Below are 57,368 nucleotides of genomic sequence, written 5' to 3'. Positions count from 1 at the left end.
CCTCGTCGAGGGAGCAGTGGATCGCCAGGGTGGCGGCGCGCTCGGGCACGGGGTGCAGCCGCAGCACCACCTCGGCGAGCACGCCGAGGGTGCCGTAGGAACCGTGCATCAGCTTGGCCAGGTCGTAGCCGGCGACGTTCTTGATGACGTGCCCGCCGCTGCGGGCCACGGTGCCGTCGGCGAGCACCAGCGTGACGCCGATGACGAGGTCGCGCATCGAACCGAACACCAGCGCGCCGGGGCCGGCGTCGGCCGTGGCGACGAGCCCGCCGACGGTGGCGCCGTCCGCGACGCGCGCGGCGTCGAACGAGACGTGCTGGCCGTGCGGCGCGAGCTCGTCCTGGAGGGCGCGCAGCGGGGTGCCTGCGCGGACCGAGACGGTCATGTCCCCGGGGTTGTGGGTGATCACGCCGGTGAGGCCGGTGGTGTCGAGTACCGCGTCGACCGGGCCGAGCCGGCCGGCCCAGCCCGCGGCGGTGCCGGCTCCGGCGATCCCGATCGTGCCCGCGGTGTCGAGCACGGCATCCCGCAGCGACCGCAGGTCGCTCGGGCGGAGTGTGGTCGTCGTGGTGCTCACAGCCGCTCGATCACTCCCGCTTCCTCCAGGGGGTGGGGCCGGTACCTGCCGGGGCGCTCGCCGCACAGGCGGGGCGTGGGCAGTACCTTGCCGGGGTTGCACAGCCCGTCCGGGTCGAAGGCCTTCCGCAGGCGGGCCATGACGGCGAGGTCGTCCTCCCCGAACATCTTCGGCATGGAGCACGCCTTGTCGGTGCCGATCCCGTGCTCGCCGGACAGGGACCCGCCCAGCTCCACGCAGAGCTCCGCGATCCGCCCCGACAGCTCCTCGGCGCGCTCGGTCTCGCCCGCCGCGGCGCTGTAGAGCACCAGCGGGTGCAGGTTGCCGTCGCCCGCGTGGAAGACGTTGGCGACCCGCAGCCCGGCGTCGGCGCCCATCCCGGCGATGCGGTCGAGGACCTCGGCAAGCCGGGTGCGCGGCACGACGCCGTCCTGCACGAAGTAGTCGGGGGAGATGCGCCCGACCGCGGCGAACGCCGCCTTGCGGCCCCGCCAGATCGCCGCTCGCTCCTCCGGCGAGCCCGCGATGTGGAGCCGGGTGCAGCCGTGCCGGTCGCAGATCTCCTTGACCTGTTCGAACTGCGCGTCGCACTCCTCGGCCGGCCCGTCCAGCTCGACGACGAGCGCCGCCGGCACGCCGACGGTGTAGCCGGCGTGCACCGCCTCCTCGGCGGCCTCGATGGCGAGCGTGTCCATCATCTCGACGGCCGCCGGGACGATGCCGGCGGCGACGATGTCGGAGACCACGTCGCCCGCCGCCGCGATGGACGGGAAGTCGGCGAGCAGCGTGCGCACCGACTCCGGGGTGCGCAGCAGCCGCACCGTGATCTTGGTGGTGATGCCGAGCGTGCCCTCGGAGCCGAGGAACGCGCCGCGCAGGTCCGGGCCGGCCTGCTCACCGGTGTCGGAGCCCAGCGTCACCAGCGAACCGTCGGGCAGGACGACCTCGCAGGACAGCACGTGGTTGGTGGTGAAGCCGTACTTGAGGCAGTGGGCGCCGCCGGAGTTCTCCGCGACGTTGCCGCCGATCGTGCAGACCTGCTGGCTGGACGGGTCGGGGGCGTAGTACAGCCCGTGCGGGGCCGCGGCCGCGGTGATCTCCAGGTTGGTGACGCCCGGCTCGACGACCGCGCGCCGGTCGACCGGGTCGACCTCCAGCACCCGCTTGAGCCGGGCCAGGCTGATCACCACGCCGTCGGCCACCGGGAGCGCGCCGCCGGACAGGCCCGTGCCCGCCCCGCGCGCGACGAACGGCACGCCGTGCTCGGCGCACACCCGCACCGCGGCGGCCACCTGCTCCGCGCTCCGCGGGAGCAGCACCAGCTGCGGGACGACCCGGTACCCGGTGAGCCCGTCGCACTCGTACGAGCGACACCGGACCGGGTCACTGATCACGTCCTCCGGGGCGAGCGCCCGCTCGAACGCCTGCTCGACCCCGCTGCCGATACTCATCGAGGGGCCCCCTTCGTCGCGGGTTGTCGACTGCCATGGAGACTACGACCGCGATCCCCGGATCGCCCGGTCCTCGTGCCCGGACCGGCCGCCAACCAACGACAGATCGTTCGGGAGGTCGACGCTGTGGGTCCCCGCCGGAAGCTGCAGATGGCCCTCGTGCTCGTGGCCGCCGTCGTCGTGGGATTGGCGCTGACGGGGGCCGTCGGTCCCGCGTCGGTGGATCCCGTGCCCACAGCCGTCGTCACGCGGTGAGTCTCGCTTCCGCGATGCGGAAGTTCAAGTCCGTCTGGTAAAAAAGCTGCCGGGCGGGTACCCGCCGTGCGCTGGCTGCTGACCGGAGGGTGAGACATGAGTGCACCACTGCAGATCGACCCCGCGCTGCGGGCCTTCGTGGACGACGAGCTGCTGACGGGCCTCGACCTGGAGCCGGAGTGGTTCTGGTCCACCCTGACCGCGCTGCACAACCGGTTCGACGGGCGGATCAAGCAGCTGTTGCAGCGGCGTGACGAGCTGCAGGCCCAGCTCGACGCCTGGCACCGGGAGAACGGCGGAGGAGACCCCGCGGCCTACGAGGCGTTCCTCACCGAGATCGGATACCTGGTGCCGCCGGCCTCACCGAAGGTGCAGGTGGACCGGGTCGACCCGGAGATCGCCGAGATCGCGGGACCGCAGCTCGTGGTGCCCGCCACCGTGCCCCGCTACGCCCTGAACGCGGCCAACGCCCGCTGGGGCTCGCTCTACGACGCGCTCTACGGCACCGACGCCCTCCCGCTCGACCACGAGCTCGCCCGCGGCTACGACGAGAAGCGCGGTGCGCAGGTCATCGCGGAGGCCGACCGGCTGCTCGACGAGTTCTTCCCCCTGACCCAGGGCAGCCACGCCGACGCCACCGCGTACCGGGTGGAGAACGGGCGGCTCGTCGTCGCGACCGGCACCGGGGAGAGCGGCCTCGCCGATCCGGCGCAGTTCGCCGGCCACCGCAGCGGCTCCGACGGCGGCGGCGGGTCCGCGGGCGCCGTGGCGGCGATCCTGCTGCGCCGCCACAACCTGCACGTCGAGCTCACGATCGACCCCGAGCACCAGGTCGGGCGCCAGCACCACGCCGACGTCGCCGATGTCGCGGTGGAGGCGGCGATCACCACGATCGTCGACCTCGAGGACTCGGTCGCCACCGTCGACGGCGAGGACAAGGCGCTCGCGTACCGCACCTGGCTCGGGCTGATGACGGGCGAGCTCTCCTCGACGTTCGAGAAGGGCGGCGAGACGATCGAGCGGCGGGTCAACGGCGACCGCAGCTACACCGCGCCGGACGGCTCGACGCTCACCCTCCCTGGCCGCGCGCTGCTGCTCGTGCGCAACTGCGGCCACCACATGTTCACCGACGCCGTGCGCGTCGCGCCGCGGAGCGCAGGCGGAGCGGCCATCGACGCTGCGCAGCCGGTCGCCGAGGGCATCCTCGACGCGCTCGTCTCCGCCGTCGCCGCCCTGCACGACCTGCGCGGGCTCGGCCGGTACTCGAACTCGCGGGCGGGCAGCGTCTACATCGTCAAGCCCAAGCAGCACGGGCCGGACGAGGTGGCGCTCACCGTCGAGCTGTTCGCCGCGGTCGAGGAGGCGCTCGGGCTCGAGCCCGCCACCCTCAAGATCGGGATCATGGACGAGGAGAAGCGCACGTCGCTCACCCTCGACGCGTGCATCGCGCGGGCGCAGGACCGGGTGATGTTCGTGAACACCGGCTTCCTCGACCGCACCGGTGACGAGATCCACTCCGACTTCCACGCCGGCCCGGTTGTGCGCAAGAACGACATGAAGTCCACCCCGTGGCTCCTGGGCTACGAGGACCGCAACGTGGACGTGGCGCTGCGCGCCGGGTTCGTCGGGCAGGCGCAGGTCGGCAAGGGCATGTTCGCCAAGCCCGCCGCGATGGCCGAGCTGCTCGCCACCAAGGGCGCGCACCCGGACGCGGGCGCCAACACCGCGTGGGTGCCCTCGCCCACCGCCGCCACCTTGCACGCGCTGCACTACCTGCGGATCGACGTGGCGGCGCGCCAGCGCGAGCTCGCCGGCCGCGAGACCGACCGCCGGCAGCTGCTGGAGGTGCCGCTGCTCACCACCGAGCTCACCGACGACGAGAAGCGGCACGAGCTGGAGACCAACGCCCAGTCGATCCTCGGCTACGTGGTGCGCTGGGTGGGCCTGGGCATCGGCTGTTCCACGGTGCCCGACCTCGAGGGCGTCGGCCTGATGGAGGACCGCGCCACCCTGCGGATCTCCAGCCAGCTCATCGCGAACTGGCTGCACCACGGGCTGGTCGACGAGGCGACCGTGCGCGAGACGTTCGCGCGGATGGCCGCGCTCGTCGACGAGCAGAACGCCCGCGAGCCGGGGTACGCGCCGATGGCGAAGGACCTCGACGCGAGCCCGTCCTTCCAGGCGGCCCTGGAACTGGTCTTCACCGGCCGGACCGAGCCGAACGGCTACACCGAGCGCGTGCTGACGACGTGGCGCCGCACGGCCAAGGCGGGTGCCGGCGTGTGAGGCCCCACACCCGGGCGGCGGCGGCGCTCTTCGCCATCGGCTACGGGGCCAACCAGTTCAGCTCCCTGATGGTGATGTACCGGGAGCAGGCGCACTACTCGGCCGTCACGGTCGCGGCGTTCTTCGGCGTCTACGCCGCCGGGCTCGTACCGGGGCTGCTGCTGGGCGGCCCCGCCTCCGACCGGTGGGGGCGGCGTCGGCTGCTGCTGCCGGCGCTCGTGGTGTCGGTGCCGGCGAGCGGCGTTCTCGCGCTCGGCGGGGTCCCCGCGGTGTCGGAGCCCGCCCTCTACACCGGCCGGTTCGCGTTCGGGGTGGTCACCGGGATCGCGATGGCGGTGGGCACCTCGTGGGTGAAGGAGCTCTCGCAGGCGCCGTGGGACCCGGATGCGGACGCAGGCGCGGGCGCGCGCCGGGCGGCCATCGCCCTGTCGGCGGGGTTCGGCGCCGGCCCGCTGGTGGCCGGGCTGCTCGCGCAGTGGGCGCCGCTGCCGATGGAGCTGCCCTACCTGGTGCACGTCGTGTTGACGCTCGCCGTCGTCGCCGCGGTCGTGGGCGTGCCCGAGACCCGGCCTGCCGGCGCGTTCCGGTCCGGCCTGCGGGTGCACCTGCCCCGGCGGTTCCGCCGGGTCGTCGCGCCGATGGCGCCGTGGGCGTTCGGGGCGCCGGCGCTGTCGTTCGCCGTGCAGCCCGCCGCGCTCGGCTCGCGCCTGGCCGGGTTCGGGCTCGTCTACGCCACGCTGCTCACCACCGTCACGCTCGGCGTCGGCGTCGTCGTGCAGTCGTGGGCCCGGCGGCTCTCCCCGGTGACGGGCTCGCGGCTCGGGCTCGCCGCACTGGTCGCGGGGCTGCTGGTCGCCGCCTGCGCGGCCGCGCTCGGGTCGCCGGTGCTCGCCGTCCCGGCGTCCGCGGTGATCGGCGCGGCCTACGGGCTGATGCTGGTCGCGGGCCTGCTCGAGGTGCAGCGGATGGCGGAACCCGCCCAGCTCGGCGGCCTCACCGCCGTCTACTACGCGGTGACGTACGTCGGGTTCGTCCTGCCGGTGGCCCTGGCGGCGCTCAGCGGGGTGGCGGGCTACCCGGTCCTCCTGGTCGGGGTGGCCGTGCTCGCCGGGGTCAGCCTCGCCGTCGTGGCGTGGACCGGGCGGGTACGGGAGCCGGTGGAGCTGCCCGCGGCCGGGTGATCCGTACCCTCGGATCGTGCTCGAGCTGCGCCCCACTCCCTTCGACCACCCCGACGCGCTGCGCCTGATCGCCGAGCTCCAGCAGGTCTACCGCGAGCGGTACGGCGGCGAGGACGCCACCGAGGTCGACCCGCGCGAGTTCGACGCGCCGGGCGGGTTCTTCGTCGTCGGGTACGCGGACGGCGAGCCGGTGGCGTGCGGCGGCTGGCGGGAGCGGCGTGCCGCGCAGGGCGCCGCGCTGCGCGACGGCGACGCCGAGGTCAAGCGGATGTACGTGGCCGCGTCGCACCGCGGGAAGGGGTACGCCCGCGCCGTGCTGGCCGAGCTGGAGCGCACCGCGCACGCCGCCGGGCTGCGCCGCATCGTGCTCGAGACGGGCACGGCGCAGCCGGAGGCGATCGGGCTCTACACCGGCGCAGGCTACGGTCCGATGCCCGCCTTCGGCGCGTACGCCGACTCGCCCGCGAGCCGCTACTTCGCCAAGGCCCTCCCGGTCGCAGGGCACCCGGCGCCCGTTCCCGTTCGTCCATGAGCGGGATACCCCGGACGTGACGGCGCTTCGGGTGGCGCGATCGCGCGGAGCGGCGAATCATCCCCATCCGCGGGGGTGGCGGCCGGAGCGAGAGAGGGGGACGTGGTGGGAACTGGAAGTCTGGTGCTCGCACAAGCGGACCTGCGACTGAACACGACGTTCATCGACTACGTGTTCGTCGTCTTCTACTTCGTGCTCGTGCTGGGCATCGGCGTGATGGCCCGCCGGTCGATCGCGTCCAGCCTGGACTTCCTGCTGTCCGGGCGGGCGCTGCCGGCGTGGGTCACGGGCCTGGCGTTCATCTCCGCGAACCTGGGCGCGATCGAGCTGATCGGCATGATGGCCAACGGCGTCCAGTACGGCGTGGCCACGTTCCACTACTACTGGATCGGCGCCATTCCGGCGATGGTGTTCCTCGGCATCGTGATGATGCCGTTCTACTACGGCAGCAAGGCGCGCAGCGTCCCCGAGTTCCTCCTGATGCGGTTCAACGCGACGACGCAGCGGGTCAACGGCATCACGTTCGCGCTGGCGGCAGTGCTCATCGCCGGCGTGAACCTCTACGCGCTCGGCCTGATCCTCGAGGCGCTGCTGGGCTGGTCGCTGGCGGTCGCGATCCCGGTGGCCGCACTCGTCGTGCTGAGCTACACGTTCCTCGGCGGGTTGAACGCGGCGATCTACAACGAGGTCCTGCAGTTCTTCGTCATCCTCGCCCTCCTGATCCCGCTCACCGTCGCCGGGTTGGCGCGGGTCGGCGGCTGGGACGGGCTGCAGGCGCGGGTGGTCGGTCTCCCGCCGGGGCCGGAGCAGGTGTCGTCGTGGCCGGGCACCACCCTCACCGAGATCGCCAGCCCGACCCTCTCGGTGATCGGCATCGTCTTCGGGCTCGGGTTCGTGCTCTCGTTCGGCTACTGGACCACCAACTTCGCCGAGGTGCAGCGCGCGCTCTCGGCCCGCAACATGTCGGCCGCCCGGCGCACGCCGATCATCGCGGCGTACCCGAAGGCGCTGATCCCGCTCGTCATCGTGATCCCCGGGATGATCGCCGGGGTGCTGGTGCCGCAGCTGACCACGCTCAAGCAGGGCGGCGCGACCGACGTCACCTACAACAACGCGCTGTCGCTGCTGATGAAGGAGGTGCTGCCGAACGGGATCCTCGGCGTCGCGCTGGCCGGGCTGCTGGCCTCCTTCATGGCCGGTATGGCGGCCAACGTCAGCTCGCTCAACACCGTGTTCACCTACGACCTGTGGCAGGACTGGATCCGGCCCGGCCGGCCGGATGAGTACTACCTGCGGGTGGGGCGAACGGTCACGGTGGTCGGCTGCGTGCTGGCGATCGGGACGGCGTTCATCGCGGGGAGCTTCGCGAACCTGATGGACTACATCCAGGCGCTGTTCAGCTTCTTCAACGCCCCGCTGTTCGCGATCTTCATCCTGGGGCTGTTCTGGAAACGGATGACCGGGACGGCCGGCTGGACCGGGCTGATCTCCGGCACGATCGCGGCGGTGATCGTCGACGCGCTGGTGCGGGGCGGGACGATCCCGGTGTCGTCGCAGGCGGGGTCGTTCATGGGGGCCAGCGCCGCGTTCGTGGTCGGCATCGCGGTCGCGGCGGTGGTCACGGCGTTCACGACGTCGAAGCCGGACTCGGAGCTGGTGGGGCTGGTGTGGGCGCTGACGCCGCGCGAGGGCCGTGGCAGGACCCGGGTTGCGCCGTCCGCGGCGGGCGAGGAGGTCCCGGCCGGGGTGGCGGCGGCGCCGAGGCGCCATGCGGCGGTCGAGGAGGTGCCGGCCGCGATGCACGAGGAAGAGGGCGCGTGGTGGCAGTCCCCCGCGGTGATGGGCGGGCTGGTGCTCGCGCTCACGCTCGTCCTGTACCTGATCTTCGCGTGACCGGATAGGGGGCCATCGTGGCGGAACACGAACACGCGCACCACGCCATCTCGGAGAGTGCCGCGTCGCAGCTGTTCGACCTGCGCACCGTCATCGCGGTGCTGTTCGGCGTCTACGGGATCATCCTGACGGTGATGGGCCTGTTCTTCGAGGACGAGGCCGAGCTCGCGAAGGCCGGCGGTATCGACCTCAACCTGTGGTCGGGCCTCGGGATGATCGTGGTCGCGGTGCTGTTCGTCGTGTGGGTGCGGGTGCGGCCGCTGGTCCCGCCGGGGGAGCGCGGGTAGCGCCCCGCCCCGGCGGGGGTGGTGTCAGCGCGCCGGGTAGCGCGGGTTGAACACGTCCAGGGTCCACGTGTCGAGGGCACGCAGGGCCCGGCGGACGGTGCTGGTGAAGCGCATCGTGGTCATGCCGTCCTCCTCCGAGGCTTGTTGTTTGCGGTTGCACCAGGTACATCGCCTTGGGCTTCTGGATCGTTCCAGGAAGTGGCTGTGAGCCTCCGCACCCGTCTTCTCGCGAGGGACACCGGCCGGCTAGGGGTCGCCGTCAACCGCGCACCGGGCTCGCCGGGAGCGCCGCGAGCAGCAGCTTCGTGTACTCGTGCTCCGGTGCGAGCAGTACCTGCTCGGTGGGGCCGGCCTCCACGATCCGTCCCTGGTGCAGCACCACCACCCGGTCGGCGATGGTCCACGCCAGCCCGAGGTCGTGGGTGATCACCAGGGCGCCGACGCCCGGGTCCGAACGCAGCCGCAGCAGCAGCGCGAGGATCTCGCCGCGCACCGACGCGTCCAGCGAGGCCACCGGCTCGTCGGCCACGAGGAACCGCGGCCGCAACGCCAGCGCGCCCGCGATCACCACCCGCTGCCGCTGCCCGCCGGACAGCTCGCCCGGCAGCGCGCCGCGGAAGCGCTCGGGCGGTCGCAGCTCCGCCTGCTCCAGCGCGGCGTCCACCAGCTCGCGCTCGTCGCCGGGCAGCCGGTGCACCCGCAGCCCCTCGGCCACCGCCTCGTGCACGCTGTGCCGCGGGTTCAGTGCGCCGGTCGGGTCCTGCAGCACCAGCTGCACGTGCCGGCGGTACCCGCGCAGGCCCCGCCCGGAACGGGGCAGCGGCCGCCCGTCGTAGCGCACCTCGCCCGCCGTGGGCCGCTGCAGGCCCAGCAGGCACCGGGCGAGCGTGGTCTTGCCCGACCCCGACTGCCCGACGAGCGCGACGATCTCCCGCGGTCGCAGCTCGATCGACACGTCGTCGACGGCCCGCAGGGTGCCGCCCCCGCGCAGCGGGAAGTCGACGGTGAGCCGCTCCGCGGCCAGCACGGGGGCGTCGTCCGGCCGGCCCGGTTCCACCGTCCGCGACGCCGGGTCGCCGACGGTCGGGAAGGCCGCGGCGAGTGCCCGCGCGTGCGGGTGGGTCGGGTGGCGCAGCAGCCGCACCGACGGCCCGGACTCGACCACGACGCCGTCCTGCATCACCGCGACGCGCTCGCACGCCGCCGCGAGCACCGACAGGTCGTGGCTGATCAGCAGCAGCCCGATGCCCCGCTCGGCGACCAGCGTGCCCAGCCGGTCGAGCACCTGCTTCTGGACGACGACGTCGAGCGCCGTCGTCGGTTCATCGGCGATCACCAGGTCGGGTGCGCACGCGAGGGCCATCGCGATCATCACCCGCTGCCGTTGGCCCCCCGACAGCTCGTGCGGGTACGCCGATGCTCGCGCGGCCGGCAGCTCCACCTGTTCGAGCAGGTCCGCCACCCGCTCGTCGACGTCGGTGGCGTCCGGCTCGTGCAGCCGGATCGGCTCGGCGATCTGCGCCGCGATCCGCTGCACGGGGTTGAGCGAGTGCATCGCGCCCTGGAACACGATCGCGGCGTCGGCCCACCGCAGCGCGCGCAGCTTGCCCCAGGACAGCGCGCCGACGTCGGTGCCGCGCACGAGGACCTGCCCTCCGATCTCCGCCGTGCGGGGCAGCAGCCGCAGGGCGGCGAGCGCGAGCGTGGACTTGCCGCACCCGGACTCGCCTGCCAGCCCGAGCGTCTCTCCCGCGTCGAGCGCGAGCGACACGCCGCGCACGGCGGGTTCGACGCCGCGGGCGGTGCGGTAGGAGACGGTGAGGCCGCGGTACTCCAGCAGCGGCGGGCTCATCGGCGCGCCGCCAGCGCCGGGTTCGCGACGACCTCGAGCGCGCGGCCGACCAGTGTGAAGCCCAGCACGACGAGCACGATCGCGAGCCCCGGCGGCAGCACGTACCACCAGGCGCCCGCGGTGATGGCCCCGGAGTCGAGCGCCGACTTCAGCATCCCGCCCCAGGACACCGTGGTGGGGTCGCCGAGGCCGAGGAACGCCAGCGTCGACTCGGCCACGATCGCGCTGCCGACGGCCAAGGTGGTGCTGGCCAGCACCAGCGGCAGCACCGCGGGGAGCACGTGCCTGCCCAGCACGTGCAGGTGCCCGCCGCCGAGGACCTGCGCGCGCTCGATGAACGGCCGCGCCTCGATGGTGAGCGTCTGGGCGCGCACCAGGCGCGCGGTGGACGGCCACGCCGTCACGCCGATCGCCACGATGATCGTCAGCACACCGCGTTCCAGCACGGTCGACAGCACGATCGCGAGCACCAGCGAGGGCAGCACCAGGAAGAAGTCGGTGAGCCGCAGCAGCACCGCCGACAGCCAGCCGCCGAAGTGCGCAGCGGCCATCCCGACCACCGTGCCGATCACCACCGAGAGCACGGTGGCGGCGACCCCGACCAGCAGCGAGATCCGCGTCCCGGTCAGAGTGAGGGCGAGCACCGACAGGCCGTTCTCGTCGGTGCCCAGCGGGAACGCGGTGCTGGATGGTTCGAGACTGGGCGGGTCCAGCACCCCGCCGGTCGCGGCCACGACCGACAGCTGATCGGGCGGCACGACCAGCGGCGCGGCGAGCGCCAGGAGCAGCACCACCAGCAGCAGGACCGCGCCCGCCACCCCGGGCGGCTGGGCCAGGTATGCGCGCGCGGCGCGAGCGGCGGCGGCGCGCCTGCGCCGCCGGACCACCGCGGCCGTCACGACGCCCGCACCCGCGGGTCGAGCAGCCGGTAGCCGAGGTCTGCGAGCACGTTCATGAGCACGACCGCCACCGACAGCACGATCAGCGTGCCCTGCAGCAGCGGGATGTCCGGCACCGCGAGGGCCTGGTAGGTCAGCAGGCCCAGCCCCGGCCATGAGAACACCGTCTCGACGGTGACCGCGCCTGCCACCACGAGCCCGACGTGCAGGAAGATGATCGTGACCGTGGGCAGCAGTGCGTTGGGCACCGCGTGCCTGCGGCGCACCAGGTCCTCGCGCAGGCCCTTCGCCCTGGCGGTGGTGAGGTAGTCGGCCGACATCTCCTCCAGGAGCGACGAGCGCATGACCATGAGGTACTGGGCGTAGACGACCGCCACCATCGTCAGGCACGGCAGCACGAGGTGGTGGGCGACGTCCAGGACGGCGGGCAGGAACCCGTCGACCCCGCCGGGGGAGGTCATCCCGCCGGTGGGGAACAGGTCGAGGCCCACCGCGAACACCATGAGCGCGAGCAGCCCCAGCCAGAACGTGGGCACCGACCACAGCACGAGCGCCGTTCCGGTGGCCAGCCGGTCGAACACGCTCCCGTGCCGCCACGCGGCCCGGCTGCCCAGCCACAGCCCGAGCACCACCGAGACGATCAGGGCGGAGCCGGTGAGCAGCACGGTCGGTCCCAGCCGACCGAGGATGATCTCGGTGACCGGCCTGCTGTAGACGTAGGACGTGCCGAGGTCGCCGCGGGCCAGGTCGGCGAGGTAGTCGACGAACTGCGCGGGCAGCGGCCGGTCCAGCCCGAACTCGGCGCGTAGCCGGGCGAGCTGCTCGGGGTTGCCGGGGCGATTGCGGGTCATCGTGGTGACCGGGTCGCCGGGGAGCACCCGGAACAGGAGGAACCCGAGCACGACGATCAGACCGATGCTCATCAGCCCACCGCCGAGCGTGCGCAGCACGAACACGGCCGTGCCGCGGCCCCGGCGGGGCGGCTCGGCGAGGTCGGCGGCCACCGCCGTGGTGGGCAGCTCACTCACGGCCCGACCTCACCGGTGCCCGGCGCCTCCGGCGGGGTGGGGATCGGCCTCATTCGCGCTCGTCCTGGCTGCGCCTGCGGTTGCGCGTCACGAGGAACGCCCCGCCCCCCAACACCACGACGGCGGCGAGCACGCCGGCCACGACGCCTCCCGCGCCACCGCCGGAGTCCGCGGCCGTCTGGTCGGCGGCCACCGGGGTGGCGCCGTAGTAGCCCCAGTAGCCGGTCTGGCCGGTGATCACCCCGCCGTCCTCGGGCTGGAGGACGAAGCCGGTGAAGCGGTCGGCCCGGTAGGCCTCCAGCATCGCGTCGTGGGTCAGCACGATCGCGTGCACGTCGTCGTAGAGCATCGACTGCATCCGCTGCACGATGTCGCGTCGCTGGTTCTCGTCCAGCGCGGCCTGCTGCTCGGCGTAGAGCTGGTCGTAGGCGGGGTTGCAGTAGCCGGAGTCGGCCCGCGACGTCCCGTTGACGGCGCAGGTCTGCTGCTCGAGCGTGGCGTCCGGGTCCGGGTTGACGCTCCAGCCGCTCACCGCGATGTCGAAGGTGCCCGCGACGGTGGCGTCGTCGATCTGGTTGGACGACATGATCTGGGGGGTGACCCCGACCCCGACCTCCTTGAGCCACCCGGCGAGGAACTCCAGCAGCTGCGGGTTGGTGGGCACCTGGTTCCCGGCGATGAGCCGGAGGGTGAGCGGCCTGCCGTCGGGACCGACGCGCACGCCGTCCGGGCCGGGCCGGTAGCCGGCCTCGTCGAGCAGCGCCTTCGCCTTCTCCGGGTCGTGGTCGCGCCGCTGGGCGTCCGACGGCGTGAACGTCCACTTCGGGTAGACGGGCGGGATGATCCCGTGCCCGGGCTCCGAGTAGCCCTGCTTGACCCGGTCCACGACCGCGGCGGCGTCGACGGCGTGGTGCAGCGCCTGGCGCACCCGCACGTCGCGCAGGGCCGGGTGGCCGTCGCCGAAGGGCTTCCCGTCCACGCCGCTCGGGTTCGACCAGTTGAGCAGCAGCTCGGTGTAGCGCCGGTTGCGACCCTCGTTGCGGCCGACCGCAGCGTTGCCGTCCAGCGAGTCGAACTGCGCCGGGGTGAGGTCGCGCACCAGGTCGACGTCGCCCTTGAGCAGGCCCTGCACCGCGGCGTCCGCGTTCTCGTACCGGACGAACTGGAGCGTGTCGACGTGCGGGCGGCCGCGCCAGAAGCGGTCGTTCGCGCTGAGCGTGACCGACTGGCCCTCCTGGTAGCCGGTGATGACGTACGGCCCGCTGCCCACCACCGGGAGCTGCTCGGCGCCGGTCGCGGTGCCCATCTGCCCCACCCGGGAGGTCCAGACGTGCTCGGGCACGATCGGGACGTCCGTGGCGAGGAGCGAGGCCTGCGGCCGCTTCGTGGTGATCTGCGCGGTGCGGTCGTCGACCGCGGTGACCGAGGCGAAGTTGGCGACGGCCGAACCGTTCGCGTCCTGGGCCGCCGGGTTGGCCATGATCTGGGTGTAGGTGAACGCGACGTCCCGCGCCGTGATCGGCGTGCCGTCCGACCACTGCGCGTCGCGGATCCGGAACGTCCAGGTGAGGCCGTCGGGCGAGGCCTCCCAGCTCTCCGCGAGCCCCGGCTGCACCGCGTTGTCCGGGCCCACCATGGTCAGGTTCTCGTAGGTGAGGCGCATGACCTGCGTGGAGGACAGGAACACCGCGACGAACGGGTTGAGCGAGTCGATGTCCTGCGTGATCGCGACCCGGAGGGTGGTGCCGCCCGGAGCCGGAGCCGCCTGTGCCACGCCGGCGCCGCCGGCCGCGAGCGCCGCCGCGAGCAGCGCGGCGGCCGCGCGGCCCGCCCAGGTGCGGAACGAGACCCATCGCATGGCTTCCCCCCGAAGATGCGCCGTTGCGGTGGGGGGAATGAATCATCGTGACGCCATGGCGTCAATGGGTCACGTGCGGCTAGCCTGGGTGATCATGCAGGTGTTGGTGTCCGCCGACATGGAGGGCGCCACCGGCGTCACCTGGACCGACGACTGCGTGCCCGGCACCGAGCCGTGGCAGCGGATGCGGCGGCTGTTCGCGGGCGACGTCAACGCGTGCGTGGCCGGCCTGTCCGCGGGCGGCGCCACCGCGGTGCTGGTGAACGAGGCCCACTCCGCGCAGCGCAACCTGCTGCTGGAGGAGCTCGACCCGCGCGCCAGCATGCTGACCGGGCGCCACAAGCCGCTGTCGATGATGCAGGGCATCGACTCGGGCGTGGACGGGGTGGTGTTCCTCGGCTACCACGCCGGCGCGGGGCAGCAAGGCGTGCTGGCGCACACGTACCTGACGAACTCGATCACCGGCGTGTGGCTGGACGGCGAGCCGGCGGGCGAGGGCGGCCTGAACGCCGCGCTCGCCGCCGAGCACGGCGTGCCGGTGCTGCTCGTCACCGGGGACGACCGGGCGTGCGGTGAGGCGGCGGCGTACGCGCCCGACGCGGAGCGGGTGGCCGTGAAGCGGTGCGTGAGCAGGTACGCGGCGATCTGCCTGCCCCCGGCCCGCACCGCGGAGCTGATCACGGAGGCGGCCACCGCGGCCATGCGCCGCGCGGGCCGGGGCCCGCGGCGGCCCGCGCCGCACCGGATCGAGGTGGAGTTCGACGCGGCCCACCTCGCCGATGCCGCGGCGGTCGTGCCGACCGTCGAGCAGGTCGGCGTGCGCCGGGTCGGGTTCGACGCGCCGGACATGACCGAGGGGATGCGCGCCTTCAAGATCGTGACGGCCATCGCGTCCGGGGCGGTGCAGGGTGTCTACGGCTGATCCGGTGACCGGCCCGGCGCACGGCGTCGCCGAGCTCTGCTCCGCGCTCGTGGCCATCGACACCACCAACCGGGCCCGCGGCGACGCGGTCGGCGAGCGGGAGGCGGCCGAGTTCGTCGCCGGGGTGCTCACCGACGAGGCGGGTGTCGAGCCGGTGCTGCTGGAGCCGGCCCCACGGCGCACGAGCGTGGTGGCGCGCGTCCCCGGCCGCGATCCGGGGCTCGGCGCGCTGCTGGTGCAGGGGCACCTGGACGTCGTGCCCGCCGACCCGGACGGCTGGACGGTGCCGCCGTTCTCGGGCGCCGTGCGGGACGGCTACGTGTGGGGTCGCGGGGCGGTGGACATGAAGGACGCGTGCGCGAGCGTGCTGGCCGTGGTGCGCTCGTGGGCCGCCCGCGGGGTGCGTCCCCGCCGCGACCTGGTGCTCGCGTTCGTCGCCGACGAGGAGACCGGGGGCGCCTACGGCGCCGAGTGGCTGGTGGCGCAGCACCGGGAGCTGTTCGACGGGTGCGTGGCGGCCATCGGCGAGGGCGGCGGGTTCCCGCACCCGGCGGACGGGGTGCGGTTCTACCCCGTCGGCACGGCCGAGCGGGGCACCCTGCACCTGCGGCTGACCGCCACCGGGCGGGGCGGGCACGGCTCGCGGCCGAACCGCGACAACGCCGTCGTCACGCTGGTCGAGGCGCTGGCCAGGGTTGCGGCGCACCGGTTCCCGGTCCGGCTCACGCCGACGGTCCGCGAGTACCTGCTGCGCACGGCGGAGGCGCTGGGCGTGCCCGCGGAGCTGGACTCCGACGCCGGCGTGGAGGCGACGATCGCGCGCCTGGGCCACGCGGGCCGGCTGGCGGCCGGGGTGGTGCGTCCCACGATGACGCCCACCGTGCTGGCCGCGGGCAGCGCCGTCAACGTGATCCCGCCGGTGGCCGAGGCGATGGTCGACACCCGGGTGCTGCCCGGCGGCATGGCCGAGGTGACCGCCGCGCTGGCCGACCTGCTCGGTCCCCGGGTCCGGTACGAGGTCGTGGCGCAGGGCGACCCGGTGCAGGCGCCGTTCGACTCCCCGTGGTTCACGGCGATGGCCGAGTCGCTCCGGGCGGAGGACCCGCACGCCGTGGTCGTGCCCTACTGCCTCGGCGGTGGCACCGACGCCAAGGCCTTCTCCGCGCTCGGGATCCCCTGCTACGGCTTCGCGCCGCTGGGGCCCGCCCCGGACGGGGACGGCTACGACCACCGGGCGATGGCGCACGCCGTGGACGAGCGGGTTCCCGTGAGCGGGCTGGAGTTCGGCGCCCGGGTGCTCGACCGCTTCCTGCTGCAGGCCTGACCGGGCGATACGGGGGCCGGGCGCGCGGCGGATGCGGCTGCGGCGGAGACCGGCCGGTAGGCTGGGCCCGCGACCTCGGCCCGGATTGTCCGCTTCGCGGCCGCCCACCGGTGGGTTTCCGGGTGTCGGGGAACGATGATCGGGCCGTTCCGGGGTACCTCGCCGCAGGGGGCTCTCGCCCGTCCACACCGGGAGGAGGACCCGCGTGCTCGCGCTCGTCACCGCGCACCTCGTCGTCGCGGGCCTGCTGCCTCTGGTGTCGGCGCGCAGCACCCGTGCGGCGTTCGGGGTGGCCGCCGTGCTGCCGGCGGCCACGCTGCTGTGGGCACTGGCGAACGCGGGCCCCGCGCTCTCCGGCGGGCTGGTCGAGACCACGGCCTGGTCGCCCGCGCTCGGCCTGGAGCTGGCCTTCCGGCTCGACGCGCTCGGGCTCGCGATGATCGTGCTGGTGTCCGGCATCGGCGCGGTCATCCTGGCCTACAGCGTCGGCTACTTCGGGCGTGGCTCGCCGGAGGCCCCCCGCTCCGCCGCGCTGCTCCTCGCGTTCGCAGGCGCGATGCTCGGCCTCGTCCTCGCCGACGACCTGCTCACGCTGTACGTGTTCTGGGAGCTCACGTCGGTCGCGTCGTTCCTGCTGGTGGGGCAGGGTGGCGAGCGCCGCGAGGAGCGCCGCGCCGCCGTGCAGGCGCTGCTCGTCACGGTGTTCGGCGGGCTGGCGATGCTGCTCGGCTTCGTGCTGCTGGGCGAGGCCGCGGGCACCTACCGGATCTCGGAGATCCTCGCCGACCCGCCCCGCGGCGGACCGGTCACCGCCGCGCTGCTGCTGATCCTGCTCGGGGCGTTCACGAAGTCGGCACAGCTGCCGTTCCACCCGTGGCTGCCCGCCGCGATGGTGGCGCCCACCCCGGTGAGCGCGTACCTGCATGCCGCCTCGATGGTCAAGGCGGGCGTCTACCTGGTGGCCCGGCTCTCGCCCGCGTTCGCCGACCTCGCGGTGTGGACGGTGCCGGTGCTCGTCGCCGGTGTGGCCACCATGCTCGTCGGCGGCTGGCGGGCGCTCTCCGCCACCGACCTCAAGCGGCTGCTCGCGTTCGGCACGGTGAGCCAGCTCGGGTTCCTGATGGTGCTCTTCGGCGCGGGTGGCCGGGTGGCCGCGATGGCCGGTATCGCGATGCTGCTCGCGCACGGCGGGTTCAAGGCCACCCTCTTCCTCACCGTCGGCGCCGTCGACCACGCCACCGGCACGCGTGACGTGCGCGAGCTGTCCGGCGTCGGCCGCGCGCTGCCCGGCCTGGCGGTCGCCGCGACGCTCGCGGCCGCCTCGATGGCCGGCCTGCCGCCGCTGATCGGGTTCGTCGGCAAGGAGGCGGCGTTCGAGGCGTTCCTCCACGGCACGGTCGCGAACTGGACGGTCGCGGGCGGCCTGCTGCTCGGCTCGGTGCTCACCGTCGCCTACAGCGCGCGGTTCCTGTGGGGCGCCTTCGCCCGCAAGCCCGGCCGCGATGCCGTGGAGGTGCACGGGCTCGGCCCCGCGCTGACCGTCCCGGTGTGGCTGTGCGCGGTCGCGGGGCCCGTGCTCGGGATCGCCGCACCGATCGTCGACGCCGACGCGGCGAGCTACGCCGCCGCGCTGCCGGGCGATCCGGGCTACCACCTCGCGCTCTGGCACGGGTTCGGCCTCCCCCTGCTGTTCTCGGCGGTCGCGCTGGCCGGCGGCCTCGCCGTGCACGCCGCGCGGGCCGGGCTCGCACCGCTCGCCGGCCGCAGCCCGCTGGACGCCCAGCGCGCGTACGAGAGGACGATCGCGGGCATCGGCCGGGTCGCCGTCGGCGTCACCGGGCGGATGCAGGTCGGCTCGCTGCCCGCCTACCTCGCCACCATCCTGGTGGCGTTCGTGCTGCTCCCGGGGGTGGCCACGGTGCTCGCGGGCGCGTGGCCGGCCTCCGTGCCGATCTACCACGAGGCGATCCAGGTGCCGCTCGCGATCGTGGTGGTGATCGCGGCGCTCGCCGTCACCCGGGCGCGGCGCCGGTTCACCGCCGTGCTGCTCGTCGGCGTGATCGGCTACGGCGTCGGTGGCCTGTTCATCGTCGACGGGGCGCCGGACCTCGCGCTCGCCCAGTTCCTCGTCGAGACGCTCTCCCTCGTCGCGTTCGTGTTCGTGCTGCGCAGGCTGCCCGCGCACTTCACCGAGACGCGCCCGCCGCGGCGGGTACGCGTACCCAAGTCGCTGCTGGGGGCCGTCGCCGGGCTCGCCGTCGCGGTCTTCGCACTGGTGCTCTCCGCGGCGCGGACCGCCCCGGCCACCACGAGCGCCGAGCTCGCCCGCCTCGCGCCCGAAGCCGGCGCCACCAACGTGATCAGCGCGATCCTCGTCGACTTCAGGGCACTGGACACCGTCGGCGAGATCGGCGTCCTGTTCGTCACGGCAGCGGGCGTCGCGAGCCTCGTGCTGGCCACGCGCTACGACCGGCGGCGGGGCCGGGCGCCGGTGGAGAGCGGCCAGAGCACGCCGCGGCACGAGGAGGACGTGCTCGGATGACCGACCCGGACCAGGAACCGGTGCCGTTCGAGGAATGGGACCGGCCCCGGCAGGCGTGGATGCTCTCCGGCGACTGCCGCGGCTACCGCCAGCGCACGCTCCTGCTGGAGATCACCACGCGCGCGCTGTTCCCGACAGTGCTGGTGTTCTCGATCTACCTGCTGCTCGTCGGGCACTACGGGCCCGGCGGCGGCTTCGCGGCCGGGTTGGTCGCCGGCCTCGCGTTCGTGCTGCGCTACATCGCGGGCGGCAGCGACGCCGCCGTGCGCATCCGCCCGCCGGCGCTCATCGGCCTCGGGCTCACCGTCGCCCTGCTCACCGCGCTCGCCCCCACCGTCGTCGGCGCGCCGGTGCTCACCACCACGAAGATCGCGCTCGACGTCCCGCTCCTCGGGCACGTCGAGACCCAGACGAGCGTGTTCCTCGACACCGGTGTGTACCTGCTGATCGTCGGTGTCGTGCTCGACCTGCTGCGCTCGCTCGGCGCCGGGATCGAGCGCGACATGCGGGATGCGGGGGAGCCCCGGTGAACAGCGTGAACCTCGTGATGGCCGCCACCGTCGGCGTGCTCTACGGCACCGGCTTCACGCTGCTCCTGTCGCGCTCGCTGATGCGGGTGCTGATCGGGGTCGTCGTGCTCGGGCACGGCACCAACCTGCTCCTGCAGCTGGCCGGCGGGCCGCCGGGCCGGGCGCCGATCCTCGGCGCGGTGCCGTCGGAGGAGTTCACCGACGCGTTGCCCCAGGCGCTCGCCCTCACCGCGATCGTGATCACGTTCGCGCTCACGACGTTCCTGCTCGCGCTCGGCTACCGCTCCTACGTCCTGGTCGGCCACGACGAGGTGCAGGACGACGTCGAGGACCGCCGGATCGCGCGGCAGAAGACACCGTCCGCGCCGCTGGAGGACGGCGGGGAGGACGAGGCGGATCCGCTCGCGGCCGCCGAGCGCACCGACGACCAGGTCGAGGCCGAGGCGAGGCGGGAGGTGCAATGACCGAGCTCGCGAGCGAATCCTCGATGCTGAACATCCTCCTGCCCTTCCCCGTGCTGCTGCCGATGTTCGGTGCGGCGCTCACGGTGGTCGGAAGCCGGTCGGCCACGCTGCAGCGCGTCGTCGGGATCGTGGTGCTCGCGGCGGTGGCGGCGCTCGCCTGCGTGCTGCTGGTGGCCGCCGACCGGCACGGCCCGATCGTCGCCGAGCTCGGCGGCTGGCCCGCTCCCGTCGGGATCGCGCTGGTGGCCGACCGCCTGTCGGCGCTCCTCCTGCTCGTGTCCACGCTGGTCACGCTCGCCGTGCTCGTCTACGCGATCGACCAGCGGATCGCCGACTACGGCCGCGCCACCGCCAGCACCACGTTCCACCCGATGTACCTCATGCTCTGCGCGGGCGTCTCGCTCGCGTACCTCACCGGCGACCTGTTCACGCTGTTCGTGGCGTTCGAGCTGATGCTCACCGCGTCCTACGTGCTGATCACCCGGCGCACCGGCGCCAACCGGATCCGGGCCGGCATGACGTACGTGACGGTCAGCCTGCTGTCGTCGCTGCTCTTCCTCACGGCGGTCGCGATGGTCTACGCCGCCACCGGCACCGTGAACCTCGCGGACCTCGCCGGCCGGGTGGGAGAGCTGCCCCCGGGGCTGCAGACGGTACTGGGGATGATGCTGCTCGTCGTCTTCGGGATCAAGGCGGCGATCGTCCCGCTGCACTTCTGGCTGCCCGACAGCTACCCGAACGCGCCCGGCCCGGTGGCGGCGCTCTTCGCGGGCCTGCTCACGAAGGTCAGCTTCTACGCGCTCCTGCGCACGCAGACGCTGCTCTTCCCGCGCGAGGAGCCGTGGACGCTCGTGCTGGTGCTGGCGGTCGCCACGATGCTCGTGGGCGTGCTGGGCGCGCTGGCGCAGAACGACCTCAACCGGCTGCTGTCGTTCCTGCTGGTCAGCCACATCGGGTTCCTGCTCTACGGGCTGGCCGTCTTCGACGCGGCGGGGGTCTCCGGCGCGGCGCTCTACGCCGCCCACCACATCACGGTGCTCGCCACCCTGTTCCTCGTGAGCGGGCTCATCACCCGGCGCACCGGCACCGTGGCGCTGGACCGGATGGGCGGTCTGCTGCGCAGCTCACCGGGCCTGGCGATCCTGTTCGCCGTCCCCGCGCTGACGCTCGCCGGGGTGCCGCCGACGGCCGGGTTCGTCGCGAAGCTCGCGCTGCTGCGGGCCGGGGCGGGCAGCGGCGTCCCGGAACAGGCCGTCGCCGGCGTCGTGATCGTCGCGAGCCTGCTCACCCTCTACGCGCTGGTGCGCGTGTGGGTGCGGGTGTTCTGGGGCGAGCCCGTGGCCCCGGTGCCCGACGTCGACCCCACCGACGAGGTGCTCGTCGGCACGGCACGCACGTCCGTACCGATGTACGCCGCCACGGCCGGGCTCATCGCGGTGAGCCTCGCGATCGCCGCCTTCGCCGGCCCGCTGGCCGGCGTGACCGGGCGGGCCGGCGTGGACCTGCTCGACCGCGAGCCCTACCGCGTCGCCGTGCTGGGGGAGGGGCCGCCGTGACCGCCCGGTTGCCGTCCGCGCTGTGGCTCGCGCTGGTGTGGGTGCTGCTGTGGGGCACCTTCACCCCGGCGTCGATCGTCGGCGGTGTGCTGGTCGCGGTGCTGGTCATCGCGCTGTTCCGGCTGCCGCCCGCCACCGACCGGCTGCCGGTGCGCCCGCTGCGCCTCGCGGGGCTCGTCCTGTTCCTGCTCTGGGATCTCGTCGTGTCCGGAGCCGAAGTGGGCTGGCAGGTGCTGCGGTACGGCCCCCGCGCCCGCGGGGCGATCATGGCGATCCCGCTGATCTCGTCCTCGGATCTCGTGGTCACGGTCATGGCCACCGCCCTCACGCTCTCCCCGGGCACGATGGCGCTGCAGATCGACCACGACCACGACGTCTGGTACGTCTACTCGCTGGGCCCCCGTGACGGCGCCGGGGTGGAACGGGCCCGGAGGCGGGCCCTGGACATGCAACGCCGCGTCCTCGCGGCCCTGGGCACCCCGCAGGAGCTGTCGATCGCGAGGCGCCTGCTGGAGGAGGGGGTGGCGCGATGACCGTCGTCTTCGTCGTCGTCCTGGCGATGCTCTGCCTGGCCGGGGCCCTCACGCTCGTCCGGCTGCTGCGCGGCCCGGACACGCTGGACCGGATCGCCGCGCTCGACGTGTTCGTGATCCTCATCGTGGCCGCGGCGTCGGTGTACGTCGCGATCTACCGCGACGGGTCCAACATCCCGCTGCTCGCGGCCGTCGCCCTCCTCGGGTTCGTGGGGTCGGCCACGGCCACCCGGCTGGCGGAGCGCAGGAAGGGGCACCGGTGATCATCGACCCCGTGGTGATCGACGCCGCCTCCGCCGTGCTGATGCTCGTCGGCGCACTGTCCTGCCTGCTCGGGGCCCTCGGGCTCGTGCGCCTCCCGGACCTGCCGGGCCGCATGCAGGCCGCCACCAAGCCCCAGACGCTGGGCCTGCTGCTGATCCTCGCCGGCACCGCCCTGCGGGTCGAGATGGAGAGCGCGGTCACGTTGCTGCTGGTGGGGCTGTTCCAGGTGATCACGGCGCCGGTGATCGCGCAGCTGCTCGGGCGTTCCGCGTACCGCGGCGGGAGCGTGCGATCGGAGCTGCTGGTCGTCGACGAGCTGGCCGGGAAGATGCCGGAGGACGGGTCGTCCTAAGCTCCCGCGGGTGCCCCTCTACGCGCTCGGTGACGTCGAACCGGACATCCATCCCGATGCCTACGTCCACCCGGACGCCGTCGTGATCGGCGCCGTCACGATCGGGGCGGAGGCGTCGGTCTGGCCCACCGCGGTGCTGCGGGGCGACGACGGGCGCATCGAGGTGGGCGCCCGCACCAGCGTGCAGGACGGGTCGATCATCCACTGCACACCGCACGAGCCCACGATCATCGGGGCCGAGGTCACCGTCGGGCACAACGTGCACATCGAGGGCGCGCTGATCGGGGACCGCGCCCTCATCTCGTCCGGTTCGGTGGTGCTGAACGGCGCCCGCATCGGGGCCGGTGCGGTGGTCGCGGCGGGCGCCGTCGTGTCGCCGAAGACGGAGATCCCGGACCGGCGGATGGCGATCGGCGTCCCGGCGCGGGTCCGGGAGGGCCACGAGGTCCCCGAGGGGTACTTCGACCACGCGGTGCAGAGCTACATCCGGCGCGGCAAGAGGTTCCGCGCGGAGCTGAGGAGGATCGCCTGATGCCGGCACGACCGCTCGAGGAGGTCGTCGAGGCCGGGTGGGCCAAGGCGCTGGCCCCGGTGGCCCCGGTGATCGCCGACATGGGGGCGTTCCTGCGCGCCGAGCTCGCCGCGGGCCGCCGCTACCTGCCGGCGGGCGCCAACGTGCTGCGCGCGTTCCAGCAGCCGTTCGACGGGGTGCGCGTGCTGATCGTGGGCCAGGACCCGTACCCGACGCCCGGGCACGCGATCGGGCTGTCGTTCTCGGTGTCGCCGCAGACCCGCCCCGTGCCGCGCTCGCTCGCGAACATCTTCCGCGAGTACTCCGCGGACCTCGGCCACCCCACCCCGTCCACCGGCGACCTGACGCCGTGGGCCGAGCAGGGCGTGCTGCTGCTCAACAGGGTGCTCACGGTGGAGCCGGGCAATCCGGGATCGCACCGGGACAAGGGCTGGGAGAAGGTCACCGAGCAGGCCATCCGCGCCCTCGTGGCCCGGGACGGCGAGCCGCTCGTCGCGATCCTCTGGGGCCGCGACGCCCGCAACCTCGCCCCGCTGCTCGAGGACGTGCCGTGCATCGAGTCGGCCCACCCGAGCCCGATGTCGGCCGACCGCGGCTTCTTCGGCTCCCGCCCCTTCAGCCGCGCCAACGCCCTGATCGAGGAGCTGGGCGGGGAGCCGGTGGACTGGAAGCTCCCCTGAGCCTGCCGCTCGGCGTCACGCGACGTGCACCTCGTCCCCGGCGGACCGGTAGGTCGTCTCGTCGAGGCCGGACTGGGTCGGGTCGTGGTCGACGTCCCCGACGTCGTACATCGTGGTCATCCAGTGGTAGAAGTTGTCGCCGCGGTCGCGCAGCCGGCGGTAGAGGCGCCGCATCAGCCGGGTCCGGACGGGCGCGATCTCCGGGTGGCGGTAGACGTTCAGCAGCTCGTCCGGGTCGTTCGCGAGGTCGTAGAGCTCGTTCGTCGAGTCCGGGTTGACCACCAGCTTGTAGCGGTCCTCGCGCAGCATCCGCTGGGGGTACGGGAAGTGGTGCCCGTGGAACTCGCAGACGATGTCGGGATCCCACTCCACCTGGTGGCCCTCGACCAGCGGCACGAGACTGCGCGAGTCGACCGCCGGTGCCGGGTCGATGCCGGCGAGGTCGAGGATCGTCGCCGTGCAGTCCAGCAGGCTGACGAACTCGTCGCGCACCTGGCCCGGGGGCGCTCCGGGGATCCGCACGATCCCGGGTGTGCGGTAGATGTCCTCGTACATCGCGGGGCCCTTGTCGTGCAGCCGGTGCGAGCCGGTGAACTCCCCGTGGTCGCTGGTGAAGAACACCGCGGTGTCGTCGGCTAGCCCGAGCCGGTCGAGCGCGGCCAGGACCCGGCCGATCTGCTCGTCGATCAGCGCCACGTAGCCCCAGTACACCGCGATGAGCTTGCGCGTCACCTCGATCGGCATGGTGTCGAACGTCCAGTGGGCGCTGTAGTTGCGCTGCACCGGCGGCTTGCCCTCGAACGTCTCCGCGATCGACTTCGGCAGCTCGACCAGTCCCGAGTCGAACATGTCGAAGTAGGAGTCCGGCACGATGTAGGGGAGGTGCGGCCCGAAGAAGCTGAGCTCCAGGAAGAACGGGGTGTCGGCGGCGGCCGCGTAGCGTTCGAGCAGCTCGATCGTGCGGGTGGCGAGGTAGTGCTCGAACGTGGCCTCCAGCGGCTGGTGGAGGCGGGCGGCCAGCAGGTTGCCCGGCCCGCCGTTGGGCAGCGTGCCGCGGATCCGGTCGCTGATCCGGTACGGCGGGAGCCCGTGCTCGCGCAGGTAGCCGAGGTAGTCCTCGTTGTCGACGGGGTTGTGCCAGCCGGGGAGGTCGGGGCCGTCGAAGCCGAAGTCGGCGGCGTTGCGTTCGGTGCCCGCGTGCCACTTGCCCACGAGGCCGGTGTGGTAGCCGCGTTCCCGCAGCGCCTCCACGAAGGTGAACGTGCCGTCGGCCAGGTCCTCGCGGTACCCGACGTTGCGTTCGTGGTTCGCCAGCACCTGGTGCCGGAACGGGGCCTGGCCCGTGAGCAGGCTCGCGCGCGCGGGCGTGCAGATCGCCGTGGGCGTGTACCAGCGGTCGAACCGGGTGCCCGAGCGGGCGAGCCCGTCGAGCACCGGCGTGGCCGCGTGCGGGTTGCCGTAGGCCCCGAGCGTGTCCACCCGGTGCTGGTCGGTCATCAGGAAGAGGATGTTCCGCCGGCTCATTCGCTGGCCCGGAGGAAGAGATCGCCGGTGTAGTACTGCGCCGGGTCCACCGCCGCCGGCAGCTTGCCCGCACCGACGAAGTAGTCACCGAGGCCGGCGAGCCACTTGCCGATCGTCCCGTCCCGGGTCAGCCCGTCGAGCTCGTCGAGGGACAGGACCTGCACGTTCCGGGCGTCGGCCTGCACCTGGGCGGGGTCGAGGGCGGAGAAGTCCGCGGTGAGCTCGACTGCCTGGTCCGGGTTCGCGGCGCGGAAGGCGATCGCCTCGCGCAGGACCTTCAGCACGCGCGCCACCTTCTCCGGCTGGTTCGCGACGACGTCGTTGCCCGCGACGAACGCCGTCGGGAACGCGACGGTCTGTTCGAAGTCCTGGTTCGTCGCCAGCTCGACGAGGTCGGGGACCCGCTGCTTCACGGTCGCCAGCGCCGGGTACCAGATGCCGGCCGCGTCGACCTGCTTCGACGACAGCGCGGTGATGATGGCGGCCGGCTCCATCGCCACGAGGTTCACGTCCGCCTTCGTCATCCCGGCCTTCTGGAGCGCGAGCGTGAGGATCATGTCGCCGGACGTGCCCTCGGGGACAGCGACGGTGCGACCGCGCAGGTCCTCGATCGAGTTGATGCCCGGCTGCGCCACGACGCGGTCGGCCCGGCCGAGCGTGTTGATGGCGATGATCTTGGCCTGCCCGGACGCCGGCAGCCAGATCGCGCCCGGACCGATGTAGCCGAAGTCGAGGTCGCCGGTGCCGAGCGCCTGGACCTGCAGCGGCCCGTTGGTGAACGACGTCGTCGTGACGTTCACCCCGTGCTTCTCCCACAGCCCCTGGTCCTCGGCGATCGCGAGCAGGCTCGTGCCGTTGAAGTCGGGGATGTAGCCGAAGTTCACGTCGACGGGCTCCGGCCCGTCCGGGGTCCCGGTGGCGCCGGCGCACCCCGCGGCGAGCACGGCGAGGGCCGCGCCGGCCGCGATGACACCGACCCGCCGTCTGCTGATCCGCTTGCTGAACCGCTGGCTGAACCGCTTGCTGAACCGCTTGCTGAACCGCATTGCCGTTCCTCTCACTGGCCGGCGGCGATGCCGGGAGCCTGGTGGTAGACCGAGTGCCACACGCGGTTGCGGAGCTCGGCGAACCCCGGGCTCAGGCGGGCTTCCTCGGTGCGCGGGTGGGGCAGGCCGACATCGATCACGTCGTAGATGCGGCCGGGCCGGGCCGCCATCACCACCACGCGGTTCGCGAGGAAGACGGCCTCGTCGACGTCGTGGGTGATGAACAGGACCGTGCGCTTCTCGCGGTTCCACGTGTCGAGCAGCTGTTCCTGCAGCGTGACCCGGGTGAGCGCGTCCAGCGCGCCGAAGGGCTCGTCCATGAGCAGGATCGAGGGGTTCACCGCGTAGGCGCGGGCGATGGCGCAGCGCTGCTTCATCCCGCCCGAGAGCATCTTCGGCAGCGCGTCGGCGAACTGCTCGAGGCCGACCATGCGGATGAAGTGGTCGGCCCGCTCCCGCCGCTGCACGGCGTCGAGGCCCGCGACCTTCAGCCCGAACTCGACGTTCTTGCGGACGGTGAGCCAGGGGAAGAGGGCGTACTGCTGGAAGATGACACCCCGCTCGGGCCCGGGGCCGAGGACGTCCTTCCCGTCGACGAGCGCGCGTCCCGAGGTCGGGGTGTCGAGCCCGGCGAGGATGTTCATCAGCGTCGACTTGCCGCACCCGGATGGCCCGACGACGGTGACGAACTCGTTGTCCGCGATGTCGAGCGAGACCCCGTCGAGCGCGACGAACTCCTCGTCCTTCAGCGGGAAGGTCCTGCGGACCTCCTGCACCGAGATCTTCGTGTTCATCGCCGTTCCTGCCATCCGGTGAGCCTGGTCTCGGCGAGGAGCAGCAGCCGGTCCATCACCAGGCCGAGAACACCGATGACGACGATGCTGACGAAGATCGTGGCGAGGTCGTAGTAGAGCTGCGCCTGCTGCATGCGGTAGCCCAGACCGGCGGGAGCGGCCAGCAGTTCGGCGGCCACCAGGGTGGCCCACGCCGAGCCGAGGCCCACCCGCATGCCGACGAGGATGAACGGTGTCGACGCGGGGACCACGACCCTCGCGAAGATCGTCCCGTCCTTCGCGCCGAGCACGCGCGCGGCGTCGATGAGCGTGCGGTCCACGCTCACGACGCCCTGGTAGGTCGAGATCACGCACGCCAGGAACGCGGCGAGGAAGATGACGAACACCTTCGGGACCTCGCCGATGCCGAGCAGCACCAGCACCAGCGGCAGCAGCGCGAGCGGCGGGATGGTGCGGAAGAACTGGATCCAGGGCTCCAGGAGCCCGCGGGCCAGGGTGTACCAGCCCATGAGGAAACCGACGGGAACCGCGACGGCCGAGCCGATGAGGAAGCCCGTGAGAACGCGGGCCAGGCTCGCGAGGAGGTCCTCCTGCAGGGTCCCGTTGGCCGCGAGCTGCATCGCCTTCGCGACGACCTCGGGCGGCGTCGGGAACTGGAAGCCGGCGCGCGCGAGGAGCCACCAGCAGGCGATACCGCCGACGATGGACAGCGCGTTCAGCACGACGAGCGTGGACCGCCGGGGAAGCCTTCTCCGGGATGCCGGCGGCGCCGCTGCGGGTGGCCGGGACAGCGCCGACGTGGGCGGCGCCTCGACGCGCGGGACGTTCTGCGTCCCGGTCATGACGGCTGCGACCTCACGATGTGCTCCTTCGCTGGCTGGGGGAGGAACCGGCAGGCGGCGCGGCTTCGGCGTACTCGGCGAGCAGCGGGGACTGGTGGAAGAGCGCGGCGATCGCGCCGACGGCTCCGTCGCTGTCCCGCAGTTGCGCGGCGCGCACCACGACGGGTTCCGCGGCGGGGATCGAGTAGAGCTCGAAGCGCAGCGTGGCCGCCGCCTGCTCGACGATCACCGGCGCGAGGTGCACGATCTCGCCGCCGATGACGACCTCGTCGGGGTTCAGCACCATGGCCGTCGCGCCGAGGACCCGCCCGAGCGTCACCCCGACCTCGCGCAGCACCGCCTCGACCGCGGGATCGCGGCGGGCGAGCGCCTGCGCGAGGTCGTCGAGCGACCCCACGGAGGCGCCGCGCTCCCGGCACGCGCGCAGGATCGCCGGGGTGGACGCGACGGTCTCGAGGCATCCACGCTTCCCGCACCGGCAGGTGGCGCCGTTCGGGTCGGCCGTGACGTGGCCGAGCTCGCCGGCGAACCCCCGGCCTCCCGTCACGAGCCTGCCGGCGACGACGAGGCCGCCGCCCACGCCGTCGGAGAGCCGCACGTAGACGAGGTCGCTGACGGCGGACTTGTGCGAGATCGCCTCCGCGAGCGCCGCGAACCGGGTGTTGTTGTCCACGATGACCGGAGCGCCGAAGCGTTCGGCGAACGCGGTGTCGACCCCTCTGGGTGCGAGGCTGCGGTTCCAGCTGATCTCCGGCACCCCGGCCTGGTCGCCGACGTAGGGCCCGGGAACGCCGATCCCCACGGCCTGCAGGGCGCCGAGGTGCGTTCCCGTCTCGCGGGCGAGCCGTTCGGTCAGCGCGAACGCGATCTCGAGCCGCTCGTCCCACGGGGTGCCGTCGGCGTAGCGGCTGACGCCACCGGCGATGATCTCGTGCGCGGCGTCGGCCACCGCGACCTGCACGCGGCGGTGCCCGAAGTCGACCCCGAGGAACTGGCCCGACGACGGGTCGAGGCAGAGCCGCTCGGCCGGCCGGCCGCTCCCGACGCGGACCGCGGCATCGGTCTCGGCAACGATGATCGCGCCCCTGGTCAGCAGGTTGCCCGTGATCTCGGAGACGGTCGTGCGGGACAGCCCGACCCGCTCGGCGAGCTCGGCCCGGCTCATCGCCCCGCCCGTGCGGAGTGCGGTCAGCACCCGCTTCTCGTGCATGCTCCGCGTGAGCGCGTGCAGCCCGGTCGACCTCGACATGCGATATGCCTAGCCGCGCCCATTTTTTCCGTCAACGGCCCGACAGAATTCGGTCGACCGGCCCGGCGAGGGCGGGTCCGGCGGGGGCTAGAACGACTTCACACAGCCAATAGCCACTTCACACAGGGCGGGCCCTGTGTGAAGTGGCTACGGGATGTGTGAAGTGCGCGGTGGGACGCTCAGGCGCGCGCGACCTTGCCGGCCTTGAGGCAGGAGGTGCACACGTTCAGGCGCCGGCGGTTCCCGCCGCTGTCGCTCGCACGCACGGTCTGGATGTTCGGGTTCCAGCGGCGGTGGGTGCGGCGGTGCGAGTGCGAGACGGACATGCCGAAGCCCGGACCCTTTCCACAGACGTCACAGACGGCAGCCACGTCGGACACTCCTCGGGTAGACGATGAGGGAAGCCGGGGTTGCCCCGGTCGCGAAGAACCAGGGTACCTGCGCCGTCGCGCCATCGTGCACGGGCCCTACGGCCTAGGCTCGCGGACGTGCCCCCGACCCTCGACACCGCGCTGCTCACCGGCTGGACGCGGGCCGCCACCACGGCGCTCGAGCGGCACTGCGCCGAGATCGACCGGATCAACGTCTTCCCGGTGCCCGACGGCGACACGGGCACGAACCTGCTGCTCACCATGCGCGCGGCGGCCGACGCCGTGCGGCGGGTGGTGCGCGAGAACGGGGCCGGGCGCGGGGTGGCGGCAGCGACGGCCGCACTGGCCCGGGGTGCGCTGGTCGGCGCCCGCGGCAACTCCGGGGTGATCCTCTCGCAGGTGCTGCGGGGTCTCGCGGAGGCGGTGACGCCGGTCCCGCGGCCCGCGGGTGCGGTGTTGGCCGACGCGCTGCAGCGGGCGCACCGGCTCGCCACCGCCGCGGTGAGCAGCCCCAAGGAGGGCACCGTGCTGTCCGTGCTCGCCGCCGCGGCGCGGGCGGCCGCGGAGGCCGACCCGGACCGGCTCGACGACGTGGCCGTCGCGGCGGCGGACGCGGCGGGCACGGCCGTGCGCGCCACCACGGGGCAGCTGCCGGAGCTCGCCAGGGCGGGGGTCGTGGACGCCGGCGGGCTCGGCCTCTACCTCGTGCTGGACGCCCTCGCGGCGTTCGTGACCGGGCGGGCGCCGGGCGGTGAGCTGCCCGGGGCGGCCGCGCCGGTGGCACGGGATCGGGAGGTGCTGGTGGCGGAGCGCGAGGCCGGGTCGGACGAGCACGACTACGAGGTCATGTACCTGCTGGACGGCACCGACGACGCCCGCGTCGACGAGCTGCGTGGCCGGCTGGCCGCGCTCGGGGACTGCGTGGCGGTGGCGGGCGACTCCGACGGGCTGTGGAACGTCCACGTGCACTGCACCGACATCGGTGCCGTGATCGAGGCCGGCATCGCCGCGGGGCGGCCGCACCGGATCACGGTGGTGCGCTTCGCCGATCAGGGCGCCCCGGCCGAGGCGCCCGGCCGGTTCTCCCGCGAGCGGGCCGTGCTGATGGTCGTCACCGGGGCGGAGCTGGCGGAGCTGGCCCGGTCCGCGGGGGCGGTGGTGCTGGAGCGCGAGCCGCGCGGCAACGTCGACGAGGGCGAGATCGTGGCGGCGCTGGCGGGCGCCCGCGCCCGGCACGTCGTGCTGCTGCCCGACGACGCGGAGCTCGCCCCGGTGGCCGAGCGGGCGGCGGCCGTGGCCCGCCGCGACGGGCAGGAGGTGCTGGTGCTGCCCACCGCATCGGTCCTGCAGGGGCTGTCCGCGCTCGCCGTGCACGACCCGGACCGGCGGGCGGGGGACGACGTGGTCGCGATGGCCGAGGCCGCGGCCGGCACCCGCACCGGTGGGCTGGTCGTGGCCGAGTCCGAGGCGCTCACGTGGGTGGGCCGCTGCGAGCCCGGCGAGGTGCTCGGCATCACCGACGGCGAGGTCGTGCTCATCGCCCCCGACCTGGCTGTCGGTGCCCTGTGGTTGGCTCACCGCATGCTCACCGCGGGTGGTGAGATCGTCACCGTGCTGCTCGGCGAGGGGGCCGACGCGGCACTGGGGGAGGGCCTGGCGGCCGACCTGCGCCGCACCCACCCCGAGGTCGACGTCGTCGTGCACCGCGGCGGGCAGACCGACTACCCGCTCGTGCTGGGGGTGGAATGACAGGGATCGACATGTCGAGCGCGCTCGAGCCGCTCGTCGGCAAGCGCACCGCGGCGGCGCTGGAGTCGCTCGACATCGGCACCGTCGGCGAGCTGGTGCGCCACTACCCCCGCCGCTACGTCGACCGCGGCAAGCTCACCGACATCGCAGGGCTGGAGATCGGCGAGCAGGCCACCCTCGTGGCGCAGGTGGAGAAGTCGGTGCTGCGCGACATGCGGTCGCGGCGCGGCAAGCTGCTGAACGTCGTCATCCGCGACGAGAAGGGCGCCACGATCGACTGCACCTTCTTCAACGGGCACAAGGTGCAGCACATCATCAAGCCCGGGGTGCGCGCGGTGTTCTCCGGCAAGGTGGGCGTCTTCGCGGGCAAGCTGCAGCTCACCCACCCCCAGTTCGAGCCCCTCGACGAGGCCGACGAGATCCGCCCGTTCCTGTCCGTCTACCCGGCCACCGGCAAGATCACCTCGCAGCAGGTGGCCCGCTGCGTGCGGCAGGTCCTCGACCTGCTCGACGACCCCACCGACCCGCTCCCCGAGCTCGTACGGGGCCGCGAGAAGCTCGCCGAGCTCGGGCGCGCGCTGCGGCGGATCCACGTTCCGGAGTCCGAGGCCGACATCCACGCGGCCCGCCACCGGCTCGTGTGGGACGAGGCGATGGGCGTGCAGCTCGCGCTGGCGCTGCGCCGCCAGGCCACCGCCCAGCGCCCGGCCGCGGCGTGCCCCCCGGTGCCCGGTGGGCTGCTCGACGCGTTCGACGCCCAGCTGCCGTTCGCGCTCACCGCGGGCCAGCACGCCGTCGGCACCGAGATCGCCACCGACCTCGCGCGCGAGCACCCGATGAACCGGCTCGTGCAGGGCGACGTGGGCGCGGGCAAGACCGTCGTCGCGCTGCGAGCGATGCTGCAGGTCGTCGACGGTGGCCGGCAGGCGGCGCTGCTCGCCCCCACCGAGGTGCTGGCCGCCCAGCACGCCCGCTCCCTGCGGGCGCTGCTCGGCCCGCTCGGGAAGGCAGGCGAGCTGGGCGCGTCCGAGCACGCCACCAGCATCACGCTGCTCACCGGCTCGCTGGGCGCGAAGGCCCGCCGGAAGGCGCTGCTCGACGCGCAGTCCGGGGCGGCGGGCATCGTCGTGGGCACCCACGCGCTGATCCAGGAGCACGTCGGGTTCGCCGACCTCGGCCTCGTCGTCGTCGACGAGCAGCACCGGTTCGGCGTTGAGCAGCGCGACGCCCTGCGCAACCGCGGCGAGCTGGCCCCGCACATGCTCGTCATGACGGCCACGCCGATCCCGCGCACGGTCGCGATGACCGTGTACGGCGACCTGGAGGTCTCCGCACTGCGCGAGCTCCCCCGCGGCCGCTCGCCGATCGCCACCACGGTCGTGCCGCTCGCGGAGAAGCCGAGCTGGTTCGACCGCGTGTGGCGCCGGGTGCGCGAGGAGGTGGCGGCCGGCCACCAGGCGTACGTCGTGTGCCCGCGCGTGGGGGGCCCGGAAAATGGCGCCGACGCGGAGGCCGAGCTCGTCGACACCGAGGACCCGGACATCGGCGCCGACGCCGACGACGGCCAGGCCAAGCGCCCACCGCTCGCGGTGCTCGAGGTGGCGCCCAAGCTCGCCGACGGCGCCCTGCAGGGCCTGCGGATCGGCGTCCTGCACGGCAAGCTGCCGCCCGACGAGAAGGACGCCGTGATGCGGGCGTTCGAGCGCGGCGAGCTCGACGTCCTGGTCGCCACCACGGTGATCGAGGTCGGCGTCGACGTGCCCAACGCCACCGGCATGGTCATCCTCGACGCCGACCGCTTCGGGCTGTCCCAGCTGCACCAGCTGCGTGGGCGCGTCGGGCGCGGTTCGGCGGCGGGCGTGTGCCTGCTGGTCACGGACATGCCGGCCGGCAGCACGGCCCGGGAGCGCCTCGACGCCGTCGCAGGCACCACCGACGGCTTCGAGCTCGCCCACCTCGACCTCGAGCTGCGGCGTGAGGGCGACGTACTGGGCGCCCTGCAGTCCGGCCGCCGCTCCGGGCTGCGGTTGTTGTCCTTGCTGCGCCACGAGGAGGTCATCTCCAAGGCGCAGGTCTACGCTGCGCACATCGTGGCGGACGACCCCGGCCTGCGCCGCCACCCCGGCCTCGCCGCGCTCGTCGGCGAGACGGTGGGCGACGAGGAACGGGCGGCCTACCTGGACAAGGTGTGAGGGGTCGGCCGCGTCCCGCTGGGTATCCGGACCGTGTCGTCGAGAGGATGCAGCCGTGAACGAGCCGTTCCGGCACCCCGCGTTGTTCTACCGCGGTGTCGACGAGTACCTCGGCGGAACGGTGCCCTTCATCGAGGAGGGCCTCGCCGCGGGCGAGCCCGTCGCGGTGGCCGTGCCGGGCGCGAGGCACGAGTTGCTGCGGGGCGCGCTGGGGGGTTCGGCCGCCCGCGTGCAGCTGATCGACATGACCCGGGCGGGACGCAACCCGGGCCGGATCCTGCCCGGCGTGCTCTTCGACTTCGCCGACCGCCACCGCCACGCCGGGAGCGTGCGGATCATCGGCGAGCCGATCTGGCCGGGGCGCAGCGAGGTCGAGTACCCGGCGTGCGTGCAGCACGAGGCCCTGATCAACGAGGCGTTCGCGGGCCGCGACGTCGAGATCCTCTGCCCCTACGACGTCGTGGGCCTGCCGCACGACGTCCTCCAGGATGCCGAGCGCACCCACCCGACGGTGATCGGGCCGGCGGGGCGTCGCGGCAGCGGCCGGTACGCGCCCGACGAGGTGCTCGCCGACTACAACGAGGCCATGCCCGCGCCGCCGGGGGTAGACCCGCTGCTCGTCGACGCCGCCGCGATGTCGCAGGCCAGGGCGTACGCGATCGCGGCGGCGAGGCGCGCAGGCCTCCACCCCCACCGCGCCGACGACTTCGAGTTCGCGGTCAACGAGCTGATGACCAACAGCATCGAGCACGCCCGCACCCGGTGCGCGCTGCGGGTGTGGATCGCCGACGGGCACCTCGTCGCCGAGGTGTCCGACGGTGGCCGGCTGGAGGACCCGCTGGCCGGACGCCGCCCCGCCCCGCCCGAGCAGCCAGGCGGGCGCGGCCTGCTGCTGGTGAACCACCTCACCGACCTCGTGCGGGTCCACCGGTCGGACCGGGGCACCACGATCCGGGTCTACATGAGGGTTTAGGCGGGCAGCTCGCCGCGGGCGGCCTCGTCGAGGGCCGCCTGGGCGGTGCGGGGCAGGTGGATCACGCCCGAGCGGTCGAGCTTGGCGAGCTCGCTGCGGGCGCGGGCGTAGGCGGCGAGGCGCTCGGGGTCGCTGTCGGAGTCGCGGGCCGTGGTGAGGAGCTTGATCACGCGTTCCACGGTGCCGCGCTCGGCGGGGGAGAGGCCCGAGAGGCGGATCCGCTCGGCCGCCTCGGCGGCGGCGCGCCAGGCCCGCTCGGCGCGGTCGACGGCCGACACGAACGACGTGGCGTGCTCGGCGGGTGGGAACGAGTCGGTCTCCAGCGCCTGCGCCTCGGCGAACGCGTCGACGAACCGGGCCGTGCTGGCCACCGAGACGTCGGCGAGCGCGGGCCGGCGCAGCACCTCCATCGGGTCGCACTCGAAGGCGGCGTACTCGGCGCGCAGCGCGGTGAACCGCTCGCGGGCCTTGGTCCACACGGCTTCGAGGCGCGGCGGGGCGGCCGGGCGGGCCGGGAGCGGGGCGGTGCCGGCGGCCACGGCGCGGCGGCGCCTGCCGCGGCGGGTGAGCGCGACGGCCGTGCCGCCCACGATGAGCGCCGGGCCCGCGATGGCGGCCACCGCGATCGTCATGGCGATGATCGCGCCGATGGCCGCTGCCGCGCTGCCCGCCACCGCCGTGGTGACCAGCAGGATCACGAGCGCAACGGCCAACGGCGGCCGGGCGTGTGCCCGGCGCCTCGCCATCCGCCGGATGTGCCGCGCTCGGTGCATCTCCATGCGGGTGAGGTGGGCCTCCATGCGGGCGGCGTGCCGCGCGCGGCGGCGCTCGGCCCGCTGGCGCAGGCGTCGGCCTTCGGCGAATGCGGCGCCGTGGAGGGCCGCCGGGTCGGGACGCATGGCGACACCCCTCGGCTCGGTCGACTTCTCCTCCTTGGTACCGCAGAAGTGGCGTTCTTCGCACGGGTCCGATCGAGTGCCCACGGGTACGGTTCCCTGGTGACGAACCGGATGCTCCGCAAGGTGCTTGTCGCCAACCGCGGCGAGATCGCCATTCGCGCCTTCCGTGCCGCCTACGAACTGGGCGTGTCGACGGTGGCGGTGTTCCCGTACGAGGACCGCAACTCGCTGCACCGGGCGAAGGCCGACGAGTCCTACCAGATCGGCGAGCCCGGCCACCCGGTGCGGGCGTACCTGTCGGTCGAGGAGATCATCAAGGCCGCGCGGCGCGCGGGCGCGGACGCGATCTACCCCGGGTACGGGTTCCTGTCCGAGAACCCCGATCTCGCCGAGGCGTGCGAGCGCGAGGGCATCACGTTCGTCGGCCCGCCCACCGGGGTGCTGCACCTCACCGGCAACAAGGCGCGCGCGGTCGCGGCCGCCCGGGAGGCCGGGGTGGCGGTGCTGGCGTCGTCGCAGCCGTCGGACGACGTCGAGACGCTGATGGCCGCCGCCGACGAGGTCGGCTTCCCGATCTTCGTCAAGGCCGTGGCAGGTGGCGGTGGGCGCGGGATGCGCCGCGTCGACGAGCCGTCCGCCTTGCGCGAGGCGATCGAGGCGGCGATGCGGGAGGCCGAGTCGGCGTTCGGGGACGCCACGGTGTTCCTGGAGCAGGCGGTGGTGAACCCCCGCCACATCGAGGTGCAGATCCTCGCCGACGGTGACGGCAACGTCGTGCACCTCTACGAGCGCGACTGCTCGGTGCAGCGCCGCCACCAGAAGGTCATCGAGATCGCGCCTGCGCCGAACCTCGACCCGCAGCTGCGCGAGCGGATCTGCAACGACGCCGTCGCGTTCGCCCGCCACATCGGCTACGTCAACGCGGGCACCGTCGAGTTCCTGCTCGACGAGCGCGGCAACCACGTGTTCATCGAGATGAACCCGCGCATCCAGGTGGAGCACACGGTCACCGAGCAGGTCACCGATCGGGACCTGGTGATCGCCCAGCTGCGGATCGCGTCCGGCAGGACGTTGCCCGAGCTGCGGCTGAACCAGGAGGACGTCACGCTGAACGGCGCGGCGCTGCAGTGCCGGGTCACCACCGAGGACCCGCAGAACGGCTTCCGGCCCGACACCGGCACGATCAGCGCCTACCGCTCACCGGGCGGCCCGGGCGTGCGGCTCGACGGCGGCACCACCCACACCGGCGCCGAGGTGAGCGCCCACTTCGACTCCATGCTGGTGAAGCTCACCTGCTACGGCCACGACTTCCCGAACGCGGTGCGCCGGGCGCGGCGGGCGATCGCGGAGTTCCGGATCCGCGGCGTCTCCACGAACCTGCCGTTCCTCGGGGCCGTGCTCGACGACCCCGACTTCGCCGACGGCCGGGTCACCACGAGCTTCATCGACGAGCGCCCGCAGCTGCTCGAAGCGCGCAAGCCTGCCGACCGCGGCACGCGGGTGCTGAACTACCTCGCCGACGTCACGGTGAACAAGCCGAACGGGCCGAGGCCGCAGGTCGTCGAGCCGGTGGACAAGCTGCCCCGCTGCGACCTCGCCGCCCCCGCCCCGGAGGGTTCGCGGCAGCTGCTGCGCGAGCGGGGCCCCGAGGGCTTCGCCCGGTGGCTGCGGGAGCAGACCACGGTGCCCGTCACCGACACGACGTTCCGCGACGCCCACCAGTCGCTGCTCGCCACGCGCGTACGCACGCGCGACCTGCTGGCGGTCGCCCCGCACGTGGCCCACATGGCGCCGCAGCTGCTGTCGCTCGAGTGCTGGGGCGGTGCCACCTACGACGTGGCGTTGCGCTTCCTCGCCGAGGACCCGTGGGAACGGCTGGCCGCCATCAGCGAGGCGGTGCCGAACATCTGCACGCAGATGCTGCTGCGCGGGCGCAACACCGTGGGCTACACCCCGTACCCGACGGAGGTCACCGACGCCTTCGTCGAGGAGGCGGCCCGCACCGGGATGGACATCTTCCGGATCTTCGACGCGCTCAACGACGTCGAGCAGATGCGCCCGGCCATCGACGCCGTGCGCGCCACCGGCACCGGGGTCGCCGAGGTGGCGCTCTGCTACACCGCCGACCTGTCCGATCCGGCCGAGAAGCTCTACACGCTGGACTACTACCTGCGCCTCGCCGAGCAGATCGTCGAGGCAGGGGCCCACGTCCTCGCGATCAAGGACATGGCGGGCCTGCTGCGCCCGCCCGCGGCCCGCACGCTCGTCACGGCGTTGCGCGAGCGCTTCGACCTGCCGGTGCACCTGCACACGCACGACACGGCGGGCGGCCAGCTGGCCACCCTCGTCACGGCGATCGACGCGGGCGTGGACGCCGTCGACGCGGCCGTCGCCTCCATGGCAGGCACCACCAGCCAGCCGTCGCTCTCCGCCCTGGTCGCCGCCACCGACCACACCGACCGCCCCACCGGCCTCTCGCTGGAGGCGGTCGGCGACCTGGAGCCGTACTGGGAGGCCGTGCGGAAGGTGTACGCGCCGTTCGAGGCGGCGCTGCCGTCGCCCACCGGGCGGGTCTACCACCACGAGATCCCCGGCGGTCAGCTGTCCAACCTGCGCCAGCAGGCCATCGCGCTCGGGCTGGGCGACCGGTTCGAGCTGATCGAGGACTGCTACGCGGCCGCCGACCGGATGCTGGGGCGGCTGGTCAAGGTCACCCCCTCCTCGAAGGTGGTGGGCGACCTCGCGCTGCACCTGGTCGGCGCCGGGGTGGAACCCGAGGACTTCGAGGCCGAGCCGGGCCGGTTCGACGTGCCCGACTCGGTGATCGGGTTCCTGCGCGGCGAGCTGGGCGACCCGCCCGGCGGCTGGCCCGAGCCGTTCCGCAGCCGGGCCCTGGAGGGTCGTTCCGCGGACCGCGAGGCGGCGGAGCTGTCCGACGAGGACCGCGCAGCGCTGAAGGACGACCGCCGGGGCACCCTGAACCGGCTGCTCTTCCCCGGCCCGACGAAGGAGTTCCTCGCCCACCGCGAGGCCTACGGCGACACGTCCGTGCTCTCGACCCGGGACTTCCTCTACGGGCTCGAGTCCGACGTCGAGCACACCGCGCGGCTGGAGCAGGGCGTCACGCTGATCATCGAGCTGGAGGCGATCTCCGAGCCCGACGAGCGCGGCTTCCGCAACGTCGTCACCACGCTCAACGGCCAGCTGCGGCCGGTGTCGGTGCGGGACCGGTCGGTCGCCACCGACGTGAAGGCCGCGGAGAAGGCCGACCGGACCGACCCGAAGCAGGTGGCGGCCCCGTTCGCCGGTGTCGTGACGCTGCAGGTGGGTGAGGGCGACGAGGTCGAGGCGGGCCAGACCGTCGCCACCATCGAGGCGATGAAGATGGAGGCCTCGATCACCACGCACCAGGCAGGCAGGGTCGGGCGCCTCGCGATCGGCAAGGTGCAGCAGGTCGAGGGGGGCGACTTGCTCCTCGTCCTGGGATGACCCGGATCATCGCCGGGGCCGCGGGCGGGCGGCGGATCGCGGTGCCGCCCAAGGGCACCCGGCCCACATCGGACCGGGTGCGCGAGGCCCTGTTCTCCGCCCTCTCCGCGGATCCGGGGCTCGACGGCGCCGCCGTGCTCGACCTGTGCGCCGGGTCGGGGGCGCTGGGGCTGGAGGCGCTGTCGCGGGGGGCGGAGCACGCGCTGTTCGTCGAGTCCGACCGGCGTGCGGCCGGCGTGCTGCGCCGCAACGTCGACGCTCTCGGCGTGCCCGGCGCCGTCGTGCGCGTGGCCCCCGCCGCGGCGGTGCTCGCCGCGCCCGCCGAGCGCGCGTACGACGTCGTGCTCGTCGACCCGCCCTACGACGTGCCCGCCGCGGAGGTGGCCGGGTGGCTCCGCAGCGCGGAGGCGAACGGGTGGCTGGCCGAGGACGCCACCGTGGTCGTCGAGCGGGCGGGGCGCGACGGGCCGTTCCCGTGGCCCGCGCCACTGCGGCCGGTCCGTGAGCGTCGCTACGGAGAGACGACCCTGCACGTCGGGTTCCGGTACGGTCCCGGTCTGTGACGCGCGCCGTCTGTCCCGGATCGTTCGACCCGCCCACCAACGGGCACCTCGACGTCATCGGCCGCACTGCGGCGTTGTTCGACGAGGTCGTCGTCGCCGTGCTCGTGAACAAGTCCAAGAAGGGCATGTTCAGCGTGGACGAGCGGATGGCGATGCTCGTCGAGATCACGGCCCCGTACCCGAACGTCCGCGTGGACTCGTTCCACGGCCTGCTGGTCGACTACTGCCGCGCCCACGAGATCCAGGCGATCGTCAAGGGCCTGCGGGTGGTCACGGACTTCGACTACGAGCTGCAGATGGCCCAGATGAACCAGCGGCTGTCCGGAGTCGACACCCTGTTCATGTCGACGAGCCCGGAGTACGGCTTCGTGTCGAGCTCGCTGGTCAAGGAGGTCGCCACCTACGGCGGCGACGTCGGGCACCTGCTGCCCGAGACGGTCCACCGGCAGCTGCGGGAGCGGATCGCGGAGCGCGGGTAGCGGCCCAGGGCAGGTAGCCGGCGTCTGCATCACTCGTTCGGAACTTGACACGCGCGGGCCACGCCGAATACAGGGCTCGGGCGGACGGCGGTGAGAGGATGCGCAGCGTGTACCGGGTCTTCGAATCGCTCGACGCGCTGGTCACGGTCGTCGAGGAGGCTCGGGGCGTCCCGATGACCTCGAACTGCGTCGTGCCGCGCGGTGACGTGCTCGACCTGCTCGACGACGTGCGCGAGGCGCTGCCCGGTGAGCTCGACGACGCACAGGACGTCCTGGACCGGCGCGACGAGATCGTCGACGACGCCACGCAGGAGGCCGAGCAGACGCGCAGCGGCGCCCAGGCCGAAGCCGAGCAGCTGGTGTCGGACGCGCGCGAGGAGGCGGAGCGGCTGCTCGCCGAGGCGCGGGCGGAGGCCGAGCAGACGGTGGCGCGGGCCCGCCACGAGGCGGAGCGGGCGGTGGCGGAGGGCCGCCGGCAGTACGCCGAGCTCACCGACCGGGCGCAGGCGGATGCCGAGCGGATCGCCCACGCCGGCCGCGCCGCGCACGACCGGTACGTGGCCGACGGCCAGGCCGAGCAGGCGCGGCTCGTGTCGCAGAGCGAGGTCGTGCGCGCGGCGCAGGCCGAGGCGGCCCGGATCGTCGACAGCGCCGACGCCGAGGCCGAGCGGCTGCGCCAGGAGTGCGACGGCTACGTCGACGCGAAGCTCGCCGAGTTCGAGGACGCCCTCGGCAAGGCGCTGCGCACCATCAGCCGGGGCCGCAGCAACCTGTGGCGCGGCGGTCAGCAGAACGGCGCAGCCGGAGTTGGCCTGAACGGGCGCTCCGGTACGGGCATGGATCTCATCGACTGAGCACCGTCGAGGGTCTCTGATCGATCACCATCGGGGGACGGCGGCGACTCTCCGCGTTAGGCTCACCGCGTGGTGCGCCGTCCTGTCGAGCCGGATCCCTCGATCTGGTGGGAACGGTACGGTCACCGGCTGGAACCGGTGCCGTACACCGGGTGGGGGCCCGAACAGCCAGGGGGTGCAGTGAGTTCCACGGGGTCCGCGTCTCCGCTCGGTCCTCCGCAGGGGGAGCCCGGTGGCAGCGCGGCGGCGCTCGACGCCGACGCGATCCTCCGGGCCCGGCCCGACGAGCCGTCCATGGGATGGCGGCGCGCCGTGCTGCGGGCCACCGGAGGCATGATCAACCCGGGGCCGAGCGCGGCCGAGGTGCGCTGGCGCGACCTGGTGCACCGCATCCGGCGTCCGCTGATCCAGTCCCACCGCATCGCGGTCAGCTCCATCAAGGGCGGGGTCGGCAAGACCACGGTGTCCACGCTGCTCGGGCTCGTCATGGCCGAGAACCGCGGCGACCGCGTGATCGTCCTCGACGCCAACCCCGACGCCGGCACGCTCGCCGACCGGCTCACCGGGGAGTCCTCGGTCACCGTGCGGGAGCTGCTGCGCGACCTCGACCGCATCCACTCCTGGACCGAGGTCTCGCGGTACACGAGCCTGGCCGGGCGGCTGCAGGTGCTCGCGTCCGAGCAGGACCCGGCGTCCAGCGAGGCGTTCAGCCGCGAGGAGTACCAGCAGATCTGCGCGCTGCTCGACCGCTTCTTCAACATCATCATCACCGACTCGGGCACCGGACTGGTGCACTCGGCGATGGAGGGCACGCTCAAGCTCGCCGACAGCCTCATCGTGGTGGGCGCGCCCACCGTCGACGGCGCCGGGCGGGCCAGCAAGACGCTCGACTGGCTGCTGGCCCACGGCCACTCCGCGCTCGCCACGGAGGCGGTCGTCGTGCTGTCGTGCGACCGCACCAGCGCCGAGGTCGACCAGGACCGGATCCGCAAGCACTTCGCGGCGCGGAGCCGTGCGGTCGTCGAGATCCCGCACGACCCGCACCTCGCCACGGGCGGCCGGGTCGAGCTCGCCCACCTGCGCCCGGCCACGCGGGACGCGGCCTACGAGCTGGCCGCGCTGATGGCCGACCGCTTCGTCACATGAGCGAGACCAGCGAGGCGCTCGAGGGCAGATCGGGCGAGCTCACCGAGGACGCGATCGTCCGCTTCCGCGGTGAGCGACCCGAGCGGGGCTGGCGCAGCCTGCTGTACCGCCTCACCGGCGGGCTGGTGAACCCGGGCCTCGGCGCGGCCGAGCGGACCCGCCGCGACCGGTTGCGCCGGATCCGCCGCGGGGTGCCGGGCACGCACCAGATCGCTGTGAGCTCGATCAAGGGCGGGGTCGGCAAGACCACCGTGTCGGCGTGCCTCGGCCTCGTGCTCGCGGAGCACCGCGGCGACCGGGTGATCGCCCTCGACGCCAACCCGGACGCAGGCACGCTCGCCGACCGGCTCACCGGCGACACGTCGGTCACCGTGCGCCACATGCTGGAGCACCTGGAGTCCGCGTACTCCCTCGCCGACGTGGCCCGGTACACGAGCCTGGCCGGACGGCTGCAGGTGCTCGCCTCCGAGCAGGACCCCGCGATGAGCGAGGCGTTCGACCGCGCCGGGTACGAGCGGGTCTGTTCGGTGCTCACCCGCTTCTACAACGTCATCATCACCGACTCGGGCACCGGGCTCGTGCACTCGGCGATGGAAGGCACGCTCGCGCTGGTCGACAGCCTCGTCGTGGTCGGCGCCCCCACGGTGGACGGCGCGAGCCGGGCCAGCAAGACCCTCGACTGGCTCGTGGCGCACGGCTACGCGGCCGCGGTCGCGAACGCCGTGGTCGTGCTGTCGTGCGACCGGAAGAGCGCTGAGGTCGACCCGAAGCGCGTGCGCGGGCACTTCGAGTCCCGCTGCCGCGGTGTCGTGGACATCCCGCACGACCCGCACCTCGCCTCCGGCGGCCGCATCGAGCTCGAGCGGCTGCGCCCGGCCACCCACGACGCGTTCCTCGCACTGGCCGCCCTGCTCGCCGACGGTTTCGGCGGCCGCCCGGCCGACCGGAGGGCCTAGGTGTAGTGGTCCCCGCCGGGAACCACTAGCAACGACACGAGCCCCGCTGCACCAGGTGCAGCGGGGCTCGCGCGTCGCCGGGAAGGTCAGTCGTCGTCGCCGGAGTCGCCGCCGTCGTCGTGGCCCTTGTCCGACTTCTTGTCGGACTTGCCGCCGTCGTCGTCCTTGTCGCCGTGGTCGGACTTCTTGTCGGAGTCGTCGTCGGAGTCCTTCTTCTTGTGGTCCCCGTCGTCCTCCTTGTCCTTGCGGTCGGAGTCCTTGTGGCCGGAGCCCTTGCGGTCGTCCCGGTCGCTCTTGTCGCGACCCTTCTTGTCGTCCTCGTCGGAGTCGCTCTTGTCGGAGTCGCTCTTGTGGTGGCGGTTCTTCGACTCCTCGCGGTCCTTGTCGCGCTTGCGCTCGGCCTTGCCGCTGGGGCGCTTGTGGTCGCCGTCGTCGTCCCGGTCGGCCTTGTCGGAGTCGGCCTTGTCGGAGTCGCTCTTGTGGTGGCGGTTCTTCGACTCCTCGCGGTCCTTGTCGCGCTTGCGCTCGGCCTTGCCGCTGGGGCGCTTGTGGTCGCCGTCGTCGTCCCGGTCGGCCTTGTCGGAGTCGGCCTTGTCCGAGTCGGCCTTGTCGCCGCGCTTGCCGTCATCGTCGTCGTCACCGCCCAGCAGGCGGTCGGCGATGCCCCGGACCCCGTTGTGGTCGTCGTCCCGGTCGGACTTGTCGCCGCGGTCGGACTTGCGGTCGTCGTCGCCGCTGTCGGACCGGTCGTCGTCGCGGTCGCCCCGGTCGGAGAGCCAGCCCGAGCGGTCGTTCCGGTCGTCGCCGTCGTCGCCGCGTTCCTTGTTGCGCTCGCGGCGCGCGTCGCTGTCGCCGTGGTCGTCGTCGCGGCTGGAGCCGCCGAGCAGCGCACCGCCCACGCCGCGCACGACGTCGCCGAGCCCGCCACCGTGGTCGCCGCTCTCGCCGCTGCTGTTGCCGCTGTTGTTGCTGCTGCTGTCGTCGGCGCCGCGGGCCTCGCGCCTGTTGGCGCTCTCGTCCCGGTTGGTGGTGTCGCCCTGGCCGAGCGCGCTGCCCAGCGCGCTCGCCACCGACCGGACGGGCTCCTCGGCCCTGTCGCCACCGTTGTCGCCCGCCGCCTTGCCGGCGGCGGCGTTCTGGTCGCCACCGTTCGCGTCGTGCGAGCCGCCATCGGCGAGGATGTCGGGGGTGTTCGGGCGCTCCGGGTCGGGCGGCGCGGTGGTGCCGACGTCGCCGCGCTCCTCGTCGCCGTCGTCGCGGCGCGGGCTGGTGGCCGGCTCCTGCTGGCCGGCGGCCTTGTGCTCCTGGTCGTCGTCCTTGTCGCCGGGGTCGGGACGGCCCGCGACGACCGCCTTCACCCGTTCGACGACGTGGGTGGTCTTGACGTTGTCCTTGTCGGCGGGCAGCGGGGAGCTGAGGGCCTGCTCCACGCCGTTGCGCAGGTCGGTGAGCGCCTGGGCGGCGTGGTCACGCTGCTGCCGGCGGATGTCCCGCTGGGACTGGAGCTGCCGCAGGGCCTCCTGGTAGTCCGGGGAGGCGGCGGTGCTGGTGGACTCGCTGAGGGTGCGCTCGACGGCGTCGAGCTGGGCCTGCGCCGAGGTCAGCTCCGCGGTGCGGTCGGGCAGGGCCTTGAACGCCTCGAGCTGGGACATCAGGGTGGCGCGTTGCTGCTCGAGCAGCGCCTTGCGGTCCTTGAGGGCCTGCACGGCCGCCGGCTCCTGCGCGCGGCGCTTCTCGGGAAGGGCGAGCCAGCTGGCCTCGGCCTGGGCGACCGCGTCGAGCTGGCTGCTGAGCGACGCGAGCGTGACCTCCGCCTTGCTCGCCCACACGTCGGCGTCCATCGACGGGTCGTTCGCCGCCTGCGGCGGCAGCGGGGTGGGCGCCGTGGGAATGACGTTGTTGGTGACGAAGTAGCTGGCGCCACCGGCCACGAGGCTGGCGATGGCCACGCTCGCGATCGCGCGGCGCCGCACGTGCGTGCCGGCGTTCTTGCGGTCGGCCGCCGTGCGCGCCGGCTTCTGCTTCTTGACCCGCTTCGACGTGATGGTGCGGACCGTGCGGGCGGAAGGGAGCGAGGCGGGCGACAGCGTGGGGGGAGACACCGCCCACGCCGCGGCCGGGCTCCACTCGCGGTCGGGCACCGCTGCCGGCTCGGGCCCGTCCTCGCGGGGCGCACCGAGGGCCGCGGGCAGCTCGGTGGTCGGCTGCTCGGACGGCTCGCCGTCCGGCGCCTTCACGATCGGTTGTGTGATCTCTTCTGAGTGTGCGACTTCCGAGTGTGCGACGTGCGACTCTGCGACCTCGGCCGCCGGCGGGGCCGCGGATGCCTCCATCCGGGCCGCGTGGCGGGCCTTGCGGGCCGCCGCCCGGTGGGCGGGCGAGCAGTACAGGCGGCGCGGGCCGCCGTCGTTCGGCTGCTCGACGGTCTCGCTGCATCCGGGCAGGGCACACAGCTGTGGCCCGTCGGTCATGTCGTCCCCCCAAGGACAGCTCAGCGCTGCCGTGTGTCGTCGTCACGGCGTGCCTTCACCCGATCGGGAGAAGCGTACTGCCAATCGGGTGGCGGCACGATGTCGAGTCGACCTTGTACAGATGAAGTTGCTCTCCGTGATCGACTCGACTTCGATCGGTCACGATGAACCGCTTCGGTCGTTCGATTGTTGTACGATCCTTCAAAGCGCACAACCCCTGCATGCCAGAACCGCTGGAGGCGAGTTGACCACCGAGGCCTTGGCCGCCGACCGCGCCCTGCTGTCGCGGACGAGCACCGCTGAGCGGGTCGCGGCCATCCTGCGCACACGCATCATCGAGGGCTACTTCCCGCCCGGCACCCGGCTCGCCGAGGACGCCATCGGCAGCGCACTCGGTGTTTCCCGCAACACCCTGCGCGAGGCGTTCCGGCTCCTGTCGCACGAGCGGCTGCTCACGCACGAGCTCAACCGCGGGATGTTCGTGCGGACGCTCTCGGTCGAGGACGTGGTCGACCTGTACCAGATGCGCAGGCTCGTCGAGTGCGGCGTGATCCGCGCGGTCACCGGGCCGCATCCGGGGCTCGCCGCCCTCGCCGCCGCCGTCGACGACGGGGAGGAGGCGCTGAGCAGCAGCGAGTGGCAGGCGCTCGGCACGGCCAACATCAAGTTCCACCAGGCGCTCGTGGCGCTCGCGGGCAGCCCCCGCGCCGACGATCTGATGGGCGGCATCCTCGCCGAGCTGCGGCTCGTGTTCCACGTGATGGCCGATCCGCGGCGGTTCCACGAGCCCTACCTCGCCCGCAACCGGCAGATCCTGCAGCAGCTGCAGCGGGGTGACGGCCCCGGTGCGGCCGAGGCGCTGGACGTCTACCTGCGCGACGCCGAGAACCAGCTCGTGCAGGCCTTCGCCGAGCAGGGGGTCGAGGCGGCACCGTGATCGGGCCCGCGAACCGCTCGAGCGGGGCCGGGGCAAGATAGGCACGTTCGCGGTCGGACCGGGGGAACGGGTAACGCATGCCGAAGCGATCGTTTGCACCGGCGGACGCGGGGGCCGCCCAGCAGGAGCCGACGCCGGAGCGCCCCGCGCCGGAGAACCCGGCATCGGAGGACTCGACGGTGCCGGTCGAGCCCGAGGCGCCCCCCCAACCGGTGCTGCCCGAGCCGCCGCGTCCAGCGCCGGTCCCGCACGCGCGACCGGTTGTCGAACCGCCCGCCCCGCTCCCGCCCACGGTGGAGCGGCCCGCCGTGGATCCGCGCTCCCACACCGCGTCCGAGCTGACGGAGTACACGATCGTCCGCAGGCGGTCGGACAAGCCGGGTACGGGCTGGCGCCGGGCCGTGCACGTCGCGAGCGGCGGCCTGGTCAACCCGGGGATCGGCCCGGACGAACAGCGCAGGCAGGAGCTGGCGCTGCGGATCCGGTGCCCGCTGCGGGGTCCGCGGCAGATCGCGGTCGGGTCGATGAAGGGCGGGGTCGGCAAGACCACGGTCACCGCGATGCTGGGGCTGATGCTCGCCGAGCACCGCGGCGACCGGATCGTGGCCCTCGACGCCAACCCGGATGCCGGCACGCTCGCCGACCGGCTCACGGGCCGCACCGACTCCACCGTGCGCGACCTGCTCGACTCGCTGGGCAACGTCGGGTCGTTGAGCGACATCGCCCGGTTCACCACGCTGTCGGGCAGGCTCCAGGTGCTCGCCTCGGAGCAGGATCCGGCCCGTGGCGAGGCGTTCGACCGGGCCGAGTACGAGCGCGTGTGCGCAGTGCTGACCCGCTTCTACAACGTCGTCGTCACCGACTCCGGCACCGGCATGGTGCACTCGGCGATGGACGGCACGCTCGCGCTCGCGAACGGCCTGGTGGTCGTCGGGTCCCACACCGTCGACGGCGCGAGCCGCGCGAGCAAGACCCTGGACTGGCTGGTGGCGCACGGGCACCACGAGCTCGTCGAGCGGGCGGTCGTCGTGCTGTCCTGCGACCGGACGAGCCCCGAGGTCGACGGTGAGCGGCTCGTCGCCCACTTCGAGGCGCGCTGCCGAGGCGTCGTGCTCGTGCCCCGCGACCCGCACCTGGCCACCGGCGGCCGGATCGAGCTCGAAAAGCTGAGCCAGGCCACGTCGGATGCCTTCCTCGAGCTGGCCGCACTCGTCGCCGACGACTTCGGCAACCCCCCGCCGGTCCGCCGGGAGTAGGGGACATCCGCTGCGCGGTTCCCGGACCCGCGTGGCAGCCGCGAGAGGGCAACGGCACCATGCCTGCTGTGAAGATCTTGCGAACGCAGTCACGGACCGCGGCGGTGCGCCTGCTCGTCGGAGTGGCGACGGTCGCGCTGTGGACGTCGGGATGCTCGTCGAGCGTCCCGGGCGAGGCGTCCCCCGCGTCCGACGACCGGCCGGGCGCGAGCGCGTCGCCGTCGCCGTCGCGCTCGTCGGGCCGGCCCGCCGCAGGGACCTGCCAGATCAAGGTCTCGTCGAACGGGTCCATCGTGAGCCGCGGCGCGGGTGGGCGGACGATCACGACGAACGGCCGCACCTCCTTCTCGTGCGGCCGGGGACCGCTGATCGCGATCGAGTCGATCGACTCGTCGGGGGTGACCTTCTCCGCGGACGGGGCCACCGTGCCGGTGGCGCCAGGGGGCACCGAGACGGTCGGCGCGTACCGGATCACGGTGAGCAGTGCGGACTCCGGCGGCGCCGAGTTCCAGGTCGAGCCCGCCTGATCGCCGGCCCGGGGTAGCCTGCCCCCGTGCCGAGATCATCGGCGATCGGCCGGGGCCGGGGGGTGGACTGGTGAGCTCGGAGGACGCGGACCCGTATCCCGGGCCGGAGATCGGGGCAGCGGACCTCACCGACGACACGATCGTCCGCCGCCGGGTCGACCGGCCGCAGGGCGGCTGGCGCGGGGCGGTGTTCGCCGCGAGCCGCGGGTTGCTCAACCCGGGTGTGGGCCCCGAGGAGCACGCGTTCCGGGATCAGGTGCGCCGCATCCGGCGCCCCCTCGGCAGCGCCCACCAGATCGGTATCACCTCGATCAACGGCGGCGTCGGGAAGACCACCGTGGCGGCCTGCGTCGGGCTGGTGCTCGCCGAGCACCGGGGCGACCGCGTGGTGGCGCTCGACGCGAGCCAGAACGCCGGCACGCTCGCCGACCGGCTCACCGGCGACACGTCCACCACCGTGCGGGACATGCTGGGAGAGATCGACTCGCTGACCTCCCTCGCCGACGTCTCCCGGTTCACGAGCCTCGCCGGCAGGCTGCAGGTGCTCGCCTCCGAGCAGGACCCCGCGATGAGCGAGGGTATGGACCGTGCCGAGTACGAGCGCGTCTGCGAGGTGTTGCGCCGCTTCTACAACGTGGTGATCACGGACTCGGGCAGCGGCCTCGTCCACTCGGCGGTCGGCGGCACGCTCGCGCTCGCGGACAGCCTGGTGATCGTCGGGTCGCCCACGGCGGACGGGGCCACCCGGGTGAACAAGACCCTCGACTGGCTCCTCGTGCGCGGTCCCGCCGAGCGCGTGGCCGACGCGATGCTCGTGCTCACCTGCGACCGCGCAAGCAAGCACATCGACACCGAGCGGGTGCGCCGCCACTTCGAGGCGCGCTGCCGGGCGGTGGTGGAGGTGCCGTTCGACCCGCACCTCGCCACCGGCGCCCTGATCGACATGGCCCGCGTGCGGCCGGCCACGCTCGACGCGTTCCGCGCGATCGCCGCCCACCTCGCCGACCGGTTCGACGCCACCCCCGTCGGGGTGGGGGCGGAGATGGTGGCGGTGGACGGGGTGTGACGGGCTGCTGCTGACGCACCCCGTGTCGCCCGGCACACCCCTGTGGTCCGGCGCTGCCGCTCGCCGGGGGGTGTGAGGGGAGACGGGGTGCGGGAACGGGCGTCACGGCAGCACGATCAGAGGTCCTCGCCCAAAGCCGATCTTCCTTGCGTTGGGCGCCACCCACTGTCGGCGAGACCTGGCGCGTTCCGCTGGAACCCGGTGCGCGGGCCTCGAGGCCGCCGGTTGCACCTAGCCGGCCTCGGCGAACCGCAGCCGGATCCGCGCCCCGCCGAGCGCCGCGCGCTCGACGTGGATCGTCCCGCCGGTCGCTTCGACGGCGTCGCGGGCGATGTCGAGGCCGAGCCCGGTGCCCTCGGACCGGCTGCTCCTGCCGCGACTCAGGGCGGCGGCCGGGTCGGCGACGCCCGGTCCGGCGTCGTCCACGACGAGGCTGACCCACCCGGCGTGGCGGACCACCACGACGGCGAAGGCGGTGCCGGCCGGGGTGTGGGCGAAGACGTTGCCGAGCAGGACGTCGACGACGGCGCCGAGGTCGTCGGCGGCGAGCGCGATCGTGGCCGGGGCGGACGCGGTGTGCAGCTCGCACGGCCGCCCGCTGTGCTGCGCGAGCGCCGACCAGAAGCTCAACCGCTGCCGCACCACCTCCACCACGTCGCACCGGGCAGGCCCGTCGACGGCTGGTGCGGCGCGGATGAGGGCGTCCACGTCGCCCTGGAGGGATCCGACGGTCCGCCGCAGCCGGTCGGCGGCCGGGCCGTCCTCGATCGCGCTCGCGTCGAGGGCGAGCGCGGTGAGCGGGGTGCGCAGGCGGTGCGACAGGTCGGCGGCGATCCTGCGTTCGAGCGTGCGGGCCTCGGCGAAGCGGGCCGTCAGCGCGGCGAGGGAGGTGGCGAGCGCCTCGGTCTCGGGCACGTGCATGGGACGACTCCCGGATGGCGGGTCGTCGTTCCCGATCGCGGCCGCACCCGCGGTGAGCTCGGCGAGATCGGCGGCGACGGGGCGCAGCCCGCGGGCGGCCACGACCGCGGCCGCCCCCGCGGCGAGCGCACCGGCGGCGAGGAGCAGCGCCGCCCATCCCAGCTCCGCGGTGCCGGGGGCGACCGCGGGGACGAACACCTCGACGGTGGCCGGGCCGGCGGCCCGGACCAGCAGCGTCCCGCCCGGGCCGTGCCGGGAGGAGCCGACGGTCACCCCGTCGACGTGCACCGCCAACCTGCCCTCGCGGCCCGCGGGGGTGCGCGCGATACCGCGTAGCAGCGCCTCCCGGTCCGAGGTGACCTCGGCGAGGCTGACGAGTGCCGCGAGGTCGGCCTCCGACGCAGCCCGCAACCGGTCGCGCTCGTCGACCAGGTGCAGCACCAGCGCGATGGCGGTGACGGCGGTGACGGCGGCCCCGGCCGTCGCGAGGATCAGGCGGAGGACGAGGTGCCGCACGGGTCGATCAGCTTGACTCCCACCCCGCGGACCGTGTGCAGGAACCTCGGGTCGGCCGCGGTCTCACCGAGCTTGCGCCGCAGCCAGGACAGGTGCACGTCGATGGTCTGGTCGAGGTGCAGGTTCGGCTGGCGCCACACCTCGCGGCACAGCTCCGACTTCGACACGACCTTCCCGCTGCGCGCCGCGAGGTAGGCGAGCAGGTCGAACTCGCGGCGGGTCAGCGTGAGGAGCTCGTCCCCGAGCCGCGCCTCCCGCCGCTCACCGTCCACGACGAGTGGGCCGACCCGGATCGGTTGGTCGGCTTCGGGCGGCACGGACCTGGCCCGGCGCAGCACGGCGCCGACGCGCGCGCTGAGGTGTTCGCTCGAGAAGGGCTTCGTGACGTAGTCGTCGGCGCCCGCGTTGAGCAGCCGCACGATCGTCGGCTCGTCGGTGCGGGCCGTCGCGATGATCACCGGCACGTCGCTGACGCCGCGCAGCAGCCGCAGTGCCTCGAACCCGTCCAGGTCGGGCAGGCCCAGGTCCAGCACGACGAGGTCGACGTGGTCGTCGGTGACGGTGCGGAGGGCGTCGAGGGCGGTGCCGACCGGCTGCACGACGTGCCCGGCGTCGCGCAGCGCCCCCGTCATCGCCGTCCGGACGGCGTGGTCGTCCTCGACCAGCAACACCAGCGCCATGAACGCACCGTAGAGCACCTGCCTACGATGCGGCTCTCGGCGAGGTCGACGGGAGCATCGTGGCGGGGATCGAGCTGGACCGCGTCAGCAAGGTCTATGCCGACGGCACGCGCGCGGTCACCGACCTCTCCATCGACGTGATGGACGGCGAGTTCCTCGTGGTGGTCGGCCCGTCCGGCTGTGGCAAGACCACCGCACTGCGCATGATCGCGGGCCTGGAGCGGATCAGCGACGGCGAGGTGCGCATCGACGGCGAGGTCGTCAACGAGGTGCCCGCCCGCGACCGGGACGTCGCGATGGTGTTCCAGTCCTACGCGCTGTACCCGCACCTCACGGTGTTCGACAACATCGCGTTCGGGCTCACGCTGCGCAAGGTGCCGCGCTCCGTGGTCGAGCGCAGGGTGCGGGAGGTGGCCGAGGTGCTGGAGCTCGGCGAGCACCTGCGCCGCAAGCCGCGCCACCTGTCCGGCGGTCAGCGGCAGCGGGTGGCGATGGGGCGGGCGATCGTGCGCGAGCCTCGGGCGTTCCTGATGGACGAGCCGCTGTCCAACCTGGACGCCAAGCTCCGCATGCAGATGCGCGCCCAGATCGCCCGGATCCAGCGCGACCTGGGCGTCACCACCGTCTACGTCACGCACGACCAGACCGAGGCGATGACGCTCGGCGACCGCGTGGCCGTCGTGCGCGCGGGCGTGCTGCAGCAGATCGCGTCCCCGCAGGACCTCTACGACCAGCCCGTGGACATGTCCGTGGCCGGGTTCATCGGCGCGCCCGCGATGAACATGGTGATCGCCGGGTTCGACGTCGACGACGACGGCGGGGCCGCGGTCTCGTTCGGCGGGCACCGGCTCACCGTGCCGGGGATCGTGCTGCGCAGGCGGCCCGCGCTGCGCGCCTACGCCGGCAGGCGGCTGGTGCTCGGCATCCGGCCGGAGGACATGGAGGACGCCTCGATCGTCGGCGGCCCCGATGGCAGCACGATCGAGTCGGTCGCGGACCTGGTCGAGGCGATGGGTGCGGACGTGATGGTGCACTTCCCGGTGGCCGCCGAGCAGGCGCGCACCGAGGAGCGCGAGACGCTCGACCGGGAGTCGGGGCGTGTGCGCGCGGCGGACGGCGGCACCCTGCTCGTCGGCCGGTTCAGCCCGCGCACGCGGGTCTTCGAGGGACAGCCGATCACGGTCCGCGTCGACACCGAGGGGCTGCACTTCTTCGACCCCGAGACCGGCCGCTCGATCCGGCGTTGACCATGCGGGGGAAGCAGGTTGCCTTCGGGCTGGTCACGGCGTTCCTCGTCGTCGCCGGATGCGCTGGTCCGCAGCCCGCGCCGGCCCGGCCCGGGCCGCTCGCGGGGCAGACGATCGAGGTCCTCGCGGTCTGGTCGGACGAGGAGCAGGCGGCGTTCGAGCGGGTGCTCGACGTCTTCGAGCAGCGCACGGGGGCCACCGTCACCTACGTCTCGGGTGGCGACGAGGTACCCACCGTGCTCGCCACCCGGCTGGCAGGCGGCTCGCCCCCGGACGTCGCGGGCGTCGCCCAGCCCGCGCTGGTGCGCACGCTGGCCCGCGCCGGGTCGCTCGTGCCGCTGGACCCCAGCACCGAGTCCGTGATCGACGCCCAGTTCGCGCCGGTCTGGAAGGAGCTCGGCACGGTCGACGGCGAGCTGTACGGGTTCGTGTTCAAGGCCGCGAACAAGTCCACGGTCTGGTACGACGCCGGCCAGCTCGGTCCCGGCTTCGTGCCGCCGCGGACGTGGGACGAGTTCGTGGAGACGCTGCGGAAGCTGTCCGACACCGGGCGCACGCCGCTCTCGGTCGGCGGCGCCGACGGCTGGACCCTCACCGACTGGTTCGAGAACGTCTACCTGCAGACCGCAGGCGGGGCCATGTACGACCGGCTCGCGCGCCACGAGATCTCCTGGACCGACCCGTCCGTCCGCACCGCCCTGCAGACGCTGGGCCGGGTGTTCCGGCCGGAGTACCTGCCCGGCGGGATCTCGAGCGCCCTGCAGACCGAGTTCACCGAGTCGGTCGTGGACGTGTTCGGTGCGGACCCGAAGGCCTCGATCGTGTTCGAGGCGGACTTCGTGGCCGGCGCGATCGCGGAGAGCACCCCGGCGCGGGTCGGTGCGGACGCGCGGGTCTTCCCGTTCCCGCGGATCGGGCCGACGTCGTCCGTGGTGAGCGGTGGCGACACCCTGGTCGCTCTCACCGACGAGCCGGGCACGAAGGCGCTCATGCAGTTCCTGGCGAGCTCGGAGGCCGCGTCGATCTGGGCGGCGCAGGGCGGCTTCGTCTCGCCGAACCGGCAGGTCGCGCTGGACGAGTACCCCGACGACAGCACCCGCCAGATCGCCGAGGAGCTGGTGGGCGCGGACAACCTGCGCTTCGACATGTCCGACCTGATGCCGAGCGCGCTGGGCGCCACCCGGGGTGACGGCTTCTGGCGGGCGATGCAGGACTACCTCGCCGACCCGGCGCAGGTCGACCGGATCCTCGCCGAGCTCGAGGCCGAGGCCACCGCGGCGTACGAGGAGGGCGACTCGTGACCCGGCCGACCGGGCCGCTGTCGGGCGGGAGCCACCGGCTGGCTGCGCTCTTCCTCACGCCCGCGCTGCTGCTCGTGGTCGTCTTCCTCGTGTACCCGACCGCCTACTCGCTCGTCCGCAGCATGTTCGACGCCCGCGGCGACGAGTTCGTCGGCGTCGAGAACTACGTCACCGCGTTCACCGACGACCGCACGCTCGTCGCCCTGCGCAACAGCGTGATCTGGGTGCTCGTCGCCCCGAGCCTGGTGACCACGATCGGGCTCGTGCTCGCCGTGGTCACCGAGCGGATCCGGTGGGCCACCGCGTTCCGGCTGGTGATGTTCATGCCGCTCGCGATATCCCTGGTCGCCTCGGGGATCATCTTCCGCTTGGTCTACGAGGAGGACCCGGACCGCGGCCTCGTCAACGCCGTGGCGGTGTCGGTGCACGACGTGTTCTCGCCCGCCTCGCCCTACCAGGGGGCGCGCCCGCGGGAGGGCGGCGGGCTCGTCGTCGGGCCCGACGGCGCGCTGGAGACCGCACCGGTCGGGGCGCAGGGCGCGGTGGGACTGCCGATCACCGGCTTCGACCCCGTGGAGCTGCCGGCGCAGGCCGCCTCCGCGGTGCTGCCCGAGCCCGGTGCCGGGCTGCGCGGTCTGGTCTGGCTGGACGTCGGTGGCACCCCGGACCGCACCGGCGAGGTGGACGCGGGGGAGCGCGGCGTGCCGGGCATCGCCGTCGAGGTGTGGGAGGCGGGCCGGGTCGTCGCCACCGCGACCACCGGGGACGACGGGAGGTTCACCGTGCCCGACCTCACCGGCGGGCCCTACACCATCCGGTTGGCGGCGGCGAACTTCGCCGAACCGTTCCGCGGGCTGACCTGGCTCGGGCCGGTGCTGGTGACGCCGGTCGTGATAGCGGCCTGGCTGTGGATCATGACGGGGTTCGCGATGACGCTGATCGTGGCCGGGCTGGCGAGCATCCCGCGCGACGCGCTCGAGGCGGCGCGGGTGGACGGCGCCACCGAGTGGCAGGTGTTCCGGCGCGTGACGGTGCCGCTGCTCTCACCGGTGCTGCTCGTCGTTTTCGTGACGCTGGTGATCAACGTGCTGAAAGTGTTCGACCTGGTCTTCGTCATCGCGCCGGGCTCGGTGCAGGAGGAGGCGAACGTGCTCGCCCTGCAGGTGTGGCAGGTCTCCTTCGGGGCGGGTGGCGGCGACCAGGGCCTGGGCAGCGCGCTGGCCGTGCTGCTGTTCCTGCTGGTGCTGCCGGCGGTGGTGTTCAACATCAGGCGGTTCAGGGGGGACCGGTCGTGACCGTGCCCCGGCGGTCGGTGGCCGCGCGGGTGGTGGCCCGGTTGGGCGGGCCGGTCGTGCGGGTCGGGCTGGTGGCCGTCGCGCTGTTCTGGATGCTCCCGGTGCTCGGCCTGCTGGTGGCCTCGCTGCGGCCGGAGGCGAACAACGTGCGCAGCGGCTGGTGGACCGTCGTCACCGCGCCCGCGCAGCTCACGCTCGCCAACTACGCGGGCCTGCTGGCCGACCGGACCGTCATGGGCTCGCTGTGGAACACCGTGCTGATCGCCGTGCCGTCCACCGTGCTCGTGGTGGTCGTCGGGGCGTTCGCGGCGTACGCGCTGGCGTGGATCGAGTTCCCCGGACGGGACGTCGTGACGATCGGCGTCGTCGCGCTGCTGGTGGTGCCGGTCCAGGTGGCGCTCGTCCCCGTTGCCAAGCTGCTCGGCGGCATCGGCCTCTACGGCTCGATCCCCGGCCTCGTCGCGTTCCACGTCGCGTTCGGGATGCCGTTCGCGGTGTTCCTGCTGCGCAACTCGTTCGTGGGAATTCCGCGCGACCTGCTCGAGGCCGCCCGCCTCGACGGGGGGCGCGAGCTGCGCATATTCTGGCGGCTGGTGCTGCCGATCTCGCGGCCGGCCGTCGCGGCACTCGCGACCTTCCAGTTCCTCTGGGTGTGGAACGACCTGCTCGTGGCGCTGGTGTTCGCCGACGAGGCGTCCGCCCCGATCACGGTGGCGCTGCGCAGTCAGCTGCGGCAGTTCGGCAGCAACGTCGACGTGCTCGCCAGCGGCGCGTTCCTGTCGATGATCGTGCCGCTCGTCGTGTTCTTCGCGTTCCAGCGCGCATTCGTGCAAGGCGTCCTGGCGGGGTCGACGAAGTGAACGCCGAGCGTCTGCTGCACCATGATCCGAGTTCGCTCCCCGAACCATGGAGGTCCCTCTGATGTCGTCCGGTCGCGTCTTCGCGGTGGAGCCGTGGGTGGTGCGGGAGCCACGGTTGGATCTGGACCGGATGGGCCAGGTCGAGTCGGTGTTCGCGCTGTCCAACGGGCACATCGGGCTGCGGGCGAACCTCGACGAGGGCGATCCGCACGCGATGCCGGGGACGTACCTGAACTCGTTCTACGAGCGGCGGCCGCTGCCCTACGCGGAAGGCGGGTACGGGTACCCGGAGTCCGGGCAGACGATCATCAACGTCACCAACGGCAAGCTGATCCGGCTGCTGGTGGAGGACGAGCCGTTCGACCTGCGCTACGGCCGGTTGCGCCGCCACGAGCGGGTCCTCGATCTGCGGGCCGGCACGTTGTCACGGGACGTCGAGTGGGAGTCGCCCGCCGGCCGGGTGGTGCGGGTCCGTTCCACGCGGCTGGTGTCGCTCACCCAGCGGGCGATCGCCGCGATCGAGTACGAGGTGGAGGTCGTCGACGCCCCGGCCATGGTCGTCCTGCAGTCGGAGCTGGTGGCGAACGAGCAGCTGCCCGGCCGCAACGAGGCCGACCCGCGCGTCGAGGCGGCCCTCACCGACCCGTTGCGGGCCGAGCAGCACGGCTGCTCCGGCGCGGGCGCGTACCTCATCCACGGCACGCGCCGGTCGGGGCTCAACGTCGCGGCCGCGGTGGACCACGAGGTGCACGGCCCGGAGACCGCCGAGGTGACGTCGGAGGCGGCCGAGGACATCGCCCGCACCACGGTGATCGCGCGCCTCGAGCCGGGCAAGCCGCTGCGGCTGGTGAAGTACCTGGCCTACGGCTGGTCGTCACGTCGGTCGCTGCCCGCACTGCACGACCAGGTCCGGGCCGCGCTGGCGGCGGCCCGCTACACCGGCTGGGACGGGCTCGTCGCCGAGCAGCGGGCCTACCTCGACGAGTTCTGGGAGACCGCCGACATCGAGATCGACGGCGACGCCGAGCTCCAGCAGGCCGTGCGGCTGGCCACCTTCCACGTGCTGCAGGCCGGCGCACGGGTCGAGCGCCGCGCCATCGGGGCGAAGGGGCTCACCGGCGGGGGCTACGACGGCCACACCTTCTGGGACACCGAGACCTTCTGCCTGCCGGTGCTCGCGCACCTGGCCCCGCACGCGGCCGCGGACGCGCTGCGGTGGCGCCAGTCGATCCTGCCGCAGGCCTACGAGCGCGCCGAGCAGCTGGGCCTGCGCGGGGCGGCGTTCCCGTGGCGCACCATCCGGGGCCAGGAGTGTTCGGGCTACTGGCCCGCCGGCACCGCGGCGTTCCACATCAACGCCGACATCG

Annotated in this window: 51 protein-coding genes (1 of these 51 running past the window's edge); 35 read left to right on the top strand and 16 right to left on the bottom strand. The window is 73.4% G+C overall.

The window, feature by feature from the left end; all coding sequences use genetic code 11:
* Window positions 1-577: the 5' portion of an FAD-binding oxidoreductase gene (locus ABEA81_RS31890; protein ID WP_345610266.1), read on the bottom strand. It extends 566 nt beyond the left edge of the window; only the first 577 of its 1,143 coding nucleotides appear in the window; it begins with the start codon at window positions 575-577; its stop codon lies off the left edge, out of view.
* Window positions 574-2,028 carry an FAD-linked oxidase C-terminal domain-containing protein gene (locus tag ABEA81_RS31885; RefSeq protein WP_345610264.1) on the bottom strand — a complete coding sequence of 485 codons (1,455 nt, stop codon included), beginning with the start codon at window positions 2,026-2,028 and terminating at the stop codon, window positions 574-576. The genes ABEA81_RS31890 and ABEA81_RS31885 overlap by 4 nt, the downstream gene beginning before the upstream one ends.
* A gap of 126 nt (window positions 2,029-2,154) precedes the next feature.
* On the opposite strand from ABEA81_RS31885, the gene ABEA81_RS31880 reads away from it, so the two are divergent.
* The 6 genes from ABEA81_RS31880 to ABEA81_RS31855 all read left to right on the top strand — a co-directional run bounded on the left by ABEA81_RS31880 (window position 2,155) and on the right by ABEA81_RS31855 (window position 8,462).
* Window positions 2,155-2,283, top strand: coding sequence for a hypothetical protein (locus ABEA81_RS31880; protein WP_281287916.1), 129 nt, complete (start codon window positions 2,155-2,157; stop codon window positions 2,281-2,283).
* 96 nt (window positions 2,284-2,379) lie between these two features.
* Window positions 2,380-4,569: a malate synthase G gene (locus ABEA81_RS31875; protein ID WP_345610260.1), complete on the top strand. Its 2,190-nt coding sequence runs from the start codon at window positions 2,380-2,382 to the stop codon at window positions 4,567-4,569.
* Window positions 4,566-5,750, top strand: a complete 1,185-nt coding sequence (locus ABEA81_RS31870) for an MFS transporter (RefSeq protein WP_345610258.1) — start codon at window positions 4,566-4,568, stop codon at window positions 5,748-5,750. The genes ABEA81_RS31875 and ABEA81_RS31870 overlap by 4 nt, the downstream gene beginning before the upstream one ends.
* 16 nt (window positions 5,751-5,766) lie before the next feature.
* Window positions 5,767-6,282, top strand: a complete 516-nt coding sequence (locus ABEA81_RS31865) for a GNAT family N-acetyltransferase (RefSeq protein WP_345610256.1) — start codon at window positions 5,767-5,769, stop codon at window positions 6,280-6,282.
* 123 nt (window positions 6,283-6,405) lie between these two features.
* Window positions 6,406-8,175, top strand: coding sequence for a sodium:solute symporter family protein (locus ABEA81_RS31860; RefSeq protein ID WP_345610254.1), 1,770 nt, complete (start codon window positions 6,406-6,408; stop codon window positions 8,173-8,175).
* Between the two features lie 17 nt (window positions 8,176-8,192).
* Complete coding sequence (locus ABEA81_RS31855; RefSeq protein WP_345610252.1) at window positions 8,193-8,462, top strand: hypothetical protein; 270 nt, start codon at window positions 8,193-8,195, stop codon at window positions 8,460-8,462.
* Between the two features lie 259 nt (window positions 8,463-8,721).
* On the opposite strand, the gene nikE is transcribed toward ABEA81_RS31855, so the two are convergent.
* Genes nikE through ABEA81_RS31835 form a run of 4 tightly spaced genes read right to left on the bottom strand, consistent with a single transcriptional unit; the run spans window position 8,722 to window position 14,099 of the window.
* Complete coding sequence (gene nikE / locus ABEA81_RS31850; protein ID WP_345610249.1) at window positions 8,722-10,314, bottom strand: ABC transporter ATP-binding protein; 1,593 nt, start codon at window positions 10,312-10,314, stop codon at window positions 8,722-8,724.
* Entirely contained in the window at window positions 10,311-11,213 is a 903-nt protein-coding gene (locus tag ABEA81_RS31845) for an ABC transporter permease (protein WP_345610247.1), read from the bottom strand. The genes nikE and ABEA81_RS31845 overlap by 4 nt, the downstream gene beginning before the upstream one ends.
* Complete coding sequence (locus tag ABEA81_RS31840; protein WP_345610245.1) at window positions 11,210-12,241, bottom strand: ABC transporter permease; 1,032 nt, start codon at window positions 12,239-12,241, stop codon at window positions 11,210-11,212. The genes ABEA81_RS31845 and ABEA81_RS31840 overlap by 4 nt, the downstream gene beginning before the upstream one ends.
* Window positions 12,242-12,290: 49 nt before the next feature.
* The gene (locus tag ABEA81_RS31835; protein WP_345610243.1) at window positions 12,291-14,099 is read right to left on the bottom strand and encodes an ABC transporter substrate-binding protein; all 1,809 of its coding nucleotides are present in this window, start codon (window positions 14,097-14,099) and stop codon (window positions 12,291-12,293) included.
* Between the two features lie 94 nt (window positions 14,100-14,193).
* Between ABEA81_RS31835 and ABEA81_RS31830 the strand changes: the two genes are divergently transcribed.
* The 11 genes from ABEA81_RS31830 (at window position 14,194) to ABEA81_RS31780 (ending at window position 23,798) form a co-directional block, all read left to right on the top strand.
* Window positions 14,194-15,021, top strand: a complete 828-nt coding sequence (locus ABEA81_RS31830; RefSeq protein ID WP_345610241.1) for a M55 family metallopeptidase — start codon at window positions 14,194-14,196, stop codon at window positions 15,019-15,021.
* A 4-nt stretch (window positions 15,022-15,025) separates the two neighbouring features.
* On the top strand, window positions 15,026-16,345 hold the full coding sequence (locus tag ABEA81_RS31825; protein WP_345610239.1) for a M20/M25/M40 family metallo-hydrolase: 1,320 nt from the start codon (window positions 15,026-15,028) through the stop codon (window positions 16,343-16,345).
* A 205-nt stretch (window positions 16,346-16,550) separates the two neighbouring features.
* The gene (gene mbhE, locus ABEA81_RS31820) at window positions 16,551-18,887 is read left to right on the top strand and encodes a hydrogen gas-evolving membrane-bound hydrogenase subunit E (RefSeq protein ID WP_345610237.1); all 2,337 of its coding nucleotides are present in this window, start codon (window positions 16,551-16,553) and stop codon (window positions 18,885-18,887) included.
* Window positions 18,884-19,417, top strand: a complete 534-nt coding sequence (locus ABEA81_RS31815; RefSeq protein ID WP_345610235.1) for an MnhB domain-containing protein — start codon at window positions 18,884-18,886, stop codon at window positions 19,415-19,417. Before mbhE ends, ABEA81_RS31815 begins: the two co-directional genes overlap by 4 nt.
* Window positions 19,418-19,434: 17 nt before the next feature.
* Window positions 19,435-19,881 carry a sodium:proton antiporter gene (locus tag ABEA81_RS31810; protein ID WP_345610365.1) on the top strand — a complete coding sequence of 149 codons (447 nt, stop codon included), beginning with the start codon at window positions 19,435-19,437 and terminating at the stop codon, window positions 19,879-19,881.
* Complete coding sequence (locus ABEA81_RS31805) at window positions 19,878-21,437, top strand: Na+/H+ antiporter subunit D (RefSeq protein WP_345610233.1); 1,560 nt, start codon at window positions 19,878-19,880, stop codon at window positions 21,435-21,437. The genes ABEA81_RS31810 and ABEA81_RS31805 overlap by 4 nt, the downstream gene beginning before the upstream one ends.
* Complete coding sequence (locus ABEA81_RS31800; protein ID WP_345610231.1) at window positions 21,434-21,970, top strand: Na+/H+ antiporter subunit E; 537 nt, start codon at window positions 21,434-21,436, stop codon at window positions 21,968-21,970. Before ABEA81_RS31805 ends, ABEA81_RS31800 begins: the two co-directional genes overlap by 4 nt.
* Complete coding sequence (locus ABEA81_RS31795) at window positions 21,967-22,233, top strand: monovalent cation/H+ antiporter complex subunit F (protein WP_345610229.1); 267 nt, start codon at window positions 21,967-21,969, stop codon at window positions 22,231-22,233. The genes ABEA81_RS31800 and ABEA81_RS31795 overlap by 4 nt, the downstream gene beginning before the upstream one ends.
* Window positions 22,230-22,586 carry a monovalent cation/H(+) antiporter subunit G gene (gene mnhG, locus ABEA81_RS31790; protein WP_345610228.1) on the top strand — a complete coding sequence of 119 codons (357 nt, stop codon included), beginning with the start codon at window positions 22,230-22,232 and terminating at the stop codon, window positions 22,584-22,586. Before ABEA81_RS31795 ends, mnhG begins: the two co-directional genes overlap by 4 nt.
* A 10-nt stretch (window positions 22,587-22,596) precedes the next feature.
* Window positions 22,597-23,118, top strand: coding sequence for a gamma carbonic anhydrase family protein (locus tag ABEA81_RS31785; RefSeq protein WP_345610225.1), 522 nt, complete (start codon window positions 22,597-22,599; stop codon window positions 23,116-23,118).
* Complete coding sequence (locus ABEA81_RS31780) at window positions 23,118-23,798, top strand: uracil-DNA glycosylase (RefSeq protein ID WP_345610224.1); 681 nt, start codon at window positions 23,118-23,120, stop codon at window positions 23,796-23,798. Before ABEA81_RS31785 ends, ABEA81_RS31780 begins: the two co-directional genes overlap by 1 nt.
* 15 nt (window positions 23,799-23,813) lie before the next feature.
* Here the strand turns inward: ABEA81_RS31780 and ABEA81_RS31775 are convergent, their stop codons facing one another.
* The 6 genes from ABEA81_RS31775 to rpmB all read right to left on the bottom strand — a co-directional run bounded on the left by ABEA81_RS31775 (window position 23,814) and on the right by rpmB (window position 29,624).
* Entirely contained in the window at window positions 23,814-25,322 is a 1,509-nt protein-coding gene (locus ABEA81_RS31775; protein WP_345610222.1) for a sulfatase-like hydrolase/transferase, read from the bottom strand.
* Complete coding sequence (locus ABEA81_RS31770; protein WP_345610220.1) at window positions 25,319-26,368, bottom strand: aliphatic sulfonate ABC transporter substrate-binding protein; 1,050 nt, start codon at window positions 26,366-26,368, stop codon at window positions 25,319-25,321. Before ABEA81_RS31770 ends, ABEA81_RS31775 begins: the two co-directional genes overlap by 4 nt.
* A gap of 11 nt (window positions 26,369-26,379) precedes the next feature.
* Window positions 26,380-27,162, bottom strand: a complete 783-nt coding sequence (locus ABEA81_RS31765) for an ABC transporter ATP-binding protein (RefSeq protein ID WP_345610218.1) — start codon at window positions 27,160-27,162, stop codon at window positions 26,380-26,382.
* Entirely contained in the window at window positions 27,159-28,004 is an 846-nt protein-coding gene (locus ABEA81_RS31760; RefSeq protein ID WP_345610216.1) for an ABC transporter permease, read from the bottom strand. Before ABEA81_RS31760 ends, ABEA81_RS31765 begins: the two co-directional genes overlap by 4 nt.
* A 13-nt stretch (window positions 28,005-28,017) precedes the next feature.
* Window positions 28,018-29,253, bottom strand: coding sequence for an ROK family transcriptional regulator (locus ABEA81_RS31755; protein WP_345610214.1), 1,236 nt, complete (start codon window positions 29,251-29,253; stop codon window positions 28,018-28,020).
* Between the two features lie 179 nt (window positions 29,254-29,432).
* The gene (gene rpmB, locus ABEA81_RS31750; RefSeq protein ID WP_345610212.1) at window positions 29,433-29,624 is read right to left on the bottom strand and encodes a 50S ribosomal protein L28; all 192 of its coding nucleotides are present in this window, start codon (window positions 29,622-29,624) and stop codon (window positions 29,433-29,435) included.
* A gap of 117 nt (window positions 29,625-29,741) precedes the next feature.
* Here rpmB and ABEA81_RS31745 point away from each other — a divergent pair, with 117 nt between their 5' ends.
* Genes ABEA81_RS31745 through ABEA81_RS31735 form a run of 3 tightly spaced genes read left to right on the top strand, consistent with a single transcriptional unit; the run spans window position 29,742 to window position 34,538 of the window.
* Window positions 29,742-31,373: a DAK2 domain-containing protein gene (locus ABEA81_RS31745; protein ID WP_345610210.1), complete on the top strand. Its 1,632-nt coding sequence runs from the start codon at window positions 29,742-29,744 to the stop codon at window positions 31,371-31,373.
* Window positions 31,370-33,565 carry an ATP-dependent DNA helicase RecG gene (recG, locus tag ABEA81_RS31740; protein ID WP_425570759.1) on the top strand — a complete coding sequence of 732 codons (2,196 nt, stop codon included), beginning with the start codon at window positions 31,370-31,372 and terminating at the stop codon, window positions 33,563-33,565. Before ABEA81_RS31745 ends, recG begins: the two co-directional genes overlap by 4 nt.
* Window positions 33,566-33,620: 55 nt before the next feature.
* Window positions 33,621-34,538 (top strand): anti-sigma factor RsbA family regulatory protein, encoded by a 918-nt coding sequence (locus ABEA81_RS31735; RefSeq protein ID WP_345610206.1) that lies wholly within the window; start codon window positions 33,621-33,623, stop codon window positions 34,536-34,538.
* Here ABEA81_RS31735 and ABEA81_RS31730 read toward each other — a convergent pair.
* On the bottom strand, window positions 34,535-35,437 hold the full coding sequence (locus tag ABEA81_RS31730; protein WP_345610204.1) for a hypothetical protein: 903 nt from the start codon (window positions 35,435-35,437) through the stop codon (window positions 34,535-34,537). The two genes, ABEA81_RS31735 and ABEA81_RS31730, sit on opposite strands and share 4 nt — an antisense overlap.
* Window positions 35,438-35,548: 111 nt before the next feature.
* Between ABEA81_RS31730 and ABEA81_RS31725 the strand changes: the two genes are divergently transcribed.
* From ABEA81_RS31725 to ABEA81_RS31700, 6 genes are all read left to right on the top strand, one after another.
* Window positions 35,549-38,926 (top strand): pyruvate carboxylase, encoded by a 3,378-nt coding sequence (locus ABEA81_RS31725; protein ID WP_345610364.1) that lies wholly within the window; start codon window positions 35,549-35,551, stop codon window positions 38,924-38,926.
* The gene (rsmD, locus tag ABEA81_RS31720; protein ID WP_345610202.1) at window positions 38,923-39,489 is read left to right on the top strand and encodes a 16S rRNA (guanine(966)-N(2))-methyltransferase RsmD; all 567 of its coding nucleotides are present in this window, start codon (window positions 38,923-38,925) and stop codon (window positions 39,487-39,489) included. The genes ABEA81_RS31725 and rsmD overlap by 4 nt, the downstream gene beginning before the upstream one ends.
* Window positions 39,486-39,968: a pantetheine-phosphate adenylyltransferase gene (gene coaD, locus ABEA81_RS31715; RefSeq protein WP_345610200.1), complete on the top strand. Its 483-nt coding sequence runs from the start codon at window positions 39,486-39,488 to the stop codon at window positions 39,966-39,968. Before rsmD ends, coaD begins: the two co-directional genes overlap by 4 nt.
* A gap of 107 nt (window positions 39,969-40,075) precedes the next feature.
* Entirely contained in the window at window positions 40,076-40,822 is a 747-nt protein-coding gene (locus ABEA81_RS31710) for a DivIVA domain-containing protein (protein ID WP_345610363.1), read from the top strand.
* Window positions 40,823-41,002: 180 nt separating this feature from the next.
* Window positions 41,003-41,968 (top strand): MinD/ParA family ATP-binding protein, encoded by a 966-nt coding sequence (locus ABEA81_RS31705; protein WP_345610198.1) that lies wholly within the window; start codon window positions 41,003-41,005, stop codon window positions 41,966-41,968.
* On the top strand, window positions 41,965-42,924 hold the full coding sequence (locus ABEA81_RS31700) for a MinD/ParA family ATP-binding protein (RefSeq protein ID WP_345610196.1): 960 nt from the start codon (window positions 41,965-41,967) through the stop codon (window positions 42,922-42,924). The genes ABEA81_RS31705 and ABEA81_RS31700 overlap by 4 nt, the downstream gene beginning before the upstream one ends.
* Window positions 42,925-43,010: 86 nt before the next feature.
* Here ABEA81_RS31700 and ABEA81_RS31695 read toward each other — a convergent pair whose 3' ends face one another.
* Window positions 43,011-45,395: a hypothetical protein gene (locus ABEA81_RS31695; RefSeq protein ID WP_345610194.1), complete on the bottom strand. Its 2,385-nt coding sequence runs from the start codon at window positions 45,393-45,395 to the stop codon at window positions 43,011-43,013.
* A gap of 244 nt (window positions 45,396-45,639) precedes the next feature.
* Here ABEA81_RS31695 and ABEA81_RS31690 point away from each other — a divergent pair, with 244 nt between their 5' ends.
* From ABEA81_RS31690 to ABEA81_RS31675, 4 genes are all read left to right on the top strand, one after another.
* Entirely contained in the window at window positions 45,640-46,332 is a 693-nt protein-coding gene (locus ABEA81_RS31690; protein WP_345610192.1) for a GntR family transcriptional regulator, read from the top strand.
* Window positions 46,333-46,409: 77 nt separating this feature from the next.
* Window positions 46,410-47,588, top strand: a complete 1,179-nt coding sequence (locus ABEA81_RS31685; protein ID WP_345610190.1) for a MinD/ParA family ATP-binding protein — start codon at window positions 46,410-46,412, stop codon at window positions 47,586-47,588.
* Between the two features lie 68 nt (window positions 47,589-47,656).
* Window positions 47,657-48,115 carry a hypothetical protein gene (locus ABEA81_RS31680; protein WP_345610188.1) on the top strand — a complete coding sequence of 153 codons (459 nt, stop codon included), beginning with the start codon at window positions 47,657-47,659 and terminating at the stop codon, window positions 48,113-48,115.
* Window positions 48,116-48,185: 70 nt separating this feature from the next.
* Window positions 48,186-49,181: a MinD/ParA family ATP-binding protein gene (locus ABEA81_RS31675; protein WP_345610187.1), complete on the top strand. Its 996-nt coding sequence runs from the start codon at window positions 48,186-48,188 to the stop codon at window positions 49,179-49,181.
* A gap of 231 nt (window positions 49,182-49,412) precedes the next feature.
* Here the strand turns inward: ABEA81_RS31675 and ABEA81_RS31670 are convergent, their stop codons facing one another.
* On the bottom strand, window positions 49,413-50,618 hold the full coding sequence (locus tag ABEA81_RS31670; protein ID WP_345610185.1) for a sensor histidine kinase: 1,206 nt from the start codon (window positions 50,616-50,618) through the stop codon (window positions 49,413-49,415).
* Window positions 50,594-51,298: a response regulator transcription factor gene (locus ABEA81_RS31665; protein WP_345610361.1), complete on the bottom strand. Its 705-nt coding sequence runs from the start codon at window positions 51,296-51,298 to the stop codon at window positions 50,594-50,596. The genes ABEA81_RS31670 and ABEA81_RS31665 overlap by 25 nt, the downstream gene beginning before the upstream one ends.
* Window positions 51,299-51,357: 59 nt before the next feature.
* Between ABEA81_RS31665 and ABEA81_RS31660 the strand changes: the two genes are divergently transcribed.
* From ABEA81_RS31660 to ABEA81_RS31640, 5 genes are all read left to right on the top strand, one after another.
* On the top strand, window positions 51,358-52,545 hold the full coding sequence (locus ABEA81_RS31660) for an ABC transporter ATP-binding protein (RefSeq protein ID WP_345610183.1): 1,188 nt from the start codon (window positions 51,358-51,360) through the stop codon (window positions 52,543-52,545).
* A 2-nt stretch (window positions 52,546-52,547) separates the two neighbouring features.
* A complete protein-coding gene (locus ABEA81_RS31655) occupies window positions 52,548-53,846 on the top strand; it encodes an ABC transporter substrate-binding protein (RefSeq protein ID WP_345610360.1) in 1,299 nt (432 codons plus the stop codon).
* Window positions 53,843-55,141 (top strand): ABC transporter permease, encoded by a 1,299-nt coding sequence (locus tag ABEA81_RS31650; protein WP_345610181.1) that lies wholly within the window; start codon window positions 53,843-53,845, stop codon window positions 55,139-55,141. Before ABEA81_RS31655 ends, ABEA81_RS31650 begins: the two co-directional genes overlap by 4 nt.
* Complete coding sequence (locus tag ABEA81_RS31645; RefSeq protein WP_345610179.1) at window positions 55,138-56,001, top strand: carbohydrate ABC transporter permease; 864 nt, start codon at window positions 55,138-55,140, stop codon at window positions 55,999-56,001. The genes ABEA81_RS31650 and ABEA81_RS31645 overlap by 4 nt, the downstream gene beginning before the upstream one ends.
* 61 nt (window positions 56,002-56,062) lie before the next feature.
* Window positions 56,063-57,368: glycoside hydrolase family 65 protein (locus tag ABEA81_RS31640; protein ID WP_459077161.1), on the top strand; the 1,306-nt coding region annotated here is incomplete at its 3' end.

Source organism: Pseudonocardia adelaidensis (genome assembly GCF_039543345.1).
GTDB lineage: Bacteria > Actinomycetota > Actinomycetes > Mycobacteriales > Pseudonocardiaceae > Pseudonocardia > Pseudonocardia adelaidensis.
This window is presented reverse-complemented; position numbering and strand designations above follow the sequence as displayed.

What these genes read in the sequence shown, in the direction of transcription:
- ABEA81_RS31755 (WP_345610214.1), bottom strand. Translation starts at nt 29,253, where the DNA reads ATGTCGAGGTCGACCGGGCTGCACGCGCTCACGCGGAGCATGCACGAG.
- ABEA81_RS31780 (WP_345610224.1), top strand. Translation starts at nt 23,118, where the DNA reads ATGCCGGCACGACCGCTCGAGGAGGTCGTCGAGGCCGGGTGGGCCAAG.
- ABEA81_RS31730 (WP_345610204.1), bottom strand. Translation starts at nt 35,437, where the DNA reads ATGCGTCCCGACCCGGCGGCCCTCCACGGCGCCGCATTCGCCGAAGGC.
- ABEA81_RS31885 (WP_345610264.1), bottom strand. Translation starts at nt 2,028, where the DNA reads ATGAGTATCGGCAGCGGGGTCGAGCAGGCGTTCGAGCGGGCGCTCGCC.
- ABEA81_RS31765 (WP_345610218.1), bottom strand. Translation starts at nt 27,162, where the DNA reads ATGAACACGAAGATCTCGGTGCAGGAGGTCCGCAGGACCTTCCCGCTG.
- ABEA81_RS31700 (WP_345610196.1), top strand. Translation starts at nt 41,965, where the DNA reads ATGAGCGAGACCAGCGAGGCGCTCGAGGGCAGATCGGGCGAGCTCACC.
- ABEA81_RS31760 (WP_345610216.1), bottom strand. Translation starts at nt 28,004, where the DNA reads ATGACCGGGACGCAGAACGTCCCGCGCGTCGAGGCGCCGCCCACGTCG.
- ABEA81_RS31805 (WP_345610233.1), top strand. Translation starts at nt 19,878, where the DNA reads ATGACCGAGCTCGCGAGCGAATCCTCGATGCTGAACATCCTCCTGCCC.
- ABEA81_RS31795 (WP_345610229.1), top strand. Translation starts at nt 21,967, where the DNA reads ATGACCGTCGTCTTCGTCGTCGTCCTGGCGATGCTCTGCCTGGCCGGG.
- ABEA81_RS31665 (WP_345610361.1), bottom strand. Translation starts at nt 51,298, where the DNA reads ATGGCGCTGGTGTTGCTGGTCGAGGACGACCACGCCGTCCGGACGGCG.
- ABEA81_RS31810 (WP_345610365.1), top strand. Translation starts at nt 19,435, where the DNA reads ATGGCCGCCACCGTCGGCGTGCTCTACGGCACCGGCTTCACGCTGCTC.
- ABEA81_RS31875 (WP_345610260.1), top strand. Translation starts at nt 2,380, where the DNA reads ATGAGTGCACCACTGCAGATCGACCCCGCGCTGCGGGCCTTCGTGGAC.
- ABEA81_RS31725 (WP_345610364.1), top strand. Translation starts at nt 35,549, where the DNA reads ATGCTCCGCAAGGTGCTTGTCGCCAACCGCGGCGAGATCGCCATTCGC.
- nikE (WP_345610249.1), bottom strand. Translation starts at nt 10,314, where the DNA reads ATGAGCCCGCCGCTGCTGGAGTACCGCGGCCTCACCGTCTCCTACCGC.
- ABEA81_RS31770 (WP_345610220.1), bottom strand. Translation starts at nt 26,368, where the DNA reads ATGCGGTTCAGCAAGCGGTTCAGCAAGCGGTTCAGCCAGCGGTTCAGC.
- ABEA81_RS31830 (WP_345610241.1), top strand. Translation starts at nt 14,194, where the DNA reads ATGCAGGTGTTGGTGTCCGCCGACATGGAGGGCGCCACCGGCGTCACC.
- ABEA81_RS31655 (WP_345610360.1), top strand. Translation starts at nt 52,548, where the DNA reads ATGCGGGGGAAGCAGGTTGCCTTCGGGCTGGTCACGGCGTTCCTCGTC.
- ABEA81_RS31775 (WP_345610222.1), bottom strand. Translation starts at nt 25,322, where the DNA reads ATGAGCCGGCGGAACATCCTCTTCCTGATGACCGACCAGCACCGGGTG.
- ABEA81_RS31685 (WP_345610190.1), top strand. Translation starts at nt 46,410, where the DNA reads ATGCCGAAGCGATCGTTTGCACCGGCGGACGCGGGGGCCGCCCAGCAG.
- ABEA81_RS31835 (WP_345610243.1), bottom strand. Translation starts at nt 14,099, where the DNA reads ATGCGATGGGTCTCGTTCCGCACCTGGGCGGGCCGCGCGGCCGCCGCG.
- recG (WP_425570759.1), top strand. Translation starts at nt 31,370, where the DNA reads ATGACAGGGATCGACATGTCGAGCGCGCTCGAGCCGCTCGTCGGCAAG.
- rsmD (WP_345610202.1), top strand. Translation starts at nt 38,923, where the DNA reads ATGACCCGGATCATCGCCGGGGCCGCGGGCGGGCGGCGGATCGCGGTG.
- ABEA81_RS31695 (WP_345610194.1), bottom strand. Translation starts at nt 45,395, where the DNA reads ATGACCGACGGGCCACAGCTGTGTGCCCTGCCCGGATGCAGCGAGACC.
- ABEA81_RS31815 (WP_345610235.1), top strand. Translation starts at nt 18,884, where the DNA reads ATGACCGACCCGGACCAGGAACCGGTGCCGTTCGAGGAATGGGACCGG.